Consider the following 57,671-nt stretch of genomic DNA (forward strand, 5'->3'; position numbering starts at 1 on the left):
TCCTGCGTGGGGTGGTAGATGCCGATCTCTTCGATGACACGACCGTCGCGCTTGGTACGCGAGTCGGCAACGACGATGCGGTAGTACGGTGCACGGATCTTACCCATGCGCTTCAAACGAATTTTGACAGCCACAATTCTCCTGTGTATTTGATTTTTGGCGAACTGAGGGCCGTGAGCGTGGGGGCACACTCGGCACAAGCTCAATATGGTTTTTTCCTGCGTCTGAGTAGAGGGTCGGACGCAAGAGAACTCGACTAATCATTCTGTCAGACATCCGTGACTTTCTGATAATCGGCAGCCTCGACGGTGCGGTCGACGGTGCGGTCGCGGCGGTCGGGGGCTGGGACTGTGGCGCCGGTCCGTCAATCAATGTCAGGATTGTCACACAACCACACCCGAACGGGTGCACCAGAACGGGAGGACCGCGCATGGGTATCGAATTTGCCCGGTCAGAACGGTCAACCATTGGCATCGAGTGGGAACTGGCCCTCGTCGACCGCGAGTCGGGCGATCTGGTGTGCCTGGCCGACGATGTCCTGACGGCGTTGGCCGCGCCCGACGGCACGCCGCATCCGAGTATCACTGGGGAATTGCTTTTGAACACGGTCGAGCTCGTGTCGGGGGTGCACCACACGGTCGCGGGCGCCGTCGCGGATGTTGCCGCCCAGGTTGACGAGGTACGAGCGATCACCGATCCCCTGGGTGTCGAACTCATGTGCAGTGGCTCGCATCCGTTCAGCCAGTGGTTCGACCAGGAGGTCACGGACAAGGCTCGGTACCACCGTCTGATCGACCGCACCCAGTGGTGGGGGCGCAACATGATGATCTGGGGCATCCACGTGCATGTGGGGATCGAGGATAGGGCGAAAGTCATCCCGATCCTGAACGGCCTGCTCGGCTATCTGCCGCATCTGCAGGCCCTGTCCGCGTCGAGCCCATTCTGGGCCGGTGTGAACACGGGCTATGCGTCCAACCGTGCCCTGATGTTCCAGCAGCTGCCCACCGCAGGGCTCCCGTGGATCCTGGAGGACTGGGAAGCCTGGGAGCGCTACGTGGCGGACATGGAAGCCACGGGCGTGATCGACGACGTGACCGAGGTGCGCTGGGACATCCGTCCGTCGCCGCGGTGGGGAACCATCGAGGTGCGCGCCTGCGACGGCGTGTCCACCACGGAGGAACTCGGGGCGATCGCCGCGTTCATCCAGTGCCTGGTCGACTGGATGAGCGAACGGCTCGACGTCGGCGAGACGGTGCCGTCAATGCAGCCGTGGTTCGTGCGCGAGAACAAATGGCGGGCGGCCCGCTACGGCCTGGACGCCGAGATCATCACGGATGCCGCGGGCTCGGAAAGCCTGGTGATCGACGATGTGCGCCGGCTGATCGGCGTCCTCTCCCCCGTCGCCGAGCGGCTGGACTGCCTGGACGAGCTGCGGAGTCTCGACCGGATCACAACCGAGGGCGCCAGCTACCAGCGGCAGCTCCGGGTCGCCGAGGCGCACGGAGGAAGCCTGCCGGCCGTCGTGGCGTCCCTGACCCGCGAATTGCGCACGGGCATCCCCGCCACCCCCTGATGCGTCTTCCTGCCGCGTGTCCGCGGATGTTCAGACGTCGTTTTTGCTGTCACGCCAGGCGAGCCAGTCGGTGAGCGGGGCCAAGTCGTACTGCGGCCCGGACAGACCGAGGGTGAACAGGCGTGCGCCGAGGTCGTAGAGCTGGTCGGCCTCTTGGACAGTGCGCCCCCGCAGCTCGGTGGAGATTTCAATCTCGGCCAGGTTCCGGCCCACGGTGTGGCACCACCCGGAGAGCACGCCGAGTTTATGCTCGAGCACGGCCGGCGTGGAGAATGAGTGCCAAATGTCGGCGTGCCGGGCCACGATTCGCAGGGTCTTCTTCTCCCCGCCTCCGCCGACCAGCACCGGAATGTCCCGCAGGGGCGCCGGGTTCAGCTTCGCCCAGCGCGCCTCGATCCGCGGCAAGTCGTCGGTCAGGGCGTTCAGGCGAGTGCCGACACTGCCGAACTCGTACCCGTACTCGTCGTAGTCGCGCTCGAACCAGCCGGAGCCTGTGCCGAAGATGAACCGACCGCCGCTGATGTGGTCGATGGTGCGCGCCATGTCGGCCTGCAAGTCGGGGTTGCGATAGCTGTTGCAGTTCACCAGCGCGCCGAGCTGAATGGTCGTGGTCTGCTCGGCCCAGGCCGCCAGGAGCGTCCAGGACTCGAAGTGGAGACCGTCCTTGTCGCCGGACAGCGGGAAGAAGTGGTCCCAGTTGAACGCAATGTCTGTGCCCAACGCCTCGACCTCGGTCAAGGTCTCCCGGATCTTCGGATACAGGGCGTGCTGGGGCGCGATTTGTGCGCCGATGCGCACCCGGCCGGCGGATGAGGACGTCATGCGCTCATTCTAAACCGCCGGCCGGGGGCATCCGCTGGGCCGTCTTTGCTCACGGTCGGGAGGGCGGGGTCCTACCGACCGAGCATCTTCTGCAGGGCAGCCATCTCGTCTTCGGTTGGTCCGCCGGCCTTCTTGGAGCCACCGAGGCCAAAGCCGGTTCCGCCGCCGGCACCCGGGGGCAGGGCCGCCTTCTCGCCGGACGCGAGTGCCAGGTTCTCCGCGGCCCGCTTGGCCGGGTTGCCCGACTTCGAGCCCTTCTTCTTGGGCTGAGGCTTGCCTCGGCCGCCACCGCCCATTCCGCCGGGAACCGGGCCCATGCCGGGGATATTGGGCATGCCGCCCTTGGCCACCGTCTTCATCATCTTGGCGGCCTGTTCGAAGCGGGACACGAGCTGGTTCACCTCGGTCACGGTGGATCCGGCGCCGCGCGCGATGCGCAGGCGGCGGGATCCGTTCAACAGCTTTGGGGTGGTGCGCTCGGCCTTGGTCATCGACTGGATGATGGCCTCTGTGCGCACGATCTCGCGTTCATCGAAGTTCTCGAGCTGCTGCTTCATGGCGCCGGCGCCTGGGAGCATGCTCATCATCTTCTTGATCGAGCCCATGTTGCGCAATTGCTGCATCTGGCCGAGGAAGTCGTCAAGGGTGAAACTGTCGGTGGAGAACTTCTCCGCCATCTTGCGGGCTTCGTCTTCGTCGAAGGCACCCTGCGCCTGCTCGATCAGGGTGAGGATATCACCGAGGTCGAGGATGCGGCTGGCCATGCGGTCGGGGTGGAACGGCTCGAAGTCGTCCAGGCTCTCGCCGGTCGACGCGAACATGATCGGACGGCCGGTGATCGACGCCACCGACAGGGCTGCCCCGCCTCGTGCGTCGCCGTCGAGCTTGGAGAGCACCACCCCGGTGAAGTCGACACCGTCCTGGAACGCCTTGGCGGTGGCCACGGCGTCCTGGCCGATCATCGCGTCGATCACGAAGAGCACTTCATCGGGATCGATGGCCTTGCGGATGTCCGCGGCCTGCTTCATCATCTCGGCGTCGACGCCGAGGCGGCCGGCAGTGTCGACGATGACCACGTCGTGCATCTTCTGCTGGGCGAATTTCACGCCGTCACGGGCGACCTTGACCGGGTTGCCGACGCCGTTGCCTGGCTCCGGCGCGTAGACGGGCACGCCCGCCTGGGCACCGACGACCTCGAGTTGGGTGACCGCGTTCGGGCGCTGCAGGTCGGCCGCGACCAGGATCGGGGTGTGGCCGTCTTTGACGAGCCACTTGGCCAGCTTGCCGGCGAGGGTGGTCTTACCGGCACCCTGCAGCCCCGCCAGCATGATGATGGTCGGCGGCTTCTTGGCGAACTCGAGCCGGCGCTGCTGGCCGCCGAGGATCTCGACGAGTTCCTCGTTGACGATCTTGACGACCTGCTGGGCCGGATTCAGCGCTTTGCTGACCTCGTCGCCGAGGGCACGCTCGCGCACCTTGCCGGTGAAGTCCTTGACCACCTCGAGGGCGACGTCGGCGTCGAGCAGCGCGCGCCGGATCTCGCGAACGGTGCCGTCGACATCCGCAGCGCTGAGCTTGCCCTTGGTGCGGAGATTCTTGAACGTCTCGGCCAGGCGATCTGAGAGGTTTCCAAAAGTAGCCATGATGCGTTCAGTTTAACCGGTCGCGGAGCCTACGGTTGTTCGGGTGCGCAAACCGCACTCAAAGTCAGGAGTCATCATGTCCGTTGTCGTCGTCGCCATCCTCACCCCGAAGCCCGGTCGCAGCCAGGAGATCCTCGACGCGTTCGCCGTGGTCTCCCCCCTGGTGCACGCCGAACCGGGCTGCGAGCTGTACGCCGCGCACACCGACGGTGACCTGGTGGTCATGGTTGAGCGCTGGGCCAGCCCCGCCGACCTCGCGGTGCACGCGGAGGGCGCGGGCATCGCACAGCTCGGCGCTCTCACCGACGAAGCCCTGGCCGCTCCCACCGTCGTCAAGGTGCTGCAGAACGTTCCGCTCGGTGACCCGACCAAGGGCACTATCCAGTAGGAAGCGCTACTGCTCGACAGTGATCAGAACGGGGTCGCCTTGCACGTCGATCGTGACCACGAGCAGGGCGTCGGTGTCATCGGGGCTGATCGAGTATTCGAGCACCGCGAAGTGCTCCTCGCGGCGGAAGTGGTGGGGGTGGAACCCAATCCGTTGAAGCTGGATGGAACGTAGGAAGTCGATCTGCTTGTCGCCGGAATCCCAGATCATGGCGTCGTCGAGGACCTCGGGATCCATCTCATCGAGTTCGGTCGTGATGTAGGCGCTCGTGACCGACGCCTCCTTGCTGAGGTCGGCCACGAGCGATTCTCGGGCCTGAGAGTCGAGCTCTTCGATGGCGTTGACCATGGCAGCTGCGATGTCGAGCGCCTCCGTCGAGACGGAATCCTCGTCCGGCGAGCTGAGGTCGATCTGCACGTCCTGGTCGCCGAGTTCGGCCGTGTCCGACCAGTAAACCTCGCCAGCGTCGTCGCTGCCGAGGATTCCGAAGAAATCGTGTTCGATGGTCATGGATTTCCTATCCGACGAGTTTTTGTGCGAAAACGTGCGGCGTGAAACCGGTGAGGTCGTTGATGCCCTCACCCTGGCCCACGAGCTTGATGGGGATGCCGGTCTTCTCCTGCACGGCCAGAACGAAGCCGCCCTTCGCGGATCCGTCGAGCTTGGTGAGCACGAGCCCGGTCACGCCGGCGTGCTGGATGAAGGCTTCGGCCTGCGCGAGACCGTTCTGGCCGGTCGTCGCGTCAAGCACGAGGAGAACCTCGGCGATCGGGGTCTGCTTCTCGATCACCTTGCGAATCTTGGTCAGCTCGTCCATTAGGCCGCCCTTGGTTTGCAAGCGCCCCGCGGTGTCGATGATGACGATCTCCGTGCCGTCCTTCATGGCCCGCTCGACCGTCTGGAAAGCGACGGATGCCGGGTCCTGGCCGTGTGCCTGCGGCCGCACGATGTCGGCGCCCGCGCGTTCGGCCCAGGTGGCGAGCTGTTCCACTGCGGCCGCGCGGAACGTGTCGGCCGCCCCGATCAGCACGCTGCGGTCGTACGTGCGCAGGAACTTCGCGAACTTGCCGATGGTCGTGGTCTTGCCGACACCGTTGACGCCGACGACGAGCACGACAGCGGGCCGGGCACTGAGGTTGAGAGTGGAGTCGAGCGTGGAGAGCCGTTCCTCGAGACCTTCGCGCAGCATCCGCTGCAGGTCGGTCGGGTCTGTCGTGTTGTACCGGGCGACCTTGGCCCGCAGTTCGCTCACGATCGCATCCGTGATGCTGGGCCCGAAGTCGGCCTGGATGAGTGCGTCTTCGAGGTCATCCCAGGTCTCCGCGTCGATTGTCTTCTTCGCGAACATTCCGCGCAGAGCGCCGGAGAGAGACCAGGGGGTGCGTTCTGCCATGCCTATAGCCTATGGCTCGCGCGGTCTCTGCGCCGCTGCGCCTGTGGCGTGCCACGCGCGCAATGGCGGAGCTTCCGCGCACGACGTAGCCCCCACCCCCCGCACCGGATTTCTGACATGTAGGGTCACACGCCAGACCTGACCCGGCAGAATGGTGGGGTGCCAGCCCAGTCCTCCCCCGCGCTCGTCGGCATCGCCCATGGCACGTCCTCCCCGCACGGCCAGGCGGCGGTCGCCGGCCTGATGCGCGCGGTGGCGGCGGCACAGCCGGAGTTGACCGTGGTCCTCGGCTTCGTCGACGTGCAGCACCCGGACACGCCGGAGACCCTGGCCGCGCTGGCGCCAGGCCTCCCCGCCGTCGTGGTGCCCCTGCTGCTCTCGGCCGGGTACCACGTGCACGTCGATCTGACGGATGCCGTGGGCGCCGAGACCGAGCGCCCGGTCGTGCTCGGCCCTGCCCTCGGCCCCGACGACCGATTGATCGCCCTGCTGCGGCAGCGGCTCGATGAGGCCGGCCTCGCCGAGGACGACGTGGTGGTGCTCGCCGTCGCCGGATCGAGCGATGCCCGCGCCGTTGCGGACTGCCGGATCGTGGCCGCGGGGCTCGCCGCGGCATCCGGTCGCGTCATCGCGCTCGGGTTCCTCTCCGCCGCCCGCCCGCCACTGGCCTGCACGGTCACGCGCAGCCGCATCGAGAATCCCGGTCGCCGCGTCGTCGCGAGCAGCTACCTGCTGGCGCCCGGGTACTTCCAGGGTCTGGTCGAGAAGGCCGGGGCGGATGTCGTGACCCGCCCGCTCCTCGTACCCGACGAACCGGCACCGCAGTTTCTCGTCGATGTGGTGGTCAGCCGGTATCTCAGCGCGGTATGAGGGTGCTGCTTGGCGGAAGACTTTCGGTCCGAGGACGGTCGACCAGCCGGCCAGACACAGCGAGCAAGTCCACGGACGCCGCGACCCCGCCACCCGACCAGCACCGGTCGCCCGCTCGGCTCGACTCGACTCGGCTCGGCTGGTCTGCACGATCGTCCTCGTGATCACTCGCCGTGTTCCGGGGCGAAGAGCCCGTTCAGGCGCACGGTGCGACTGTTGATTCGGTAGACCTTGATGCAACGGTCGTCGCGTGGCTGCTTCTCGCGGACGGCGGTGCCAGCCTCGTCGTCCTGGTCGCGCATCCGTCGGGCCCATTTGAGAACCTCGTCGGCGGTCAGGCCCGACGACTCCGCCCGCACGGCGCATCGGGCAGGGCTTCGTAGTCCGCGCTCGAGGAGCCCAGGCGAGCGACGACATCCGTTACCTGCCTGAGGTCTTCCACGAGGCTGGTCTGGTTCGGAGATTACCTCACGGGATACACGGAGCCGAGGAATGCTCCCCAAATGTGGAAAGAATGTTCGCATGTCTGTTCCCCGCACCCAAAGCTGATCCGGCGCGGCCCCGGTGCCGGCTCGGCACCGGCTCGGCACCGGCCTCGGCCGCACTGTGGCGCAGGTTGTGGATCGCGGCGGACGTTGTATCGTGCGCCCGGTTCCAGAACATGCGCCACGACGGGCGGAACCTCCGGAGCGCGTCTCGACGGGCTCGACCACCGGGACGAGGGCCGACCGAGGCCGGGTCACCTGGGCGGGGTCGGCACGCGCCCCGCTTGAGGCACCGAGTGGGTGCACCGTAGGGGCGCGAGCGCGTCGGCGCGGTTGTGTGACGGTTCGCTACGGCACGTGACCGGCCGTTACGGCCGGAAGTGACGCTATCCCCCCGTTCTCGGTACGTTTTCCCCCACGCAAGCTCGGCATCCGTTGACGCCGGCACAGCGACCAAGAGGAGGAACCCACCGTGTCACCGAGTCAGGCAGAAACGAGTCAGACAGAAGCGGCCGTACTGGTGCGTCCCTCTCGCCAGGCCTCACGCCCGAACGGGCAGTGGAAGGTCGACGGCACAGCCCCACTCAACGGCAACGAAGCCTGGAAGCAGGAGGACGGCGGCCTGAACGTGCGGAAGCGGATCGAAGAGATCTACTCCAAGCAAGGCTTCGACTCGATCGAGGGCACCGACCTGCACGGCCGCTTCCGGTGGTGGGGCCTGTACACGCAACGCAAGCCCGGAATCGACGGCGGCAAGACCGCGACTCTCGAGCCGCACGAGCTCGAGGACAAGTACTTCATGCTGCGGGTGCGCATCGACGGCGGGCAGCTCACAACGGATCAGCTGCGCGTCATCGGCCAGATCTCCGAGGAGTTCGGCCGGGACACGGCCGACCTCACCGACCGGCAGAACATCCAGCTGCATTGGATCCAGGTCGAGGACGTGCCCGAGATCTGGCGACGCCTCGAAGCCGTCGGGCTGCAGACCACGGAGGCGTGCGGCGACGTGCCGCGCGTCGTGCTCGGTTCCCCCGTGGCCGGAATCGCCGTTGACGAACTCCTCGACCCGACGGACGCGATCGCCGACATCACGGCACGTTACATCGGCGTCCCCGAGCTCGCGAACCTCCCTCGCAAGTTCAAGACGGCCCTGACCGGGCACCCGAGCCAAGACGTCGTGCACGAGATCAACGACGTCGGCTTCGTTGCCCTGCGGCACCCGGAGCTCGGCCTCGGCTACGACCTCTGGGTCGGCGGCGGCCTCTCCGCCAGCCCCCGCCTCGGCGAGCGCCTGGGTGCCTTCGTCACCCCCGACAGAGTCGCCGACGTCTGGCTCGGCGTCGCCTCCATCTTTCGCGACTACGGCTACCGGCGGCTGCGTAACAAGGCCCGGCTGAAGTTCCTGCTCGCCGACTGGGGGCCGGCGAAGTTCCGTCAGGTGCTCGAGGACGAGTACCTGCACGAGGCGCTGCCCGACGGCCCGCCCGCCCCGACACCGACGCAACAGGGTGACCACATCGGTGTGCACAAGCAGGTCGACGGCCGGTTCTACATCGGCGTCACACCCTTCGTGGGCCGCGTCTCCGGCACCATGCTCACCGAACTCGCCGACCTGCTCGAGCAGCACGGCTCCTTCCGGTTGCGCACGACACCGCACCAGAAGCTCGTACTGCTCGACGTCAGCGACGAGAACGTCGAGCCACTCATCACCGCCCTCGACACGCTCGGCCTGGCCGCTCGCCCCAGCCTGTTCCGCCGCTCGACCATCGCCTGCACCGGGATCGAATTCTGCAAGCTCGCCATCGTCGAGACCAAGCAGGCCGCGACCGACGCCGTTCTCGAACTCGAGAAGCGCCTGGCCGGCATCGACGTGCCGCAGCCGATCAGCCTGCATGTGAACGGATGCCCCAACTCCTGCGCCCGCATCCAGACCGCCGACATCGGTCTCAAGGGGCAGCTCCTGCCCGACGGCAACGGCGGCCAGGTGCCGGGGTTCCAGGTGCACCTGGGCGGCGGACTGGCCTCCGTCGGCCGGGGCGCCGCGGGCCTCGGCCGGACAGTGCGCGGACTGAAGGTCACCGCGGACGACCTCGCCGACTACGTCGAGCACATTGTGTTGCGCTTCCTGGCCGACCGGGGCGACTCGGAGTCCTTCGCCGTCTGGGCCCACCGCGCCGACGAGGAGGCATTGCAGTGAGCAAGCGGACCACCGGCACAGGGACCACCGGCACCACTGAGAGCACCCGCCGCTCCCCCGACGCGCTGCGCGCCCTGGCCGCGGCCGGCGCGGCCGAGCTCGGCGAGGCATCCGTCGACGAGGTCATCGTCTGGGTCACCCGCAATTTCAACACGGATGCCGCCGCCGTCGCCTGCTCGATGGCCGACGCGGTGCTGCCTCACCTGGTGTCCCGGCAGCTCCCCGGCGTCGACGTTCTGTTCCTCGACACCGGTTACCACTTCGCCGAGACGCACACGACGCGGGACGATGTGGCCCGGCTGCTGCCGGTGCGCATCGTGGACGTGCTGCCCGAGCAGAGCGTGGCCGAGCAGGACGCGGCACACGGCGCCGACTTGTTCGGCCGTGACCCCAATCTCTGCTGCGCCCTACGCAAGGTGGAGCCGCTGCACCTGGTGCTGGCCGGATACGAGGTCTGGTTCACGGGGGTGCGCCGCGACGAGGCACCCACCCGGGCGAACACGCCCCTGATCGTGTGGGACGAGCGCAACGGCCTGGTCAAGGTGAACCCGGTCGCGGCCTGGAGCTTCGACGAGATCCTCGACTACGCCCGTCAGCACGGCGTGCCGGTGAACCCACTGCTCGGCCGGGGCTATCCCTCGATCGGCTGCGCGCCGTGCACGAAACCCGTCGCCGCCGGCGACGACCCCCGATCCGGACGCTGGGCCAGCCTGGCGAAAACAGAATGCGGACTCCACCTGTGAACGCTCAGCCTGACCTCACCGAGGCACACCACTCCGGCGCCCTCGCGTCCGCGAGCATCAACCCCTCTGCCCACCGCCTCTCGCAGCTCGACGTGCTCGAGAGCGAGGCCATCCACATCATCCGTGAGGTCGTCGCTGAGCTCGAACGCCCGGTGCTGCTGTTTTCCGGTGGCAAGGATTCCGTGGTCGTGCTGCACCTCGCGGCGAAGGCATTCTGGCCGGGGAAGGTTCCGTTCCCGCTGCTGCACGTGGACACCGGGCACAACTTTCCCGAGGTCATCGCCTTCCGCGACGAGACGGTGGAGCGCCTCGGCCTGCGGTTGGAGGTGGCTCGCGTGCAGGACTACATCGACGACGGCCGCCTGCACGAGCGCGCCGACGGCACCCGCAACCCGCTGCAGACCCTCCCCCTGCTCGACGCGATAGCCGCCGGACGGCACGACGCCGTCTTCGGCGGCGCCCGCCGCGACGAGGACAAGGCCCGGGCGAAGGAACGCATCCTCTCGCTCCGCGACGAATTCGGCCAGTGGGACCCGCGCAACCAGCGCCCCGAACTCTGGAACCTCTACAACGGCCGCCACACGGTGGGCCAGCACGTGCGCGCGTTCCCGATCAGCAACTGGACCGAACTCAACGTCTGGCGCTACATCGAGCGCGAGGGCATCGTCCTCCCGCCGCTGTACTACGCGCACGAGCGAGAGGTCTACCGCCGCGACGGGATGTGGCGCTCGGTCGGCCCGGTGAGCGCGCCCCGAGGCACCGAAACCGTCGAGAAGCGAACCGTGCGCTACCGCACGGTGGGGGATATGAGCTGCACCGGCGCGGTCGACTCGGACGCGGCATCCGTGGCCGCCGTCGTGCGCGAGATCACCGTGAGCACCATCACCGAACGCGGCGCGACCCGCGCCGACGACCGCATCTCCGAGGCCGCCATGGAAGATCGCAAGAAAGACGGGTATTTCTAATGGAGCAGACACCGATTCACCCCCTCGCCGACGGCGCCCAGGGCACCCTGTTCCGCTTCGCGACGGCCGGCTCGGTCGACGACGGCAAGTCCACCCTGGTCGGCCGGCTGCTGCACGACTCCAAGGCGATCCTCGCCGACCAGCTCGACACCGTCACCCGCACCTCCATCGAGCGCGGCTTCGGCGGCGCCTCGGGCGGCATCGACTTCGCCCTGCTCACCGACGGCTTGCGAGCCGAACGCGAGCAGGGCATCACCATCGACGTCGCCTACCGATACTTCGCCACCGATCGGCGCTCGTTCATCCTGGCCGACTGCCCCGGACACGTGCAGTACACGCGCAACATGGTCACCGGCGCCACGACGGCGGACGCCGTGATCATGCTCATCGATGGGCGCAAGGGCGTGCTCGAGCAGACCCGCCGGCACCTCTCGGTCGTGAAGCTGCTGCGGGTGCCGCACATCGTGATCGCCGTGAACAAGATCGACCTGCTCGACTACGACGAGGCAGCCTTCAGCTCGGTCGCCGCCGCCGTGCGCGCCGTCACCGACGAGCTGGCGCTCGGTGCGGTGCACGTCATCCCTGTCTCGGCGCTCGCCGGCGACAACGTCGTGGGACGGTCCGCGAACACACCCTGGTACACGGGCCCGAGCCTGCTCGAACTGCTCGAGACCCTGCCGGGGGCCGACGAGGTCGACAGAGCCGTTGAGGACTTCCGGCTGCCGGTTCAACTCGTCGTGCGCCCCCAGGGCGCCGTCGCAGTGGCAACGGATGCCGCGCACGCCTTCCGCGACTACCGGGCGTACGCCGGACAGGTGGCCTCGGGCAGCGTGCGGGTCGGCGACGCCGTGACCGTTACCCCCGGCGGCGCCTCCACCGTCGTCACCGGGATCGACTTCGCCGGCCAGGATCTCGATCAGGCGATCGCGCCGCAGTCGGTGTCACTACGCCTGCGGGACGAGCTGGACATCGCCCGCGGCGCTGTGATCGGCGCGGCCGGCACCCTGCCCGCACCGGTGCGGGACCTCACGGCCGACCTGTTCTGGCTCGACCCGCAGCCTCTGAACCCCGGCGCCCGGGTGCTGGTCAAGTTCGGCACCAGCACGGTGCAGGCCCTCCTGAGCACGGTCACCGGCCGGCTGAACCTCGACACGCTGAGCCTGGAGACAGCGAGCAGCCTCGACGTGAACGACATCGGCCAGGTCACCGTGCACCTGGCTGCCGCGCTCCCGGTGGAGACGTACGCGGAAAACCGCCGATCCGGCGCGTTCCTGGTCATCCACCCACAGGACGGCGCGACCCTCGCCGCCGGCATCGTGACCGTGGCCGGGGTGCCGGCGTGACTCGGCGCGCCGCCCTCGGCCTGATCGCCGCCGCCGCCCTGCCGGGACTGCTCGGCGGCTGCGCCAGCGCGGGCAACGCCGCCGAAACTCCCGGACCGGCCGCAGCGCTCCGGCTCGGCTACTTCGACAACGTCACCCACGCCCCGGCCCTGGTCGGGCTGGATCAGGGCCTCATCGCCGACGCACTCGGCAACACCATCCTGCAGACGCAGGTGCTCGGCGCCGGCCCGGCGGCCGTCGAGGCGCTCAGCGCCGGGGCGATCGACGCCGCCTACCTCGGTCCGAACCCGGCCGTGAACAGCTTCGTGCAGAGCGCCGGCCAGTCGCTGCGGATCGTCGCCGGAGCAGCCGGCGGCGGGGCAGCCCTCGTCGTTCGCGCCGGCATCACCGACCCGTCCGACCTGGCCGGCGCCACCATCGCAACCCCTCAGCTGGGCAACACGCAGGACGTCGCCCTGCGCTCCTGGCTGGCCACGGAGGGCTTCGAGACCAGCACCACGGGCGGCGGCGATGTGGACATCGTGCCGACCGAGAACGCGCAGACGCTCGCCCTGTTCCAGAACGGCGCGATCGATGGCGCTTGGCTGCCGGAACCATGGGTCTCCCGCCTGGTGCTCGAGGCCGATGCCACCGTGCTCGTCGACGAGGCGTCGCTCTGGCCCGATGGAACGTTCCCCACCACCGTTTTGGTCGTGCGCAGCGACTACCTGGCCGCGCACCCCGACACCGTGCGGGGCCTCGTGGCCGGGCACGCTGCATCCGTCGACTGGCTCACCCGCCATCCCGACGAAGCCGCCCGCGTGATCAACCGCAAGCTCACCGCCGACACCGGCAAGCCACTGCCCGACGCCGTGCTCGCCCGCGCCCTCACCACCGTGACGTTCACGACCGACCCCTACGCCGCCGCTTTCCCGGTGCTGCTGCTGGACGCCGTCGATGCGGGCACCGCGAAACCGGGCACACTCGACGGGCTCTTCGACCTCACCCCGCTGAACGCTGTGCTCGCTGAGGCAGGCGGGGCGCCCGTCTCCGCCGCCGGACTCGGAACGGAGTGACCATGAACACCACGACGGATGCCCCGATCGCCGCCCCCGCGACTCCCGTCGCCGCGGGCACCACCTCCCATGCCCCCGCGATCCGCATCGAAGGGCTCGGCAAACGCTTCGGCGCCGCCGGCCCGGTCGTCCTGGAGGATATCGACCTCACCATCGAGCCGGGCGAGTTCGTCTGCCTGCTCGGCGCCTCCGGCTGCGGCAAGTCGACCCTGCTGGGCATCATCGCCGGCCTCGAACTCCCCACGACCGGCACAGTCACGGTCACCAGCGGCAGTGCCGCGGTCATGTTCCAGGAGTCGGCCCTATTCCCCTGGCTGACCGCCGGCCGCAACGTGGAACTCGCGCTCAAGCTGCGCGGGGTGCCGCGCGCCGATCGACGCGCCCAGGTCCTCGACCTGCTCGATTTGGTCAACCTCGCGGATGCCGCCGACAAGCGTCCCCACGAACTCTCCGGCGGCATGCGCCAGCGCGTCGCCCTCGCTCGCGCGCTCGCTCAGGACCGCAAGGTACTCCTGATGGACGAACCGTTCGCGGCCCTCGACGCCATCACCCGCGACCTGCTGCATGAGGAACTGGAGCGCATCTGGCGGGAAACCGGCCGCACCATCGTCTTCGTCACCCACAACGTGCGCGAAGCTGCCCGGCTGGGTCAGCGGGTGCTGCTGATGAAGAGCCGACCGGGACGCATCGCCAACGAGTGGCGCATCGACGACACCGGTCCCCGCCGGATCGAGTCCCCCGAGGTATCCCGACTCTCCGTCGAAATCACCGACCAGCTGCGAGAGGAGATTCGCCGCAATGCTTCCTGACCCGAGCACCACCTCGGCCGCAGCGACCAGCACAGGTGCCACCACGCCCGCTCCCGCTTCCTCTCCGCACGACGAATTCCGCCGCCTCGAATCCGGTCTGGACGCCCTGCAGACGGTTCCCCCCACCGAGCGAGGCCCGTTCCGCCGCGCCCTCGACGGCGTGCTGCCACCCGTGCTGCTCCTGGTCGCTCTGGTCTGTGCCTGGCAGTTCTACACCGTCGTCGCCGAACCCCGGCCCGACCTCTACCCCGGCCCGCTGAACGTGGCCGCGGCGATCGGTGAACGCTGGGCTGACGGCCGGCTCCAGCAGGCCGTGGCCACCAGCATCGCCCGCGGCGGCGCCGGCTTTCTGATCGCGGTCGCTATCGGCACCCCCCTCGGGCTACTGCTCGCCGAGTGGCGGCTGCTGCGGCGAGCGCTCGGGCCGCTTCTGTCCGGGCTGCAGGTGCTTCCCTCCGTGGCCTGGGTGCCGGCAGCGATCATCTGGTTCGGCCTTACCGACGCCACGGTCTACTTCGTGGTGCTGATGGGCGCGGTGCCGTCGATCGCGAACGGGCTCGTCTCCGGCATCGACCACGTGCCGCCGCAGCTGCGCCGGGTGGGCACCGTGCTCGGGGCCTCCCGCAGCCAGCTCGCCACCCTCGTCATCTTGCCGGCGGCCCTGCCCGGCTACCTCTCCGGTCTCAAGCAGGGCTGGGCCTTCTCCTGGCGGTCCCTGATGGCCGCGGAGATCATCGCCATGGGCGGTTCGATCGGCTTCGGCCTCGGTTCGATGCTGCAGCAGAGTCGCGAGCTCGCCGACCTGCCCGCCGTGCTGGCAACCATCCTGATCATCCTTGCGGTGGGCATTCTGGTGGAGCTCGTCGCCTTCGCACCCGTAGAACGCCGTCTGCTGCGCCGCCGCGGACTGAATCCTGGAGCACACCGATGATCACGGACCTCTATCCTCTGGGCCTGCATCTGGCCGGCAAGGCCGTGCTCGTCGTCGGCGGCGGGGCAATCGCCGCCCGCCGCGCCTCCGCCCTGGTCGAGGCCGGCGCGCGCGTCACCGTCGTGGCCCCCGTCGCCGGCCCCGACCTGCGGGCCCTGCTGCAAACGGGCGCGCTCACCTGGCGCGAGCGCGCCTATGAGACCGGCGATCTCGACGGCACCTGGCTCGCCCACACGGCGACCGGGGTGACGGATGTCGACACCCGCGTCGCCGCCGACGCCGACGCCGCCCGCATCTGGTGCGTCAACGCCGCCGCTCATCGCGCTTCCGCAGCCTGGATTCCCGCCGTGGCCCGCCGGGGCGAGGTGACCGTCGCCGTGTCCGCCGGCGGCGACCCACGCCGCGCGATGGCTCTCCGCGACGCCGTGGCCGACGCCCTCGACGCCGGTTCCCTGCCCCTGCGGCACCACCGCCGCGCGCCCGGCCCCGGCACGGTGCACCTGGTCGGCGGCGGCCCCGGCGACCCGGGCCTGATCACTGTTCTGGCGCGTCGTCTGCTCTCCGAAGCAGATGTCGTGATCGCCGACCGGCTCGGCCCGCGCGGGCTGCTGCGTGAACTCGACGCCGATGTTCTCGTGATCGACGTGGGAAAGCTGCCGGGCCACCACCCGGTGCCCCAGGACGAGATCAACGCGCTGCTGGTCGAGCACGCCCTGGCCGGGCGCCGAGTGGTGCGACTCAAGGGCGGCGACCCCTACGTGCTGGGCCGCGGCGGCGAGGAAGCGGCGTTCTGCCGCAGCCACGGGGTGCCGGTCGAGGTTGTCCCCGGCGTCACCAGCGCCATCTCGGTGCCGGCGGCGGCGGGCATCCCGGTTACCCACCGCGGAGTCGCGAACGGCTTCACGGTCGTCACCGGCCACGAGCAGATCACCGCCCTGCCCGGCGGCTCCGATCACACCGTGCTGCTCCTGATGGGCGTCAACGCCCTGGCCCGCTCGGCGAGCGTGCTGGCCACCGGCAGCCGCGGTGACGGATGCCCCGTCGCCATCATCGAGGACGGCTACGGTCCGAATCAGCGCGTCACCATCGGCACCCTCGGCACCATCGCCGCTCAGGCGGCGGAGCGGGGTGTGCGATCTCCCGCCGTAGTCGTGGTCGGCGACGTGGTCAGACTCAGCCCGCACGTCGCCTCGGCCCACCGGCGCGGCTCCTCCGTCTCCGCCCCCTCCACCCCCGCACCCCCACTTCGAAAGGCCCACTCATGACCCGGTCGCCCTCCGCGCCCCAGCCACTGCGCAAGCCCGAGCCGCTGCGCAAGCCCGAGCCGCTGCGCAAGCCTCAGCCGACACGCGCCGGCCCGCTGCGCGTCGCCATCGTCGGCGCCGGCCCGGCCGGCATCTACGCCGGCAACATCCTCCGCACAATGGTGCGGGCCGCGGGCGACGAGGTCGCCATCGACCTCTACGATTCCCTTCCGGCCCCCTACGGCTTGATCCGCTACGGCGTCGCCCCCGACCACCCCCGGATCAAGGGAATCGTGAAATCCCTGCACGAGATGTTGGATGCCGGCACCATCCGCTTCCTCGGCAACGTGTCCTTCGGCATCGACGTCGACCTCGCCGACCTGCAAGCGCACTACCACGCGGTCATCTTCGCGACCGGAGCCATCCGCGACACCGACCTCGACATTCCCGGTATCGACCTGCCGGGGTCCTACGGGGCCGCTGACTTCGTATCCTGGTTCGACGGGCATCCGGACGCCCCGCACGACTGGCCGCTCGACGCCACCGACATCGCCGTGATCGGCAACGGAAACGTGGCCCTCGACGTGGCACGGATGCTGGCCAAGCACCCGGCCGACCTGCTCAGCACCGACATTCCCGCCACTGTGCACGCCGGGCTGCTCGGGTCCCCGGTCACCGATGTGCACGTGTTCGGCCGTCGCGGGCCCGGCCAGGTGAAGTTCACCCCGATCGAGCTGCGTGAACTCGGCGACGTACAGGGAGTTGACGTGATCGTCTACGGGGAGGACTTCCCCCGGGACGAGAACTCCGAGGCGCGCCTGGCGGCGTCCAACAACCAGGTCAAGGTGATGAGCCGCACACTGAACGGCTGGCTCACTCGGGAACCCACGGGCGCCTCCCGGCGGCTGCACCTGCACTTCCTGCACAGCCCCGCCGAGGTGTCCGGCACCGACCGGGTCGAGGGGATGCGTTTCGAACGCACCGCTCCCACCGAAGACGGCGGCGTGCGCGGCACCGGGGAGTTTCTCGACTACCCGGTGCAGGCCGTCTACCGCGCGGTCGGCTACCGCGGCAGCGCTCTGCCCGGGGTGCCCTTCGACGCGGTGCGCGGCGTGCTGCCCAACGACGGCGGCCGAATCCTGGCTGCCGACGGCACACCGCTGCCCGGGCTCTACGCCACCGGCTGGATCAAACGCGGCCCGGTCGGCCTGATCGGGCATACCAAGGGCGACGCCGTGGAGACCGTGACCCGGCTGGTCGAGGATCTCGCGCTGCTGCCGGAGCCGGCGGCCGAAACCGGAGGCGACGCCGGGGAGGCGATCCTCCGTCTGCTCGGCGAGCGCGGCATCCGTCACACGACGTGGTCGGGCTGGCTTGCCCTCGACGCACACGAACGGGCGCTCGGCGACGCCGACGAGTCCGCCGTGCTGCGCGAACGCGTGAAGGTCGTGCCTCGGGGGGAGCAGGTGGATATCGCTTCCGAGGCCGTGCTGGTGACCACGTGGCGTAGGTGATCGCGTTGCCCTGCGACGTGGGCTGCTATCCCGAGTCGGACACTTTCGGAGAGGCCGCGGGGATCGGCGTGCAGGCCGTCGACCATCCTCTCATCGCCGCACTGCCCGATCAGGTTTCCGAGCAGCGCTGATCGCGGCCCGCGCAAGCCCCCAGACAACCGTCCGGTCCGGGTTTAAGGTGTCGGCATGGCAGTCAGAACGGGATCCGACAGCGAGCGCACCGCGGTCAACCGGTGCGTCGCCGCGTGCGACGCACTGGTGACGGTGAGCGAGGACTGCGCGGACGCCTGCCTGCGAACCGACGGCAACGGTGACGTCACCCGCTGCTTCCTCGCCGACCTGGACTGCATTGAGGTGTGCTCGTCGACGACCCGGGTGTTGTCGTGGCATGCCCGCTGGGACGGCCCGACGACCGTCGCCCTTCTGGAGACCTGCCGTGAGGCTGCCCGGGCATCGATGCTGGCCTGCGAGTCCATGGCCCGGCTTCATCCGGCCTGGCAGACCTGCACCATGGCCTGCCGCCGGGTCGACGATGCCTGCGAGCGGCTCCTGGCCATGCTGCGTTAGTCGGTGGCCAGCACGGACGACATGTCAGGATGCCTGTTCGTCATCTTTCGCGATGCGCTGCCCGACCACGGCCGAGACCCCATCGAGACGCATCGACACCCCGTAGAGGGCATCCGCGATCTCCATCGTGCGCTTCTGGTGCGTGATCACAATGAGTTGGCTGGTGGCGCGCAGGTCCTCGAAGATGGTCAACAGCCGCCCGAGGTTGGCGTCGTCGAGGGCGGCCTCCACCTCGTCCATGATGTAGAACGGGCTCGGTCGGGCCTTGAAGATGGCGATCAGCAGGGCCACCGCGGCGAGCGAGCGCTCCCCGCCTGACAGCAGCGAGAGCCGCTCGATCTTCTTGCCGGCGGGCTTGACCGATACCTCAATGCCGGTCGTGAGCAGGTTGTCGGGATCGGTGAGGCGGATGCTGCCGCTCCCGCCCGGGAACAGCACCGGGAACACCTCGGCGAACGCCGCCTGGGTGTCGTCGAAGGCACTGCCGAAGATGACGCCCATCTTCTCGTCGATCTCCTCGATGATGGTGAGCAGGTCGAGGCGCGTGTTCGTCAGGTCGGTGAGCTGCTCCGTGAGGAAGCGGTGCCGCTGCTCGAGTGCAGCGAACTCCTCGAGGGCGAGCGGGTTCACCCGGCCGAGCTGGGCGTACCGGCGTTCGGCGACTCCGAGGCGGCGCTGCTGGTCGTCCCGGTCGAAGCAGATGGGTTCGGCACTCGGTTCGGCGTTCGGGATGGGCTGGTCGGGCCCGTACTCGGCCACGAGCACGTCTTCGGTCAGGCCGAGGTCGCTGACGGCGCGTTCGAGCAGCCCGGACAGGTGCAGCTTCTTCTCGTAGATGGCCAGTTCCAAACCGTGCACGGTCTCGGTGACGGCCTGCAGCCGGGCGCGTAGGGTGTTGTCCTCCCGGCGCAGCGCCGCCAGTTCCTCGTTCTGGCTGCTGCGCTCGGCCTCGGCAGCGGCCAGACGCGTCCGGGCCTCGCTGACGGAGGCGTCGACCGAGGCGAGCACCAGTGGAAGCGCCTCGGCCACCCGGCTCGCGGCATCCACCTGGCGTCGACGGATGACCGCACGTCGTGCTGCCTCGTCTGCCGCCGCACGTTCGGCATGCTGCTGCTTCGCGAGCGCATCGGCGCGCGCCTGACCGGCGCGCACGCGTTCGCGGGCGGTCTCAGCCTGCAGTCGGGCTTCAACCTCGGTTTCCCGGGCGCTCTCAAGGGCAGCGTCAAGCACGTCGCGTAATCCGGTGTCCAGCACCGGGCGCGGCCGGGCCCGATGCTCATCACGCTCGGCGCGGGCCTTCTCGCTCGCCGCCTCCGCGACGGCGACGGCCTCCCCCTGTTGCAGGAGCGCGAAGGTGAGCCGGTTCAGCTCGGCGGTGGCGGCCTCGAGCTGTACGGTGGCGCGGTTGGTCTTTTCGGCCTGCACCGTTGTGCGCGATTCGAATTCGCGCACCCGGGCGGCGGCGGCCTGCGCCTGCGTCGTGCGGGTGGACAACAGCGTGCGAGCGTCGGCGAGGTCGGCGACGACCTGCTCGATCCGGGTGCGCACGGCAGAGAGGGAGTCGGCGGCCGCGTCGCGGCCGGCCACCAGTTCGAGCCGGCTGCGGCGCGCGCCGGAGCCACCGCGCAGCACGGAGTCCCCCAGCACGTCCCCGGCTCGGGTGATGACCGTGAGCGGTACGTCAGAGGACAGTGCACGGCCGTCCAACACAGCGCGGGCGGCGTCGATATCCTCGGCGATCACCGTGTGCCGGAGCAGGCCGAGCACTCCGGCGGGCGCGTCGATCACCACGTCGGCCCACAGCAGCCCCGGTTGCGCGGAGAGATCGTGGCGGGCGCTCGCGGCGGGCGGGCCGGCATCAGTCGCAGCCGCCCTCGAAGCACTGTCGTCGCTCGCGCCGACGCCGGTCGCGCCGGCCACGATCAACTCGACGCGGCCGAGGTCGTCGGCGCGCGCCCGCACGATGGCAGCGATTGCCGCCTGCCGGGTGTCGGCGAGCACCGCGTCTGCGAGTGAGCCGAGGGCGGCGGCGATGGCAGCTTCGAAGCCGGGCCGCACGCGCACGTGTTCGGCCACGAGACCACGGATGTCCGCGGGTGCCGCCGCGAGAAGGGCTGACGAGCCGTCCTTCTGGTCCAGGGCGAGGGACAGCGCCCCCGCGCGCGCAGCGAGGGCGTCGCGTTCACGTTCGTCGAGATGCAAGGCCTCGCGCAGGCGCTCGACATCAGTCTCGGACTGGGTGACAGCGGCCCTGGCGCGAGCGGCAGCCTCTGCCGGGTGACTCTCGCCGGCCTGGGCGGCGGTCGCGGCGAGGGCCGCCGCATCTGCGGCGAGTCCGGCCAGGTTCGCCTCGGCCGTCTCTACTCGGCCGCGGGCGGCGTCGAGGGCGTTCTGCTGACGCAGCACCTCGCCGCGCACGGACGCCAGGCGACCGGCCGCGGTTTCGGCCGCTCCGGAAAGTTGCGACAGTTGCAGGTCGTGCCGGGAGACCAGCACGGCCTGGGCGGCGATCTGCTCGTCGATGGCGTCGAGGTGACGTCGGGCCTCGGCGGTCTGCGTACGGGCTGCGGCCCAGGCGGAGTCGGCCACGTCGATGCGGCTCCGTAACGCGTCGATCTCGGACGCGGCATCCGTAAGCATGGCCGTGGTCACACTGGGGCCGACATCGGAAGTCTCGGCCTGCGAACCGAGCAGGGCCAGCCGTTGGTTCGCGAGCGTGTACAGGCCGCGCAAGCGTTCCTGCACGGATTCGAGGCCGAAACTCGTGCGCCGGGCCTGGTCGACGGCGTCGCCGACCTGCTCCTGCTCAAGCCGCTGCAGGCGGCGCTGCCGCGTCTCGAGCTGTTCGGTCAGCACGAGCCGTTCGGCGTGCCGCTCGCTCTCGGTGCGGCCGTGCGCGTCGAGCGCGGTGCGCACCGTGACCACGTCGTCGGCAAGCAGCCGGGCCCGCGCGTCGCGGGCCACTGCGGCGATGGTCTGCGCCTCCCGGGCGATGTCTGCCTGGCGCCCGAGCGGTTTGAGCTGCCGGCGGATCTCCCCGGCCAGATCACTCAACCGGGTGAGGTTGGCCTGCATGCCGTCGAGCTTGCGGAGGGTCTTCTCCTTGCGCCGGCGGTGCTTGAGGATGCCGGCGGCCTCCTCGATGAACCCGCGCCGCTCCTCGGGGCTGGCGCGCAGCACCGCGTCAAGCTGCCCCTGCCCCACGATCACGTGCATCTCCCGGCCGAGGCCGGAATCGCTCAGCAGCTCCTGCACGTCGAGCAACCGGCAGGTTCGCCCGTTGATCGCATATTCGCTCGCACCAGTGCGAAAGAGGGTGCGCGCGATGGTGACCTCGGTGTAGTCGATCGGTAGCGCGCCATCCGTGTTGTCGATGGTCAGTGTCACGGCCGCCCGGCCGAGCGGTCCTTTGGTGGACGTGCCCGCGAAGATGACGTCCTCCATCTTGCCGCCGCGGAGGGTCTTGGCGCCCTGCTCGCCCATAACCCAGGCGAGTGCGTCGACGACGTTGGACTTGCCCGAGCCGTTGGGGCCGACCACGCACGTGACGCCGGGTTCGAAGGCGAACGTGGTGGGGTGGGCGAACGATTTGAAGCCTTTGAGGGTGAGGCTCTTCAAGTACACCGGTTCGCCCCCTTTCGTCGCTCGTCGGGTTTCGTCGCTCGTCGGACCGCGGACGCCCGACGAGCCGCCCCCGCTAACGGTACCGGACACCGCCGGCACCGCCCGGTAGGCGCGGTCCCTGACGAATTCGACGGATCAGGCGATCGGAGGGCAGGGGCAGGGGCAGGGAACGGCACGTCAGCGGTGGGTCCGGTGGCAGTGCGGCTGCGCCGTCTGGCCCAGGCCGTCATGGAGGTCGTGGATCCACCTGAACTTCTCGACGTGCACGATCGTGCAGCCTGGTAGCCCGGTAGCCCGCTGTGTGCGTCTGACCGAGCTGGACCGGCGGCCCGCACAGTGCGCTTCCTCGAGTCAGGTCAGCGCTGACGAACGCGCGGGAACGCCGAATTACCGCAACCAAACAAGCTGATTAGACCCACATTCCGGCAGGTCGGAAGATGGGCAAACGTGCAGGCGAAATGGGAGACACGGCTACTTCGAGCCTGATTGGATGAAATCAACTCAATCTCAGGAGACAACGTGGTCTGCACAGAACTTGTTCATCTCGCACGGCCGGCGACACCGTGCGCCCGGGCCAGCTTCCCGATTTAAGAGCCACCTCCGAGCACGTCCACCTGGGCCGACGGCAACCGTGCGGCCTCCCCTCTGGCGAGCCGCGTCTAACAGTGGCCCCGGGCACCGGGCATTTCCGCGTGCCTCTCACACCGCTGTTCATCGACCGCCAGACCAATATGTAGGAGCAAGTCAGTGAAACAATCCTTTTTTCGGAAGAACGCCTTTTGGTTGGCGCTCTCCCTCATCCTCTGCTTCGTCTCCGCACTGGGGGCGTCCCTGGTGCAGACGGTGGGAGGAACGGTAGCCGTCAAGGACATGAGATGGGAGACCGCGTCCGGAATGAGTATGAGCGCCCTGCTCTACAAGCCCGACTCGGCCACGGCAACCAGCAAAGCGCCCGTGATCATCACGAGCCACGGTTGGTGGAACAACCGCGAGATGCAGGATGCGAACTCCGTCGAACTCTCTCGACGCGGCTTCGTCGTCATCTCGATTGACATGTACGGCCACGGCAACTCGGACTATCTCACCCGGGGCGAGGAGGCCAAGGGAGGCACCGGCATGTATGACGCAGTTCAGCTGGCCGCCGACCTTCCCTATGTCGACGCTGCCAGGATCGGCACGACCGGCCACTCGAACGGGGCCCGTGCCGCCAACTTCTCGGTGGCACTCGACAACGACGCCGACGAACCCTTGATCGCGGCCGTCCTCCTGGTCGACAATGACGGGGTCTATCGCGACCCGGAAGCCGACAACGAGTACTTCAACCTCTACGGCACCCGAGACGTCGGCATCGTCGCCGACCAGTACGACGAGTTTTTCTTTCGCAGCTACGACGCCGACGGTGTCGCGCTCACCGCGCCCCGCGACTTCATCACCACCTCCAACGCGCAGTCGTTCCTGCAGGCGGGCACCGACCCGGTTCCCACTGACCAGCGCAAGGCCGGCGAGGTCTACACAGACACAATCGACGGCAGGGCCGCCATGCGGGTGATCTACACGCCTGCCGAGACGCACCCCTGGGGGCCCTTCTCGCAGACCACCACGGGAACCGTGGTCTCCTTCTTCGACGACGCCCTCGGTGAGCCGACGGCCATCGCCGCTGGGTCCCAGGTCTGGCAGTTCAAGGCGCTCTTCAACGGTCTGGGTCTGGTCGGGTTCGCCATCTTCCTCGTCGCCTTCACGCGGGCGCTGCTCGAAACTCGCGCCTTCGCATCCCTTCGCTCCACCACCGCGACCATGACCATCGCCCCCGCCGGCAGAACGGGGCTCGCCTGGTTCTGGGGCGGCCTGGTGCTGTCGACGATCGTGTCCATCTGGAGTTACGTCGCGTTGAGCCAGAGTCCGGCCATGGCGACGATCGCCTTCAACCTCGCACCGTCGGTGTTCACCCAGGGAGCAGTGGCGTTCATCGCCATCTGGGCGGCGCTCAACGGATTCGCAGCCCTGGTCATCATGGCCGTCTCCTACGTGGTCTTCGGCCGCAAATCCGGGCTCGACTTGCGGCTGGCCGGCGTTCTCCCCGGGTGGAGGACGTTCTTCCACGGGCTGGGCCTTGCCCTCGCCGTGGCGGTGGCCGCATTCTCGATCATCTTCGTCGTGGACTACTTCTTTCAGACCGACTTCCGGCTCTGGGTGCTGGCCGTCAAGGCCTTCACCCCGGACAAGCTGGCCATCGCCCTGCTGTATCTGCCGTTCTTCGCCGTCTACTACGTGCTGAACTCGGTAGCCATCAACAGCTTCAATCGGTTCACAATGCTGAAAAAGGAATGGGTGAATACGGCGATCCTCGCCCTCTTCAACGCGCTCGGCCCGATCATCCTGGTTGTCGCCCAGTACACCACCTTCTTCGTCACCGGAGAGCTGATCCCTGGCTTCGGCGGTATCTTCAGCATTTGGCTGATCCCGGTGATCGTCTTCCTCGCAGTCACGGCCGTGATCAGCCGAAAGATCTACCGTGCCACCAACAACCCGTATATCGGCGGTTTCCTCAACGCTCTCGTGGTGACCGTGATCGCCGTGACCAACACGCTGACCTTCACCAGCTAGCGCGTTCCGGCCGGTCGCGGTCTGCCAGACCAGGCACCCACGACCGGCAGGGCCGGCGAGGTTCGGTGGAGAACACCACAGCTCTCGCGCCAGCGGCAGCGCGTCAGCGCAGCCGCTGGCAGCGGGGGCACAGGTGCGAACCACGATTCATGAACTGCTCCCGCACGAGCGGCGTGCCGCAGCGCGGACAGGGCGACCCCTGCCGGCCGTAGGCGTTCAGGCTGTGCGAGAAGTACCCGGACTGTCCGTTCACGTTCACGTACTGGGCATCGAAACTGGTGCCGCCCTCGGCCAGGGCGCGGTTCAGGATGCTGCGCACCGCTGCGAGCAGCGCCCGCCCCTTCGCCGGCGTCAGGGAGTGAGCCGGCTGCTCGTAGTGCACCCGGGCCGCGAAGAGGGCCTCGTCGGCGTAGATGTTGCCGATTCCGCTAATCAGGGTCTGGTCAAGCAGGGCTCGCTTGATCCCGGTCTTCTTATGGGCCAGGGCCGCCAGGAACAGCGGCGCCGAGAAGCCCGGATCCAGCGGGTCGCGGGCGATATGCGCCACCTGGGACGGGATCAGGCCGGGCCAAGCCGGGCTCGCACCAGCCAGGCCGGGCGCACCGCCCACGCCGGAGGCATCGCCCACGAGCCCGGAATACCCGGCAACAAGCCCGTCGCGCGTGGGCTGCATCGTATCCACGGCCATGCTGCCGAAGATGCGCTGGTCGACGAAGTCGACCCACAGTTCGCCGTGTTCCTGATGCTCGATCTGCAGACGGATGCGCAGTTGCCGGTCCGTGTCCGAGCCGGGGCTGCGCAGCAGCACCTGGCCGCTCATCCCGAGGTGCACCACCAACGCTCGCCCGGAATCCAGCGGCAGCCAGAGGAACTTGCCTCGACGCACTGCCGCAAGCACGGCCCGACCCTGCAGCAGGTCAGCGAACGGCGCGCTCGCAGGGTCATGCCGACGCAGTGATCGGCGTTCGAAGACCTCGACGCCGGCGATCACGGCTCCGGTCACCGCAGGCGCCAGACCGGCACGAACAACTTCAACTTCAGGCAGTTCCGGCATTCGAGCCTCTCAGCGACACGACCGACAGCAGCTCAGGACGTACTGAGGCGCGTCCAGGCATCGAGCGCGGCAGCCATCTCGGCGTGCTTCTTGCTCGTGCCCTCGCCGACGGCCGTGACCTTGCCGACGGTTACGGTGGCGATGAAAACCTTGGAGTGGTCGGGGCCGCTCTCGGCGATGGAATACACCGGAGCCCCGGAGCCCAGTCGCGCCGCGGCTTCCTGCAGGCTCGTCTTGGGGTCCATGGAGATACCGAAGTGCCCGGGATCGCGCACGAGCGGCTCGATCAGGCGCATCACCAGCGCGGTCGCCGTCTCTCCGCCGGAATCGAGGTAGACGGCGCCGATGAGGGCCTCGACGGTGTCGGCGAGGATCGACGACTTGTCGCGACCACCGGTGAGAATCTCGCCCCGGCCGAGTCGCACGTAGTCACCCAATTCGATGCCTCGCGCGATGCCCGCGAGGGCAACGCTCGACACCAGGCTGGCCCGGCGCTTGGCGAGGTCACCCTCGTCGAGCAGCGGGTACTCCCGGTAGAGCATGACCGTCACGGCCTGCCCCAGGATCGAGTCGCCCAAGAATTCCAGGCGCTCGTTCGTGGGTACGCCGCCGTGCTCGTACGCGTACGAGCGGTGGGTGAGCGCCAGTTCCAGCAGGGCCGGATCGATCTGCACCCCGAGGGTCGCCAGCAGGACTGACCTGTCGGGCGCGATACTCATGAGCGCCCGCCGAGAACACGCCTGCCGGCAACACTGATGCCGACAACACTGAAGCCGAAAACACTGATGCCGCGACTCCACGGAGCGGAATCCGCATTGGGGTTCCCCGGCATCCGTCGGCGCGGCATCAGACGATCAAGCACAGCCCGATCAAACTCAGACGAATTAAACGTCGGCGACCTTACGGCCCTTGTATTCCATGAACAGTGCCGTGCCGGCGGCGTCGGTGACGACCTTGGCGCGGTGCGGCAGGCTGTAGACAACTTTGCCGTTTTCCATGGTCTTGACCAGGGTGGGAGCCTCGGCCTTCCAGCAGGAACGACGTGAGCGGGTGTTGGAGCGTGATTGCTTGCGCTTCGGGACTGCCATGACTACTTCTCTTCTCTATCCGTTTCAGCCTGGATGTCTTCATCCGTGCCGCTGCTTTCGGAAGCTTGGAATTTCATGAGCGCGGCCCACCGGGGATCGCGCTTTTCTTCGGGTACGAATTCAGGGGCTTCGGCAAGCCGCTCGCCGGTCTCGGGGTCGAGACCTGGGCAATCCGGCCGGCAAACCGGCTGGAACGGCAGTGATAAAACCACCGCATCCCTGATCAGAGGTTCAAGATCCACGTGGTCATCTTGAACTTCACTTTCATAAGCTTCGTCTAGAGAGTACGCGAAAAGCTCGTGAAACTCGACTTGGACCGGCAACTCGACGTCGATCAGGCATCTCCCGCACTCCCCGGCGGCGATTCCCGACACCTGGGCCGACACGAGAATGCCCTCGTGCAGGGTCTCCAGACGCAGATTCGCGATCAGGGTCGAACCCGCCCTGACGGCGACCAGGCTTTCGCCGAGGTCTTCCGGGACGGCGATTTCGAGGTGCCGTTCGTGCATTGTTCCCGGACGATTGATCAGGTCGCGCACATCGACCTTGTACGGGGTCTTCTTAAACTTACTCACGGTGGGAGATTCTACGCGTTCGCGGCTGGGTGCTCCGTTCGTTGCTCGCCCTGTCGCCACAGCGACGCCGGCAACAGCACCGCCTGCACCCGCACACGCCATCGCGACCCCGAACGAATGCCGCGCAACACCACGTCGAGGTCGGCCGCCAGGAGCGCCGTGCGAGCCGAGTCCCCCGTGCCCACTGAACGGGCGTACCGGCTGCGCTCCGCCGCAACGAGGAGCCGGTCCAGGGCCTCGACCACGCTCTCCGGATCCGTGTCTCCGACCGCTCCCGGCCGGGTGCCGACGAGCCGACGCAGGCGGGCCGTCAGCTCGCGCGGCGTCTCGGTGTCCCGCACCTCGACACCGTGATCCACGGCCGTGTCGCTGACCTCCCGCCACGCCTCGCCCGCCCCGCCCGGCCCGAAGACTATGACCCGACGCCGCAACCGGCGACGGATCACCCGCACGGCGGCCGGCACCAGGAGCAGGGCGATCGCACCGACGAGGAGCAGGCCGAGACGCAGCAGGCCACCGGCATCCTCTTCAAGCGTTCCGGCGCCCTGGACCCCGCCTGCGGCGTTCTGCCTGCCGGCGTCTTCGGGCCGTGGCGCACCCGACGGAGCGACCTGGCCTGCTTCGCTGATCGGGGCCGCGGCGCTCGTCTCCCGCGCGTAGTCGGGCACGCTGCCGCGGCCGGGCGTCGGCTCGAACGGCACCCATCCCACGCCCTCGAAGTAGACCTCCGTCCAGGCGTGCAGGTCGTGGGTGTCGACGCTGTACCGGCCGATCCCGGCGATGGAGCTCGACGCCGACAGCGCCCCGGGCAGGTAGCCGATCGCGATCCGGGCGGGGATGCCGACCGAGCGGGCCATCACGGCCATCGCCGAGGAGAAGTGCACGCAGTACCCGCTCTTCACCTCGAGGAATGTGCTGACGACGTCGACGCCCCCACCGTCATAGTCAGCCTCGACGGGAGCCTCGGTGTCGTAGCTGAACTCCGTTCCGCGCAGATACTCCTGCAGGGCGAGCGCCGCGTCGTAGGCCGATTCGGTGCCTGCGGTGACCTCCCGCGCGGTGTCACCGATCAGGGCCGGGGTTTGAGGCGGCAGTTCGAGGCTGTTCCTGACGCCGGCCGGATAGTCGGCCTCTGCCTGCCGCAGCTGGTCGGCCGTCGGTGCAAGCATGAGCGCCGTCACGGTGTATTCCTGCCCGCGAGTCGTATCGCCTGGGCTGGCAATGGACCCGCTGACACCATTCCAGTACCAGAAGCCGAGCAGCCCGGTCACCGAGCGGGCCGGCGCCGGGGCCGGCAGCCACCGGGTCGCCAGATCGTCGATGCCGATGGTCGTGATGGTCTCGCTGGTCGCGATTTCCGGCGACAGACCGGGCGGCAGGGCGATGTCGTCGACGGTGTTCTCCCGGTCCCCCTCGGCCAGTCGGGCCGTCCAGTTGCGACCGGAGAATTCGTCGAGGGTCAGCATCCGCAGATAGGGCGGCCGCGTCGCCGTCGTGCGGTAGTGCAGCACGGGCTCGGCGTCCGGCCGCCGCAGATCCTGGCCGAGGTTGATCATCGGACTGACACCGTTGGCGAAGAGCAGGCTGCCGCCCAGGCGAGCACCGGCAAGGCCGCCGCCGGGCAGAGCAGGCATGACGACGCTGGCCACGATCGCGGCCACGATCGCAATGCTGCCCACGACGATCGTTCCCCCGGGGGCGACGGGCACCCACTGCCGCCCGGGCGGGAAGGCCGTGCTGCCGGCTTCGCGCATCCGGATCTCGACCCGCAGGAGCAACAGGTAGGCGACGGCGGTGAAAACGAGGGCGGGCAGGTTCGCCTCAGCGTCGAGGACCAGGCCTGGCACGAGCAGCGGCACCAGTATGGGCAGTCCGGCGAGCGCAGGCACCCGCAGCACGACCGCGAGCGTGTCGATCAGGATCGCGATCACGCCGGCGCCCACACCGAGCAGGAACAGGATGCCGGCGGTCGCCTCTGCGGGCGTGGACTGCTGCTCGATGGAGAGCGCGCCGGAGAGCACCAGATCGCGGAAGCGGTCGAGGGTCGCGCCGGTGGGAATCACCAGGACCCAACCGGTGCCCGCGCCGAAGAGCAGGGTCAGGGTGGCCACGAGCAGCGCGAACCCGGCGAGGGGGCCGAGGTACCCGGGCAGCCCGGCCCGACGCAGCCCGGCACTGCCGAGCAGCACCACGACGGCGGAGATGGCCATCAGCCACCACCAGTCGGTTCCCGACAGAAGCGGGGCGAGGGCGCCGCCGGCCACGGCCAGCATCAGCAGGAGCGCACCCGCGAGGGGCCACTGCGCCTGGGCGATGCGCGCGGCCCGGGCGGTCGGACCGGGCTGCACGACACCGGAACTGACGCCGGCGGGCGGGCCGAGTGTGGTGGTGGGCTCAGACGGCGTCATGAACGGGCCGCTTCTCACCGATGAACTCCGCCCACGCAAGCGGGATGTCCCTGGCCTGCCGCAACCCGATGCAGCGCCAGCCAGCCTCGCGGAGCAGGCGCACGGCATCCCTGTCGACCGTGTCCAGCATGAACGCCACCGCTGGGCGGCTCTGACTCACGAGGTTCGCGAGCCCGGCCACGTCTCGGGCGTCGACGGAAACCAGCACGGCGAAGGTGGGCAGCGGACCGCCGGGCGGCATCAACGGGCTCGGGGTCCCGGCCGACCCGGTGTCGCGCGGGGAAGGTGGGCCGGTCTGGGCGTTGCCACTGGCGTCACCGGTCCCAGGTGTTCCGCGGCGTCCAGAAATCCGAGGAATCCCGGGGCTCTCGATCGCGGCGCCCGCGGGGCCAGGGTCCTCCCGGGATGCCCGGGCATCCCGGGCATCCCGGGCAGATTGCTCCGGGTCCTCCCAGAGCCCGGCGGTGTCCACGGGCACCACGCGGGCCAGCCCCGCGAGTAGGAGCACGGCGCCGCCCGGGGACCGGAAGACCGCCGGCGCCTCCCCGCGCAAGCCGCCGCGGCCGAGCTCGCCGCCATCGCCCGACTGGCTCGGTTCGGACGGGCCGGCGCCCGACTGGCCCGGCCGCAACTGGCTCGGGCCCAGCTCGACCAGGTCAACCTGGTAGCCGGCCTCGAGCAGGTGCACGCCCACGGATGCCGTCAACTCGACGGCCACCTCGAAGGCCTGCTCGACGCGCGTACGGTCCAGGCGCTGGTCATCGGTGTCCCCGCCGGTGCCGGCGGGGACGCGACGGCCACGTAGCGCAGTGTCGAGCACGAGTCGGGCACCCGGATTGCTCTGCTCTTCTTCCTGGCGCACCATGATCTCGCCCAGCCGGGCCGTGGCCGGCCAGTTCACCCGGCGCAACGGGTCACCGGGCCGGTACTCGCGCGCAATCAGCGGATCGGCGTTGTGATGGAGCCGCCGGAGCCGCTCCGGGACCTCGCCGTCGTTCAGCGCCCTGGCAAGGGTGGGTCCGGTCAACGGGGTGGCCCGGGGCGTCACCACGAGGTCGTGGGGTTCCCCCACCGCCCACTCGCCGGCGGCAAGGCCGAACGGGTCCGAGCGCCCGATCAGAACCGGCCCCGACGCGTAGACCCCGCGCCGGGGCACCGTGCTCCGGTACTGGAACGACAGCGCGTCGGTCCCTGCCCCCTGCCCACCCTGAGAGCCGCCCATCCCGGGCAGCGCCGTGCTGTCCGGCACCGTCAGTCCCGCAGCCGCGGTGTCCCGCACGCGAAGACCCGTCACGGGCCGGGAGGAGAGGTTGCGGAGACTGAGCACCACGACGGCCTCGCCGCCCGCCGGCACCACCGGTGGGCGCAGCATCCGGGTCACCCGCAGGCGCACCGGACGCACGGAGACATACACGACGGCGGCCAGCGGCAGTGCGAGGAGCAGCCCGGCGATGAATAGGAGATCGCGGTGGTTGACGATCAGGGCGAGGAGCAGCAGACCGGCGCCCAGAATGAGGAACATCCCTCCCCGGACGGTGAGCCGAGGTAACCAGAACGCCCCACCGCGCCGCCAATTCGCTGGCATGGCGTCAGGTGCGCCTGGGGGCGCCGACAGGCACAGGAATGGAGGCGACGATCCGGCGCACGATGTCGTCGATCACGGGACCACTGTCCTGATGGTGACCGAGCACGCGGCTGCTGGGCACCAGCCGGTGCCCGAGCACGGCCACCGCCAGCGAGTCGACGTCGTCGGGCAGCACGTAGTCCCGGCCGTGCAGCGCCGCCCGTGCCTTGGCCGCGCGGATAAGCTGCAACGTGGCGCGGGGGCTGGCACCGAGGCGCAGGTCGCGATCGTCCCGGGTGGCGCGCACGAGGGCGACCGTGTACTCCTTGACCGCCGCGGAGGCGAAGACATTCCGTACGGCCGACATCATGCCGCGCAGCTCGGACCCGGTGACAACAGCGTCGATCCCGTCCAGCGGGCTGGAGGTGTCTCGGGCATCCAGCATCCTCATTTCGGACTCGGTGTCGGGGTATCCCATCGAGATGCGGGCCATGAACCGGTCCCTTTGCGCCTCCGGAAGGGCGTAGGTGCCCTCCATCTCGATCGGGTTCTGGGTGGCCACGACCGTGAACGGCAACGGCAACGGATAGGTGGTGCCGTCAACCGTGACCTGGCGTTCCTCCATGCACTCCAGCAGCGCGGACTGCGTCTTCGGGCTTGCCCGGTTGATCTCGTCGCCGATCACGATATTGGCGAAGATGGCTCCCGGCTTGAACTCGAAGCGGCGGTCGACCTGGTTGAACACCGACACGCCCGTCACATCGGAGGGCAACAGGTCGGGCGTGAATTGGATGCGACTGACCGTACAGTGCACGGACTTGGCCAGCGCCTTGGCCAGCATGGTCTTCCCCACGCCCGGAACGTCTTCGATCAGGAGATGACCCTGGGCCAGCAACACCGTGAGGGCGGTGCTCACGGCCGAGCGCTTGCCGTCGATGACGGCCTCCATGTTGCGGATGATCGCCCGCGCCGCCGCCTCAACGGCCGTGAGCTCCATCGGGGTCTCGTCATCAGAGCCGACGACAGGCCCGCCCGCGGCTCCGGCGAGCGCCGGGACTGTCACCGCACGAACGGGCGAGGCGCTCACACGGGTGCCTTCTGCAGGAACTCCGCAACGGCTCGCGGGACGTACGGGGTGATGTCGCCGCCGAGGGCGGCGACCTGACGCACCAGGGAGCTGGACACATGTGCGTTGGCCGGGTCGGGCAACAGGAAGACCGTCTCCACGGCGGCGAGGTTGCGGTTCACGATCGCCATCGGGGTCTCGTAGGCAACGTCGATCTGGGAGCGGATGCCCTTGATCAGCACGCTGGCCCCGACCTCGAGGCAATAGTCCACGAGCAGCCCCATGCTCCAGGAGGAAACCACGATGTTGTCCGGCAGCCCGGCATCCGCGATGGACCGTTGCAGCAGGGCGACCCTCTGCGTAATCGGCAGCAGCGCCGTCTTGCCGGGGTTGTGCACGACGAGCACATGCAGTTCGTCGAAGAGACCAGCCGCCCGTGCGATCACGTCGAGATGACCCCGGGTGACGGGGTCGAAGGAACCAGGTACGACGGCGATCCTGCGCATAGCGCTCACCCTAGCCCGAGAGCGTGAACGGTGCCTGTACATGGGCTGATCTCGGGCCCGTCAGGACTTGGTCAGCGAGGCCCGTTCCGCGTCGTCGAGGCGGCGGCGCACCGCTTCGCGCAGCGCCGGTACGCTCTCCAGGCGCGGGTCGTGATCGCTCAGTCGCTGCGCGTGGCCACGGGCCTCCCCGATCAGATCGCCGTCGGTAGCCACCCGCAGTAGGCGCAGCGAGGACCGGCCCCCGGACTGGTTGTTGCCGAGCACATCGCCTTCCCGGCGCAGCTCCAGGTCGACCTGGGCCAGTTCGAATCCGTCGAGGGTGGCCGCCACCGCCTCGACCCGCTCGCGCGCGATGGTCTCCGCTTCCGCGGTTGTGACCAGCAGACAGAGCCCCGGAACGCCGCCGCGGCCCACGCGACCGCGCAGCTGGTGCAGCTGGGAGACACCGAACCGGTCGGCATCCAGCACCACCATGGCGGAGGCGTTGGGCACGTCGACGCCGACCTCGATCACGGTCGTCGCGACGAGCACATCGATCTGCCCGGCGGCAAAGGCCCTCATGGTCTGGTCCTTCTCTTCGCTCGTCATTCGCCCGTGCAGCGGCTCGATACGAGCCGAGGCGAGGGCCGGGTTGCGACGCAGTTCGGCAAGCACCACTTCGACGGATGCCGGCGCGGCCGCCTCGGGATCGACCTCCGCCCCCTCTTCAAGCTGTTTCGGGGCGATGGCCGGGCAGACCACGAACCCCTGACGCCCCAGGGCGAGTTCTTCGGCCAGCCGGGTCCACACCCGGGTCACCCAGCTCGGCTTCTCGACGAGCGGCACGACGAACGTCTCGATGCCCTGCCTCCCCTCCGGCAGCTCGGCGATCGTGCTCACATCGAGGTCGCCGAACACCGTCATGGCCACCGTGCGCGGGATAGGGGTGGCGGTGAGCACCAGCACATGCGGCGGCACGGCCCCCTTGAGCCGCAGCGCCTCGCGCTGGTCCACGCCGAAACGGTGCTGTTCGTCGACGACGACCAGGCCGAGATCGAAGAACGTGACCTTGTCGCCGAGCAGAGCGTGTGTGCCGATTACGATCTTCGCCTGCCCGGACACCACCCGGAGCAGAGCCTTGCGGCGCTCCGCCACCGGCAGCTGCCCGGTGAGCAGGGTAGGCATCAACTCGGCCGACAGCTCCGGTCCAAGGGAGCGCACGATCGAGCGCAGGTGTTGGGCGGCCAGAACCTCGGTGGGAGCCAGGAACGCGGACTGGCCGCCCGAATCGGCGACGGCGAGCATGCCGCGCAGGGCCACCACGGTCTTGCCGGAGCCGACCTCCCCCTGCACGAGCCGGTTCATCGGCGCGGTCTGGGCCATGTCGGCGGCCACCTCCGCGGCCACACCCCGCTGGTCGGCGGTGAGCGTGAAGGGAAGGGCGGCGTCGAATCGCTCGAGTAGGCCGGCGGGCGCCGGCACGCGTGCAGTGGACTGCTGCTGGCGAGCGATGAGCCTCTGCTGCACCAGTGCGCTCTGCAGCACGAAGGCCTCCGTGAACCGCAGGGTGTCCCGGGAGCGGCGCCAATCCGAATCGGTTTCCGGGCGGTGGATCAGTTCCAGGGCGCGGCCCTGGGGCAGCAGTCCGCGCTCGCCGCGCAGCTCCGACGGGATCGGGTCGGGCACGTGGCCCACACTGTCGAGCAGGATCGCGATGGTCTGCGCGATCTGCCAGCTGGCCATGGTGTTGGTGGCCGGGTAGATGGCGACGGGCTGCTCGATCCAGAGTTTGGCGGCCGCGGCATCCGTCGGCATCTCGGGCTCATCGTCGGCGCCGGGGCCGAAGAGCTTGTAGGTCGGGTGCGTGAGCTGCAGGTGGCCGCGGTAGTCGGAGACCTTGCCCGCGAACATGCCACGCATGCCGGGTTGGAGCTGCCTTGCCCGCCAGGACTGGTTGAACCAGGTGAGGCTGAGGATGCCGCGGCCGTCAGAGATCTTGACCTCGACGATGGATCCCTTACGGGCCTTCATCGGGCGTTCCTCGACACTGCGAATCTCGGCGACGATCGTCACGTTCTCGTCAAGCGGCAAGAGGCTGATCGACGAGAGCTCGCCGCGGCGGGCGTAGCGGCGCGGGTAGTGACTGAGCAGGTCACCGACGGTATCCACGCCGAAGGCCTTGCCCAGGGCGACGGCGGTCTTGCCGCCCACCACATTGGCGAGTTTGCTGTCGAGGGTCACCGGGGCGAGTTTTTCGGCAGCCTCCGAATCGGTCATGCTTCGATCGTAGGCGGCACCTCGGACAGGCGGCGCCGGGCCGCCGTCGGTTCGCCTGCCGGTTCGCCATCAGAACCGCCGCGGAGCCGGGGCGCCGGGGGCGATAAACTCGAGGGGTTATGACGCGAATCGTTGCCGGGTTTGCCGGTTCCCTGCCCTTGGCGGTGCCCAAGTCCGGCACCCGCCCCACCAGCGACCGCGTGCGGGAGGCGATCTTCTCCGCGCTCGACGCGCGCGACATCATCCGAGGCTCCCGGGTGCTCGACCTGTACGCCGGCTCGGGCGGGCTGGGCCTGGAAGCCGCCAGCCGGGGAGCGCGAATCGTGACGCTCGTCGACAACAACTTCGGCGCAGCGCAGATGTGCCGCAAGAACACCGAAGCCGTGCTGCGCTCCGCGCCCAAGCGGGACGCTCCGAAGATCACGGTGAGCAGCCAGGCCGTGCAGTCGTTCCTCGCTGCCACCGGCGAGGGCTTCGACCTGGTCTTCATCGACCCGCCGTACGACCTCACCGAGACCGAACTAGGCCATAATCTCGTTGCCCTTGCGCCGCTGCTCGACCCGGACGCACTCATCATCGTCGAGCGCAGTTCGCGTTCCCCCGAGCCGCTCTGGGGCCCAGGACTGGGATCAGACCGTCGCAAGGACTACGGCGACACGACCGTCTGGTACGCCTCCCCCGTGCTGTCCGCCGTCTGAGTCGCGGCTGCTCGCGGCGCACCCTGTGGAAGCGGGCGCACGCTCTAGCATGCGCCCGCTTCCACAGGGCGCGCCACGACTGGTGGCGACGCCCTCTGGTGGCGTCGCCCGACCCTCAGGCGACGGCGCCGTCCCAGCCGCGGTAGGGGTCCCAGCCGGCCTGGTCGTGGGGGCGACCGTCCACCAGGACCCGGCCGGCGGCATCCGTCACCACGCCGAGGGCGCGGAAGCCGGCCGGGAGCGCGGCCCCGGGCGGGAACGTGGCGAGCAGACCGTGGTCCTCGCCGCCGCCGAGGGCGCGCTCGACGTTTTCGCCGAGCGCCGACCGGGCGAAGTCGATGCCCACGCCACTGGCCCGGGCGAGGCGTCCGGCGTCGATGGCGAGGCCGTCGGACACGTCGAGCATGGCGGTCGCACCCGCGGCGGCAGCGGCCGGGCCGCGGTCGATGGGGGGCACGGGGGCGAGCTGCGCGGCGACCGCCTCGGGATGCTGCGCCCTCAGCGCCCGAGCGAGCGCGGCATCCGGCGTGCCGTTTGCGTCCACAGCGAGCCGAAAGAGCAGGTCCAATCCCTCAGCGGCCTCTCCGAGGCGCCCGGCCAGAGCCACAACGTCGCCTGACCGCGCCCCGGAACGCAGCACAGGCTCGCGCCCCTCGAGGTCACCGAAGGCCGTCACGGCGAGGGTGAGAGCGTCTGAGGCGGACAGGTCGCCGCCGACGACCCCACAGCCGGGTGCCAAAGCCTCACAGCAGTCGCGCAGACCGTCGGCGATGCCCTCGATCACTGAGATCGGCGTTGACGGCGGGGCGGCGATCGCCACCACCAGGGCGGTGGGCCGGGCCCCCATGGCGGCGACGTCGGACAGGTTCGTCGCGGCAGCCTTCCAGCCGAGGTCGTGCGGGCTGGACCAGGCGAGCCGGAAGTCGGGGCCCTGGATCATCATGTCCGTGGTGACCACGTAGCGCCCGTCCGGGGCCCGCATCACGGCAGCGTCGTCGCCGGGGCCGAGGAGCTGGGCGGAAGCGTCCGGCAGCCGCGGGAAGATTCGGGCGAGAACCTCCCCCTCACTGAGGTCGGCCAGCGTTTCACTCGTGGGGAGCATTGCGCCCGCAGAATTCGTCATGCATCAAACGGTAGCCTGATTGCAATGACCCCCAACATCCGCTCCCTCCGCACCGGCATCGCGCTCACGCTCGTCGCCGGCTCCGTGCTCCTCACCGGCTGCACGGCGATCGTGCCGCTGGAACCGGCCGCGGATGCCGTCAATCCCACCTGCGCGAGCCTCATCGTTCGTCTGCCGACCACTGTGGCCTCGCTGCCGGAGCGCGAGACGAACGCGCAGGCGACCGGCGCCTGGGGCACGCCGAGCGCGGTCCTGCTGCACTGCGGTGTGACCGTGCCCGAGCCCACGACGCTCCCCTGCCTCACGATCAACGGCATCGACTGGATCGAGGACGATTCGGATGCCCCGCTCTACCGGTACACCACCTACGGCCGCGACCCGGCGACCGAGCTGGTCATCGACTCGGACAAGGTCAGTGGATCGACGGTGCTCGTGGACCTGGCGCAGGCCGTGGGGAACATCCCCGCGACGGGAAAGTGCCTCGGCGCCGCGGATCTGCTGCTGCCGACGGACGGTGAGACGCTGGCGCCCGCGCCGTAGTCCACGCCCCCCGCACCCGCGGCGAGAGGACGATTCTGGGGGTGGCGGCATCCGGTACGCCCTCACAGACGTCGTTTCGGCAAGGATACGAGCCTGTTCGGCCGACCGCAGGCACGGGTTTGTCAAGTGTTACGTCTCGCCGCGTCATGCCAGGACGTCTGGGAGCAGCGCAGCCGGACGACACGTAACGTCGCCGGGGAGTCGCCGTCAGCTGGCGTGCGGCCGCAGATGGACGGGGACACGACATGCTTCTCACCGGACTCGGCCTGGGCATCGCCCTGGGCTTCGCCATGCAGCGGGGCAGGTTCTGCGTCACCGGCGCGTTCCGAGACCTCTGGATCACGGGCAGCACTCGCTGGCTGACGGCCTTCCTGATCGTCATCGCCGTGCAGAGCGTGGGCGTCTTCGCCCTTGACACGGCCGGTGTCATCACCCTCGACCCCCAGCCGTTCGCCTGGGTGGCCACGATCATCGGCGCGTTCATCTTCGGGTTCGCCATCGTGCTGGCCGGCGGATGCGCAACGGGAACCTACTATCGGGCCGGCGAGGGTCTGGTGGGCAGTTGGTTCGCCCTGATCTTCTACGCCCTCTTCTCCGCCATCTCGAAAACGGGCGCCCTGTCCACGCCGGTCGCGGCGCTGCGCGGAATCACCCTGGAGGCTTCCACGATCCACGGTGTCCTCGGCGTCTCACCGTGGGCGCTGGTCGCGGTACTGGTCACCGGCGTCGGCCTTCTCGCCCGGCATCACCTGCGGCTGAGGTCTCCCCTGCCGCTCGTGTCCCTGCCGGCGCGCACCAGCGGCATCCGGCATCTCCTGTTCGAGAAGAAATGGGGTGCTTTCACCACCGCCCTGATCATCGCACCGCTCGCCATCCTCGCCTGGCCGCTCAGCTGGGCAACCGGGCGCGAATCCGGGCTCGGCATCACCGGGCCGTCCTCGAACATCGTCAACTATCTCGTGCGCGGCGATCCGCAGCTCATCGACTGGGGTGTGTACCTGGTGATCGGCATCCTGCTCGGCTCGTTCATCGCTGCCAAGGCCAGCGGGGAGTTCCGGGTGCGGCTGCCCGACGTCACCACCACCATCCGGAGCATCGTCGGCGGGGTACTGATGGGCGTCGGGGCGAGCCTGGCCGGCGGCTGCACGATCGGCAACGGCATGGTCGACACCGCCACCTTCGGCCTCCAGGGCTGGGTGTCGCTGGTCTTCATGATCATCGGCACCGGCGCAGCCACGCGCCTCTTCATCACCGGATCCGCGCGGGTCGGAGTCTCCCCCGTCCGCGTCCCGGCCGACCGTTAGCCACCCAGTAGAACCAACAGAAAGAAGCCCGATATGGCACAGTACACACTCGAAACCGACGGTCAGGTCTGCCCGTTCCCACTCGTCGAGGCCGGCGACGCGATCGCGAAGCTCAACTTCGGCGACCAGCTCACCATCAACTTCGACTGCACCCAGGCAACGGATGCCCTGCCGCGCTGGGCGGCGGAGAACGGCTACCCGGTCACCCATTTCGACCGTGTCGGCGACGCCCAGTGGACCATCACGGTGCAGAAGGCCTAGCCCGCGCGGTCGGCGCTGCGGCACGGCCGGCGCTGCGGCACGGCCGGCGCTGCGGCACGGCCGGCTAGACCGACCGGTCGAACCAATTCGACGGTGATTTTGGGTCAAAGACTCGTTTTTGAGCCCAAACGCCCTGTCTTGAGCAAGATCTCCGTCGAATTCGTTCGGGCTAGATCGCTAGGCGCAGGGCTACCGGCGCGGAATGGCGGGCCAGGGCCACCTCGATCAGCTCGTCGATCAGCTGGGGATACGTGAAGCCGCTGGCCAGCCAGCACGACGGGAACATCGAGATCGGGGTGAACCCGGGCATGGTGTTGATCTCGTTGATCACCCAGCCGTCGGCGGTGAGAAAGAAGTCGACCCGCGCCAAGCCGGCGCCGTCGATGGCGTCGAAGGCGCGAATGGCGAGGGCCTGCATCTCGGCCAGTTCCACCGGCGTGAGGGCGGCCGGGCAGACCAGCTCGATGCCGTCCGCGCCGAGGTACTTGGCGTCGAAGTCGTAGAAGTCGCGGCCGGTGACCCTCACCTCGCCGGCGACGGATGCCCGCGTCGCCTCCCCAGGACGTCCCTGCAGCACCGCAATCTCGAGTTCGCGCCCCGACAGGCCGGCCTCGATGAGAACCTTGCTGTCCTCAAGCAGGGCAACGCGCATCGCCTCGGCGAGCTGGTCCAGGTTCGACACTCGGCTGACACCGACGCTCGACCCCGCCCGGGCGGGCTTCACGAACACGGGCATCCCGAGTTCCTCGGCCGCCGCGAACGCCAGGCCGGGAGCCTCGTCCCAGTCGGTGGCGGTGACGGTGCGCCAGGGGGCGACCGGCAGGGCCGCCTGCTGGAAGACGGTCTTGGTGAAGTGCTTATCCATGCCCAGCGCCGACGCGAGCACGCCTGAGCCCACGTAGGGCAGTCCCACGAGTTCGAGCAACCCCTGCACCGTGCCGTCCTCACCGAACGGGCCGTGCAGGATCGGGAGGACCAGGTCGACGTTGCCGAGGGAGCGATGGCCGGTGACGTCGGTGACCGTCAGCTGGCGGCTGAGGCTGCTTTCCGGCCACCGGATGCGGCTGCCGTTGTCGAAGACCTCGGGCAGCTGCTCGGCGTCCAGTCTGAACCGGGCCGGGTCATCCGCTTCGAGCACGAAGGCTCCCTCGCGGGTGATGCCGATCGGAATGACGTTGTAGCGCTCGCGGTCAATTGCCGCCAGGACGCCGCCCGCTGTGGCGCAACTGATCGAATGTTCGCTTGACCGACCCCCAAAGAGCAGCGCTACCGTGAGCTTGTTCGTCATCAATCGTCCTTTCGCCCTGCGGCTCGGCTGAGTCCGTTGTCAGGTGCGGGGCGAGGTCCCGCGGTTTCAGAGTACCGGCAAGCACCTGGCGGACCTGCTCGACGATAGGCATGTCCACCCCCTTGGCACGGGCCAGTTCGAGAATGGGGCCGACGGATGCGAGACCCTCCGTGGTCTGCTGCATCTGCTTCACGACGTCAGCGATGCCGTAGCCCTGGCCGAGCAGACGGCCTGCCGTGTTGTTGCGGCTGAGCGGCGACTGGCAGGTTGCGATGAGGTCGCCCAGGCCGGCCAAACCGGCCAGCGTTTCCGGATGCGCACCGTAGGCCACCGCGAAATCGGTCATTTCCACCAGACCACGGGTGATGATCGACGCCTTCGTGTTCTCGCCGTAGCCGACGCCGTCGACGATGCCGATGGCGACAGCGATCAGGTTCTTCAGCACGCCGCCGAATTCGGTGCCGATGACATCCGTGTTGACGTAGGAGCGGAAGTAGCGGTTGCGGGCCAGCATGGCCACCGCCTGCGCGGTCTCCAGGCTGTTCGAGGAGACCACGGCGGCCGTTGGCTGTTCCTTGGCGATCTCAAGGGCCAGGTTGGGGCCGGAGATTGCGGCGATGAGGTCCGGGTCGATCGGGAGCAACTCGGCGATGATCTGACTCATCCGCAGACCGGACCCACGCTCGACGCCCTTCATCAGCGACACCACGATGGCGCCGGGCGCCAAAAACGGCTCGGCCAGGATCAGATTCTCGCGCAACGACTGGCTCGGCACCGACACAAACACCTGCTCGGCGCCGGCCAGTGCCAGGTCGAGCCTGGACGTGGCGCGGAGGCCGACCGGCAAGTTGATGCCGGGAAGGTAGTCGCTGTTGCGCCTGGCCTCGGTGATTTCCCGGGCGAGCTCGGGACGCCGTGCCCAGAGCACGACGTCGGCCCCCCCGTCGGACAGGATCTTGGCAAACGTTGTGCCCCAGCTCCCGGCGCCGAGGACGGCGACCCGCTTGCCCGGCTGGACCTTAGGCTTCAAAACGGCCGGTCTCTTTCTGATCGTGCTCGGCGGGGTTCCAGCGCTTGTCCGGCGCGGTCTCACCCCGAAGTTCTTCGAGCAGTTGGGTGATGGCGGCCATGACAAGCGTGGTGGCCTCGTTGAGAGTCCCCGGGTCGAGGTTGCGTCCCCGGAACTGGGCGAGGTCGAGCGGCTCGCCGATCTTGACGAGGACGGTCTTGCGTGGGAACAGGCTCAGCCTCTTCGAATACCGAGGCATGATCTCCTGCGCTCCCCAGTGGGCGACCGGCACGATCGGAATGCCCCGCTCGAGTGCGATCCGCACGGCGCCGGTCTTGCCGCGCATCGGCCACAGGCCCGGGTCGCGAGTCAGCGACCCTTCCGGGTAGACGACGACCATCTGGCCACGTTCGACCAGCCGCTGGGCCGCCTTCACTGGCTCACTGCCGCGCACGCTTCCGCCACGCTGCACCGGGATCTGTCCCGACTTCTGCAGCATCCACCCGATCACCGGGATGGTGAAGACGGATGCCTTGGCCATGAATCGGGGCGCGCGCCCCAGCTTCCAGCTGACCACCCCCATCAGAACGGGGTCGATTTCGCTGAAATGGTTGGGCGCCATCACGAACGCTCCAGCGCGGGGGAACTTATCGGCGTCGGTGATCTTGAACCGCACGGCGAGATTGATCACCGGAAGGATCATCAGTGCCAGAGCCCAGAAAATCGACGGCGTTCTCGTCTCCGAACGCCGTCGGCCCTGGGTCACGGCTGAACCGGACACGTCGGTCTGGGGCGCTGGATCGGACACGGGCGCTGGATCTGATGCTGGCACGGCCCCATTATCCTTCGAGATCGAAGTCAGCCCCCAACAGTTGCAGCTTGGTGATGAAGTTCTCGTAGCCACGGCTGATGATTCCAACATTGCTGACGGTCGACGTGCCCGAGGCGGTCAGGGCCGCGATCAGGTGGCTGAAACCGCCGCGCAGGTCGGGAACCTCGATGTCGGCCCCGTGCAACTTCGTCGGCCCGGTGATGACGGCCGAGTGGTTGAAGTTCCGCTGGCCGAACCGGCAGGGATGCCCGCCGAGGCATTCCCGGTGGATCTGGATGGTCGCGCCCATCTCCACGAGGGCATCGACGAAGCCGAAGCGCTGCTCATAGACAGTCTCGTGCACGATCGAGACGCCGTGGGCGTGGGTGAGGGCGATCACGAGTGGCTGCTGCCAGTCCGTCATGAAGCCGGGGTGGACATCCGTTTCGATGATGACGGGCTTGAGGTCGCCGCCCGGGTGGTAGAAACGGATGCCGTCGTCTTCGATGTCGAAAGCCCCGCCGACCTTGCGGAACACGTTCAGGAACGTGAGCATCTCGGGCTGGCGCGCGCCGCCGACGAAGATGTCGCCGTCGGTGGCCAGGGCCGCGGCGGCCCAGCTGGCGGCCTCGTTCCGGTCGAACAGGGCGCGGTGGTTGTAACCTTCGAGGCGCTCGACGCCCTCGATCCGAATCACGCGGTCGGTGTCGACCGTGATGATGGCACCCATCTTCTGCAGAATGTTGATGAGGTCCATGATCTCGGGCTCGATCGCGGCGCCTTTGAGCTCGGTGATGCCCTCCGCGCGCACGGCGGTGAGAAGCACCTGTTCGGTGGCGCCGACGCTCGGATAGGGCAGTGACACTTTGGTGCCCTTGAGGCCGTTCGGGGCGGACATCCGGATGCCGCTCGGCTGCTTCTCGACGACGGCGCCGAACTTGCGCAGCACGTCCAGGTGATAGTCGATCGGGCGGTCGCCGATGCGGCAGCCACCGAGGTCGGGGATGAACGCCTCGCCGAGGCGGTGCAGCAGCGGGCCGCAGAACAGGATCGGGATGCGCGAGGATCCGGCGTGCGCGTCGATCGCGGCGAAGTGCGCGCTCTCCACGTCGACCGGGTCGAGCAGCAATTCGCCCGGCTCGGCTCCGTCGGTGACCTTGACGCCGTGTACCTCGAGCAGCTGGCGCACGATACGCACGTCGCTGATGTTCGGCACGTTCTTGAGCGTGCTGGGGCTTTCGCCCAGAAGCGCCGCGACCATGGCCTTGGTGACCAGGTTCTTGGCGCCCTTGAGCTCGATCCGACCGACGAGCGGGATGCCGCCGCGGATGGTGATCCGGTCGCTCTGCAGCCCCACGGCCGCCCCCCAACTCTGTGCATTCTCGCGATTCTGCGCGTCTTCCTTGCTCTGACCGTTTTCACGATTCTGAGTGATTTCGCTGATTGTGCTCACAAACCTACCTGCCTTGCCGGGAGAGTCCGGGGCCGCCATGGCTCCCGATGGGATTCGAATTCTGCGATCCGCGCTTCATCGCGCAGGGTGAGTCCGATGTCGTCGAGGCCTTCGAGGAGGCGCCATCGGGTGTAATCGTCAATCTCGAAGGGAACGGTGAGGGCGCCGACGCGGGCGGTGCGGGAGACGAGGTCAACCGTGAGTTCGATGCCGGGGCAGGCCTCGATCACGTCCCACAGGCGCTGGGCGTCGGCTTCCGAAATCTGGCCGGCGAGCAGACCCTGTTTGCCGGAGTTGCCGCGGAAGATGTCGCCGAAGCGGGGGCTGAGCACCACGTCGAAGCCGTAGTCCCGTAGAGCCCAGACGGCATGCTCCCGAGAGGAGCCCGTACCGAAATCGGCACCGGCCACGAGAACGCGGGCGCCCTCGAAGGCAGGGTCGTTGAGCACGAAAGCCGGGTCGGCGCGCCAGCGGGCGAAGAGGGCGTCTTCGAATCCGGTCTTGGTGACGCGCTTGAGGTAGACGGCCGGGATGATCTGGTCGGTATCAACGTTGGAGCGGCGCAGGGGTAGTGCGATGCCGGTGACGGTTGTGAACTTTTCCACTGCTATTTGTCTCCATCCTGGGCGAGGTCCCACGGGCTCGATAGCGTACCGCGGATCGCGGTGGCCGCCGCGACCAGCGGGGACACGAGGTGCGTGCGTCCCCCCTTGCCCTGGCGGCCCTCGAAATTGCGGTTGCTGGTGGACGCGCACCGCTCGCCGGGGGCCAGCTGGTCGGGGTTCATGCCCAGGCACATCGAGCAGCCGGCGAAGCGCCACTCTGCGCCGAACTCGGTGAAGATCTTGTCAAGGCCTTCCGCCTCGGCTTCGATCCGTACGCGTGCGGAGCCGGGCACCACGAGCATCCGTACACCCGGGGCCAGGGTGCGACCCTGCACGATCGCAGCCGCGGCGCGCAGGTCTTCGACCCGGCTATTGGTGCAGGAACCGAGGAAGACGGTGTCGACTCGGATGTCCTTCATCGGGGTGCCGGCCGCGAGGTCCATGTATTCGAGGGCGCGTTCGGCGGCGGAGCGGTCGTTGTCGTCCTCGATGACGGACGGGTCAGGCACCGACTCGCTCAACGAGACGCCCTGGCCGGGATTGGTGCCCCAGGTCACGAAGGGTTCCAGCGTGTCGGCGTCGAGGAAGACCTCGGCGTCGAACTCGGCGCCGTCATCGGTCGCAAGGGTGTCCCAGTAGGCGACCGCGTCGTGCCAGTCCTGGCCTTCGGGGGCGTGGGCGCGACCCTTGAGATAGTCGTAGGTGGTCGCATCCGGGGCCACCATGCCCGCGCGCGCGCCGGCCTCGATCGACATGTTGCAGATGGTCATGCGACCCTCCATGGACAGCGCGCGGATGGCGCTGCCTCGGTATTCGAGCACGTAGCCCTGCCCGCCGCCGGTGCCGATCTTCGCGATCACGGCGAGAATTATGTCCTTTGCCGTCACGCCGGGGCGGAGAGTGCCCTCCACGGTGACAGCCATGGTCTTGAACCGCTTGAGCGGCAGCGTCTGGGTGGCCATGACGTGTTCCACCTCGCTGGTTCCGATGCCGATCGCCATGGCCCCGAAGGCGCCGTGGGTAGAGGTGTGCGAGTCACCACAGACCACGGTGATGCCAGGCTGGGTCAGACCCAGCTGCGGTCCGACGACGTGCACGATGCCCTGCTCGATGTCCCCGAGGGAATGCAGGCGGATGCCGAACTCCTCACAGTTTCGACGGAGTGTCTCGATCTGCGTGCGGCTGGTGAGATCGGCGATGGGCTTGTCGATCGCCAGGGTCGGAGTGTTGTGGTCTTCCGTCGCGATGGTGAGATCGGGGCGGCGAACCGGGCGACCGGCCTGGCGGAGTCCATCGAAGGCCTGCGGACTGGTGACCTCGTGCACGAGATGCAGGTCGATGTAGATGAGGTCGGGGGTGCTGCCGTCGCCCTCGGTGACAAGGTGCTTGTCCCAAACTTTTTCGGCCAGAGTGCGCGGTCGGGTGCCGGTGCGTGATGCGTCAGTCATGTGTGTGCGTCTTCCTCAACGATGGGTGATCAGCCAACAAGAACCGCCACGACGAGGGAGGCCTCAGAACTGGGACTCGTCGCGGCAGAGAAGAGGGAGTCGACCGAGCAGCACCCCAATAGGCTAACACTGTGCGTGTGCGAGCTTGGCTGGCGACCCTCATCTGAGGGTCTTTTCGGCTGTGTCCACCTCGCCACTCTATCCGCGGCGCGACGTCGAAAGGTCGACTCGGCTCCAGTCCCGGCGGGTTCGCACGCGGAACCGACTCAACATCCTGCGCAGACGGCCCACGCCGACTTCCGCAAGGCGCAGCGATTCCAGCGCGTCGGCCCAGCTCTGCTCGACCACGTCGTCCCCGATGGGCTGACCGTTGAAAACGGCGCGGTCGACGAGTTCGGCCAGGGGTGTTAGGCGGATGCTCGCCGCGGCCGGCCCGACCTGACGGTCCAGCTGGGCCTCGACGTCCGCGGCGACGAGCAGGCGCGTCGTACCGCGCGGCACCTCGAAACCGAGTTCCGCATATCCGTCGGTCACCTCGTCCCAGGCCCCGGCAACACGGGTGTCTCCTCTGCCCAGACCACGGCGTTTCCGCCGGCGGCGTGCCTTGATGGCGCCGATGACGAGCACCGGTCCGAGAATCAACAGGAGCGGGATCCCGACGGTTCCGCCCAGCAGCCATGCCCAACCGGGCAGCACGAAGGCCCTGTCCTTATCGTCCTTCTTGGTGTCGTCAATCTCGACGGCGGTCAGCAAGTTGTCGGACTGGTTGTCGGAACGGGGCGGCTGGCGAACCTGCGGCTGCGGCACGGATTTGGGCTTGGGGGTCTGGTCCTGGGGAACATCCGTCTGGTCGGGGGTGGGGAAGAACGGAACCCAGCCCACATCATCGAATGCGACCTCCACCCACGCCGTCACGTCGGAACCGGTCACCTCCACGCTCGCGGCCCCGTCGGGAACCTCCGGGGCGAAGCCCATGACCACCCGCGCGGGGAGGTTGAGGCTGCGCGCCATCAGCGCCATGGCTGCAGCGTACTGCTCCTGGTCGCCCACCATCTGGCTTCGGGTGAAGAGCTCGTCGATGCGGTCGGCGCCGTGACCGGCCCGGGAGGGGATGCCGTCGGAGGCGAGTCCGTGGCTGAGAAAGCCCTGAGTCTTCAACGCCTTCTGGATCGCCCGGAGCTGGTCGATGGGCGTCCCGATGGCGCCGGTGTATTCGAGCGCCTTGGCTACCACGACATCCGGAATGTTCTCGGCGGGCGGCAGGGTGAGGGCCGCCACGGGCACATCCACGAGGTCCTCATCCGTGAACGGCTGCTGCACCGCGGCGCTGGTCGTGTATCGGTAGCCGCTCTTCACGCCGCTGGTGAGCACGGCCGTGCCCGTTCCGGCGTTGTAACGCAGGTTCTCGGCCTGGGCGCTGCTCGCCTGGTCGTCGAAGTCGACGGTGGTCGGATACCCCACGCCGGGGAGCCAGACATCCGTGTACCCGGACCCGGTGATCGTGACGGTGCTGGAGCGAACGGATGTGATCAGCGGGGTGTCGGGGATCGTGCGCCCAACAAGGCGGAACCCGGCCGAGGCGCTCTCCGCGCCGTCGACGCCGGCCACGTTCCACAGCTTTCCGTCGTAGGCGTCCATGCTGGCCAGGCGCACCATCTGCCCGGTCTCCAGACCCTCGACGGTGAAGAGAGGCGTGTCGGCGAGGGTCTTCGTGTACTGGCGGAAGCCGGCAAGCGGGCTCGGGAACTGCAGAGGGTCGAACGGCGGCTGGATCTCCTCTCGCAGCACAAAACGCTCGGCCTGCACGGGGGCGAGCACCGACCCGGCCAGAGAACCGATCAGGATCGTGCCGAGAATGAGCGTCCCGGTGCCGACCAGCTTGCGGCTCAGCAGCCGGTTCGTGCCGAGCGTAGAGGACTTCTCCAGCTGTGAGCGGCGCCAGCCCAGCCAGACTAGGGCGATCACGCCGAAAGCGATGCCGCGGATGCCGGCGTAGAAGGTCTCATCCGTTCCCATCAGGATGCCGGCCACGTAGAGCACGACCGGCCCGACCAGGAGGCCGCTGGCGCGCCACACCGTGCGCGGGCGGCGCGGTAGCCAGCGCACCGCGAGCATGGTGCCGACGAGGGCGATCAGCCAGACCGCGAAGTAGGGCAGCACGGGCATGTAGTACGGCGCCTCGACCGGGGTGCCGAGCGTGACGATGTCCGCCCAGCCGAACACGGCACCGATCGCGAGGCCGGCCACGGAGGTCAGACCGGGGAGGACGAACAGCACGCCCTGGTCGGGCATGGTGAACGGGGTGCCGAGCAGGAAGTAGGCGAGGATCGCGGCGAGGACGCTGACCAGGACGCTCAGTCGGAGCGCATAGCCCAGAAGCGCGATGCCGGTACCGACGATCAGGCCGCCCAGACCCGCGAGCAGGAAGTTGTAGTCGCCGAACGAGGTTTCGAAGCCCAGCACGCCGAGCAGGGACAGGGCGCTGAGCACGGCCACGTCGGACCAGGCGCGCTGGGGCACGGAGCGGAGTCGGTTCATCCGTTGACCCGTCGCAGCAGGCTGGGCAGGTCGGCGAGCTCGCCGACCGAGAGCACGGTGAGTCCGGACACGTTCGCGAGCCGGGGCGGGGATCCTTGCTCGATCCGGAACGCGAGCGTCTTCGTGTCCTGCCCGAACAGAGTCTGGGCGGCGCGGAACTGGGCCAGTCCGAGCAGCGAGCCGGCCACCATCATGACGACGCTGGGCGCCGGCAGGGTGCGGGTGGCGTCCCGGGTGAAGTCGCGCAGGGTCGGGTAGCGGCCGCTGACCGGCTGGATCCGGCAGGAGTCGTCGAGGAGGGACACGGGCGTCTTCGTCATGAGCAGCCGGCCCTCGGTGACCACGCTGACCCTGGTACCGTCGCGGATGACCTGCAGGGCCAGGGACGCCATGACGGAGACGCCGAGTTCGAATTCCTCCTCGGAGGCGTACGTCGTGGTCTCGGCACTGTGCACGATGGTCAGCTGGGACCGGCGGGTCTCCTCGAACTGGCGCACCATTAGCTGGCCGGTACGCGCGGAGGTGCGCCAGTGCACATTGCGCAGGGCGTCGCCGGGCACGTAGGCGCGCAGTGCGTGGAAGGAGATGTCGTTGTTGGTGATCGTGCGGGTGATCTCGCCCTCGAGGTCGCGAACGAGGCCCGCGGCCGAGGAACGCAGCCGAATGGTCACCGGGTGCACGAACAGTTCGACCGGGTCGGTCCAGCGCACCGTGCGGCGCAGCAGCCCCAGCTGGTCACCGCGCACCGACACGGCCGGGCCGGCCACGATGACGGCCCGGCGATGCGTGGGCACGGCGAACAGTTCCTCATGCTCGGCCGCCGGCGCAAGACCCGGGATCATGAATTCGGCGACCCCGGAGCCCACCGGAAGCTCGATCCGCACGGGAAGCAGGCCCTTCTCACCGGAGTTGGCCACCGTCAGCTGGCCCAGGGCGCGCTCCCCCGCGACGACCCGGTGTGGGTTCAGGGCCACCTGGACCGCATAGGTGGCTCGGCCGAAGATGAAGCCGACCGCCACCAGGAGTGCCGCCAGGAGCGTGGTCGCCAGGTAGGTGAACTCGCTCCAGCCGGTCACCGCGCTGATCAGGAAGGCGACGGCGGATGCAGCGAGCGTGAGCCGGCCGACCGGACCCACGACATCCGTCACGGGTGTGCAGAACCGCCAACCGCGCCGGGCGAGCTGGCCCGCCAGCCGGCCGATGGTGCGCGCGGAATCGCCGATGGACCGCCGGACGCTGCCGCCGGCGTGGGCCGCCGGGCTGATGCGGCGGGGGGCCCTCTCGGCGATGCGCGTCATGCGGCGCGGTAGGCGGGCGGTCCGACCTCGACCAGGATGCGGTTGACGATGTCCTCGGCGGAGACGCCGGCGAAATCGGCCTCCGGGTCGACCATGATGCGGTGTGCGAGCACGGGCACAGCCAGGTTCCGGATGTCGTCGGGGGTCACGTAGGTGCGGCCCTGGGACAGCGCCCAGGTCTTCGCCGCGCGAGCGAGGGAGAGCGCGCCTCGCATGCTGACCCCGAGCGTCGACGACGCGTCGGTGCGCGTGGCGGTGACGATCTCGTTCAGGTAGCCGAGCACGGATGCGTCGACAAAGACCTCGGAGGCCAGCTGCACCATCGAGTTCACCGAGCTGGAGTCGATGATCGGTGTGATCTTCGAGTCCCTCGCCCGGTTGGACGAGTCGAGGAGCAGGGCCACGGCGGTGTCGTGGTCGGGGTAGCCGAGGGAGGTCTTGATCAGAAAACGGTCGAGCTGCGCCTCCGGCAGCGTGTACGTGCCGGCCTGTTCAACCGGGTTCTGGGTGGCGATGACCATGAACGGGCTGCCGACCTCATGGCTCACGCCGTCGACGGTGACACGCCCCTCCTCCATCACCTCGAGCAGTGCGGACTGCGTCTTCGGGCTGGCCCGGTTGATCTCGTCGGCCAGGACGATGGAGGCGAAGATCGGGCCCCGGTGGAACTCGAACACCCCCTTGCCCTGGTCGTAGATCGTGACACCGGTCACGTCGGAGGGCAGCAGGTCCGGCGTGAACTGGATGCGCGAGTTGCTGCCGTCAAGGGTCTTGGCCAGAGCCTTGGCGAGCACGGTCTTGCCGGTGCCGGGGAAATCCTCCAGCAGCACGTGGCCGCCCGTGAGCATGGCGGCGACTACGAGGCGCACCACGTGGTCCTTGCCGAGAATCGCCTCGTTGACGTTGCCGACGAGGCGGCCGAACGCCTCTGTGAACCAGTCGGCCTGCTCCTGTGTTACTGCCATTCTCGCAATTCCATCCCTGTGTTCATGGTCGTGGTGGTGGTCGTCGGCGCCTGGCCGGACATCACATGGCATTCCATTGCGCCCCGGTGATGGTGTTGCTGTAGAAGACCGCGCCGTCGCTCACCCGGGTGAGGCGCACAACGATCGACTCATCGGGCGGCCTCGTCCCGAGCACATTCGAGGTCAGCATTTGCCCGCTGGCGCCCAGCGTGTACGTGCTCTCTGAGACATTGCCCCAGCTGTTGATGGTCGTGATCAGGTAGCTGCCCGGCGTGAAGTTTGCGTAGTTCAGCCCGACCTTGTGGCAGGTCGACGCAGACGAACAGCCGGCGACGGATGCCCCGGGCCCCTTGTACATCGTCGCGCTGGGCGGCGGCGGCGGTGGTGGTGCGGGCTGAGGTGTGGCGACATTCGACTGGGTCCACCCACTGCAACCGCGGGCATTGCACGCCTGCACCTGGTACTGGTACGGGGTGTTCACCGCGCCCGTTGCCGTGGCAGAGCGGCCACCGTTGGTGCTGCCGGTCCCGTTGCTGCCCTGGATCCATTGGTAGTTGTAGCTCGTGACACCGCGGCCTCCATCGCTCGACGGCGCGGACCAGCTCAGACTCAAGGCGCCGGTTCCCTGACCTGGGGCGTCCAGGTTTGCGGAGGACGGCGAGCCCGGCACGCCGAAGGGCATGACGGTGTTGCTGCCGACGGAGGAGCTCGAGCGCCCTATCGCGTTCCGGGCGACGACCGTGAACGAGTAGTTTGTGCCGTTCGTGAGGCCGCCGATGGAGTGCGTCCCGGCTGCTCCCACGTTCTTCTGCCCCCCGCCGGTCCAGTAGATGGTGTACTCGATGATCGGCGAGTTGTTAGAGGCCGGGGCGTTGAAGGTCACGCTGGCGCTGCCGTCCCCTTCGACGGCGGACGGCTTGCCGGGGGCATCCGGTTCGTTGCGGATGACGAGCCTGACGCGACCCTGCGTCTCCCGGGCCGTGTCCTTGGTGGCGTCCTGGATCCGGTAGACCACCGTCAGGGTTCCGGTCGCCCCGGAACCGGTGTTGATGGTCACGCCGGACGCGGTATGGCTGACCGTGGCGGTGCCGACCTGCTGTTCGATGGTGGCCCCGGTCACCGTGAGGGGTTTGCCATCCTGCGCGTACGGGTTGTAGTCATTCTCCAGCACGGGGATGGGGATGGACTGGCTCGGCCGGGTCTCGATGCCCTGGCCGTTCGGCCCCGAATCGTCGACGGCCTGTGGCTTGGCCCGAGTCGACGACACGACGGTCACGGTGACCGACCCCGGAATGGTGAATTCCTTGTAGGTGACGGTGAAATTGAGGGTGACCTTCGTGCCCGGCTGCACACCGAGCGGCGCCGAGACCACAAGGGTCCCTCCGCTGAGTGTCGCCTCGACATCCGCGCTCGTTCCCGTGAGCGAACCGTAGCTCAGCTCCTCCACGATCTGCGGGTTGGGGTGCCCGCTCGAGGTGCGCAGGTTGACGTCGAGCGTCGGTTCACCGGCCTCGATCGTCACGTTCGGCGGTGTGAATGTGGGGGCCACGTCCTCTGAGTTCGGGTCTCCGACGGTGACCGGGATGGTCAGGGTCGCCTGGTTCCCGTCCGGATCCGTGGCGGAACTGCCGTCGGTGACGACGAAGGTGACGGATGCCGGCCCGCGGTAGTCCGTCGCGCCCGAGAATCCCAGGGTCACCGGGTCCAGTAGCGAAGCAGACCCGTTGGCGTTGGTGGCCGTCGCGGAGAGGATGGTGGCCGGTCGCCCCGAAGGAACCGCTACGATATCGGCGAGGTTCCAGGTCTTCGAGTCGTTCATCCGCACGAGCTGCTCCGGCAGTGGTTTCAAGAACGGCGGAGGGAAGGCCTGCTCGTCGGCCGGCTTGTCCTCCTCGTCGGCGCCCGGTTTCGCCGGCACGACGATGAACGCCGTGGCGCTGAGCTTGTCCACGTCGTTGGTGAGGCGGTAGGCAATGGCCTGCCGCGCGTTGGTGGGGGTGACCTTGACGGTTCCATCGGGCAGAATCATTCCGGATGCCGCGTTCGGGCCCTCGAGGCTGACGACGAGGTCTTCGATCAGGCCGCTGGGGTTTTCGGCCCGGTCACGCACCTTAACATCGACGGTCGCCGCCGTGAGAACGTCCTTCGGCTCGATGATGTGGTCGATCGCACTCGGGTACTGCGCCTTGGCGTCAGCGGTCACCTTCACCTGCACGAAGGCCGTGGCCGCGCCGCCGTGGCCGTTGGTGATCTCGTACCGAATCGTGTACGTGCCCTCCACATCGGGAGCGTCGATGATGATTCGGCTTCCCTTGACGGTGGCGACGAGGTCCTCGGCGACCTCCGGAAGCTTCTTCGAGAGGGTGAGCTTGTACCCGTTCGGATCAGAATCATTCAGAACCACGGGAACCGACCCGGTGCGGCCCGGCTTGATCTCGATCGCGTCATCGACGGCGTTGGGCGGCAACAGTGCCACCGGCCGCGGAATCACGCCAATCCGCACGGTTCCGAGCGCCGTTCGGCCATATGTGTCCGCCACCTCGTAGGTGAAGGTGTCCGTGCCGGCTGTGCCGGGGTAGGCCTGGTAGTAGAAGAAGTCGCTGCCCTGCTTGGTGATGCGACCGAGGCCCGGCGGCGTCGTCACGTTGGTCAGATACACGGAGTCGCCGTCCGGGTCGATCCCGTCCAGCGGAACCTGTACCTTGATGCTCGAGTCGGCAAACGTTCGCACGGTCAACGGCAGCGGCGTAGGAGCCTGATTGTTCGCCTTGTCCGGTCCGATCACGGTGAACCGCACAACCGCGGACGCCGTTTCCAAATAGGGGTCCGTGATCGCGTAGCCGACACTGTAGGAGCCCGGTTCCCTCGGCGCCTGGAAGCGTACCTGCTTGCCGGTTGCGAAGGCCAGTCCACCGGTGTTCCCGGTGTCGACCAGGTCCGGTGACAGGGTCATCGTCGCGGAGTCGGGATGGAAGTCGTTGTCGAGAACGGAGACGCTCACGATGTCCCCGGCGCGCACGCTGACGGAGTCGTCGACGGCCACTGGGGGCTGGTGCTTCACGAGTGGCGGCACGGGCACGACGGTGACACCTGCCGTGGAGGTGGCCTGCCCGTCACTGATCGTGTAGGTGAACTGCACCTGCTGGGTCAGGGCCGCCGAGGCCGTGACCCGCAGGACGGTGTTGGTCAGGATTTCAACGGAGACCAGGTCCTGAGCACCCTCAGCGTTCACGGACTGGACCGCCAGGACCCTCCCGCCGGGCGAGACGTCATTGTTCAGCACAGGCAGGGAGAGAGGTTCGCCGGCGCGCAGGTAGGCGGTGTCCTTGACCGCGATCGGCGGCAACAGCTCGATCGGGTTTTCCTTGACGTCCACCCGGATGAGGCCGACGCTCGACGCGGCTCCGGAACCGAGGCTGTAGGTGAAGACATAGCTGCCGGCCGTGGGTGCGGACACCGCCACGGTGCCGCGGTCGAGGTTGATGACCGCGGAGACGGTATCGGGAACGTCGTTGACCCCGATCAGGGCCAGCGGCTCGCCGGACGGGGACACGTCATTGTCCAGCGGTTCGATGAGGACCGTCTCCCCGACGAAGGCGGTCGCGAAATCCGGGGTGCCGACCGGGTTGAGGCTGCCGACGGCTTGGACGTCGACGGTGAGTACGCCCGTTGCGGTGAGTGTGCCGTCCGACACGACGAATTGCACCTCCTTGACTCCGAGTTCGGCGGTGCGGCTCTCGAAGGTTATGAACCCCTCCGGTCCGAACCGCACCCCGTCGCCGGTGGTGGGCGATGCCGAAACGAGGTAGATGTCGTCGCCGTCCGGATCGATCCAGTCGCTCAGCACGTTGTAGCTGACGAGCTGGCCCTGCTCGACCGAGACGGCGCCGGCCCGGTGCGACAACGGAGCCTCGTTGAGCTCGAACGGTCGCAACGTGAGGTTGACGCTCGCCTCGGCTACGGCCCCGCGTCCATCGGCGACCGTGTAGCGGAAGCTCACGGTTCCCGCGAGTCCGGGTGCCGGCGTGAACTGCAGCGCACGCCCGCCGTCGATGTAGTCCAGGCTGCCCTGCGAGTCGGAGAAACCGTTGGTGTTGACCACCGTCAGAACGTCGCCGTCCGGGTCGGTGTCGTTCTCGAGCACGGACAGCACGGTGGACTTGCCGGGGCGCACACCGTAGGTGTCGTCGTTCGCCACGGGTGCCCGGTTCTGCGGCGTGCGTTCGGCGAGGGTGTCCTCGAACGACTGCTGCGAGGCCTTCTCATCGCCCTCTTCGGAGTCTTCCTCCTGGGGCGGGGTCACCTCGTCCCAGTTCTCGACCAGGCGCATGTTGGCGTCGACGAGCCACACGTTTCCGTTGGAGAGATTGTTGAGGGCGATCACGTTCCGGTTCACCCGGAATTCCAGCGTCGAACCCTGCGTCGGCTGGGCGATGGTCTGGATTGTGGGTTGTTCGTCGGTGCAGGCGGCGAGGTAGGACTGGGCGCCTGCCCAAGCTGCGTGGCCGCATCCGTTCAGCCAGACCGGTGCCGACACGTCCTTGGGATCGGTGAGTGCCGCGTCGATCCCCGCCGGAATCTCCACGGTCTCCCCACCGTCGAGGGAAACCTGGAGCAGGGAATCCCCCGTGGCGAGCACGACGAACGCGTTCTCCGCTCCGCTCTGCTGCAGCTTGAGCGCTGGGCCAGGAAGCTCGATGGTTCCACCGCCGACAATGAGCCGGTTCTGCTTGGTGTCGAGCACGACGGGAGTCTCACCGACCGCGGCGATCTGGTGCGCACTCAGGGTAGGGAGGTCGCTGCGCTGCGGCACGCTGCCCGGCTTCTCGATCGTGACGAGTTTCTTCTTCGCGGGCGATGTTCCGAACACGGCGCCGTTCTGGGACACGGCCACGTGGCCGCCCTTGCCGAGCGTGACGACAGGGTCCGTCGTCTTCGGGTCGAAATTCAGGTCCTGGGCCGCGTTGATCACCCAGACCGCACCGGTGCCGGGTGAGTGGACCGCGATGGTATCGCCGCCGTAGGCGACCTCGGACCCCACCGGCAGATCGACGCGCTGACCGAGGGTGGTGAAGGCCGGGTCGATCCGTTCGAGGGATCCGACACTCTGGTCGAAGAGGAAGACGTCATCGCCGTCTTGCAGCACGTCGAAGGCGTTGGAGGAGGTGTTCACCGACCCGTTGAGCTCTTCGATCTGGCGGTTGAGCCGGCCGGCGAGCAGCTGTTTCCCGTTCGTCACCCACACGTCCGTGGCAACGAGGTCGACGTCGGTGACCGGGAATCCCTGATGCAGCACCGCGAACGTCACCGGCACACCGGCCAGGACCACCATCGCCATCACGGAGGCCGAGGCTGTGCGGGCACGAAGCCACGAGCTGAAGGTGCCCAACCGTTACCCCTTGCTCACTTGCAAATCCCCCGGAAGCAGCCTTTACGGACCTCGCTCAGCATCCAAACTAACATGTCCGCCGAAAGCGGAACGCCGGGATGGGTCAGCGGTCGCAGACCCGATTCGCCTCGGAGAGCTTGCCGTCGCTGCGTTGCAGGTAGAGGTCGATGCAAACCCGTTCCCCCGGAGTGACTTGGTCCACGGCGATGTCGGCGGACGAGCTCAACTGGGGCTGGTTCGGGGCTTCAGCGCGTGCCCACCGGTACACATCGTTGTCCTGCGGGTCAGGGTTGGTCACCGAAAATGTGACGACGGTGCCATCGACGGAGGTGGCCGTTCCCTCGAGGGTCAACAGGGGCACCCCCGCCACTACGTCGGCGTTGCCGGCGGGGCTGGATGGTCTCGTGGTCGGAGTGAGACCGGGGGCCGTGCTCCCCGTCACGAATGCCGCAGCGAGGACTGCGGCGACCAGCACGACGCCGGCGGCAGCGGATATTCCGACGATGAGCCCGCGGCGCCCGGGCTGCGGAGCGGCGTCCTCGGGCGCGGACTCTGCCTCGAGTGCGACGGCTGCGGGCACTGCGACCGGTGGGCCCCGGAGCACGGTGGCTTCGGCGGGAGACGCCGACGACGTCGGCTCCGGCCGGTGATTGACGACGAAGGCTCCGCGGACCGGGGTCCCCGGGGCGGTTCCGGCGCGTGTCGCCGCGGACGGAACCATGGGCCGGGCGGGCCGCGTCGGCTGCGCCGCGATCGTGACCACCGAGCGCGCGCGGGTCTCGTTCTCCCCGGCACCGGTGGACGCAGAGGGCTCGGCCAGGGTCAGGCGGGGAACCTCGATGGCCGTGGCGGAGTACCCAAGCTCCAGCTCGATGCGCTGCAGTGCACGGGCGAAGTCGACGGCGCTGGAATAGCGGCTGGCACGGTCGGTGGACATGCCCTTGGCTAGCACGGCGAGCAGGGAAGCGGGCATGTCACTCCGGCCGATCGGCGTGATCACGCCGCGTTCGATCCGGCCGATCAGGTCGAGGGTGCCGTTGGACCGCCCGCCGATCTCGAACGGGGTGCGGCCGGCGAGGAGTGTGTGCAGGGTGGCGGCCAGGGAGAACACGTCACTGCGCACATCCGGCGTCGGGGCGTCCTCGAACATCTCGGGTGGCGACCACGGCACGCTGAGGCCCACGTCCTGGGTCTCGTCAGCGCCGTGGCCGGTGCCCGCGGCGGCGCCCCGGTGCAGACTGGTTTGGTCGAGGGTGGTCGAAATGCCGAAGTCGGTGAGGGCAGGGCCGCCGAAATCGTTGGTCAGCACGTTCGCGGGCTTGATGTCTCGGTGCAGAATTCCGGCGGTGTGCGCCGTCGCGACGGCACCGGCAAGGCGCACCCCGATCCGCAGCGTGTCTTCCACCGTGAGCGGTTCCCGCTTGTACCGCTCCGAGAGGCTCGGGCCGGCACAGTACTCCATGACGAGGAACGGGCGCCCGTCGCCCGCGACACCGGCGTGATAGATGGTCACGATCGACGGATGCGTGGACAGCTGCGCCATCAGGTTCGCCTCATCGACGAAGCGGGCCTTGGTCAAATCGTTGAGCTGCTCGGTCAGCAGCACCTTGACGGCCACCCGGCGACGCGGCAGTTGCTGGTCATAGAGGAAGAC

The 57,671-nt window shown here is 68.5% G+C and carries 46 protein-coding genes (2 of these 46 cut by a window edge); 18 read left to right on the top strand and 28 right to left on the bottom strand.

The window, feature by feature from the left end; all coding sequences use genetic code 11:
- Positions 1-134: the start of a 30S ribosomal protein S16 gene (gene rpsP / locus E3O65_RS03970; RefSeq protein ID WP_134362438.1), read on the bottom strand. Its footprint begins 292 nt before the window's first position; the window shows 134 of its 426 coding nt (coding positions 1-134); its start codon is at positions 132-134; its stop codon lies beyond the left edge, outside the window.
- A 296-nt stretch (positions 135-430) separates the two neighbouring features.
- On the opposite strand from rpsP, the gene E3O65_RS03975 reads away from it, so the two are divergent.
- On the top strand, positions 431-1,573 hold the full coding sequence (locus E3O65_RS03975) for a glutamate--cysteine ligase (RefSeq protein WP_134362439.1): 1,143 nt from the start codon (positions 431-433) through the stop codon (positions 1,571-1,573).
- Between the two features lie 30 nt (positions 1,574-1,603).
- Here the strand turns inward: E3O65_RS03975 and E3O65_RS03980 are convergent, their stop codons facing one another.
- Positions 1,604-2,395, bottom strand: coding sequence for an LLM class F420-dependent oxidoreductase (locus tag E3O65_RS03980; protein ID WP_134362440.1), 792 nt, complete (start codon positions 2,393-2,395; stop codon positions 1,604-1,606).
- Between the two features lie 71 nt (positions 2,396-2,466).
- A complete protein-coding gene (gene ffh, locus E3O65_RS03985; protein WP_134362441.1) occupies positions 2,467-4,038 on the bottom strand; it encodes a signal recognition particle protein in 1,572 nt (523 codons plus the stop codon).
- Positions 4,039-4,114: 76 nt separating this feature from the next.
- On the opposite strand from ffh, the gene E3O65_RS03990 reads away from it, so the two are divergent.
- Positions 4,115-4,426 (top strand): putative quinol monooxygenase, encoded by a 312-nt coding sequence (locus E3O65_RS03990; protein WP_134362442.1) that lies wholly within the window; start codon positions 4,115-4,117, stop codon positions 4,424-4,426.
- Between the two features lie 6 nt (positions 4,427-4,432).
- On the opposite strand, the gene E3O65_RS03995 is transcribed toward E3O65_RS03990, so the two are convergent.
- Together E3O65_RS03995 and ftsY are read right to left on the bottom strand one after the other, a co-directional pair.
- The gene (locus tag E3O65_RS03995) at positions 4,433-4,936 is read right to left on the bottom strand and encodes a DUF2004 domain-containing protein (RefSeq protein ID WP_134362443.1); all 504 of its coding nucleotides are present in this window, start codon (positions 4,934-4,936) and stop codon (positions 4,433-4,435) included.
- A gap of 7 nt (positions 4,937-4,943) precedes the next feature.
- On the bottom strand, positions 4,944-5,819 hold the full coding sequence (gene ftsY / locus E3O65_RS04000) for a signal recognition particle-docking protein FtsY (RefSeq protein WP_134362444.1): 876 nt from the start codon (positions 5,817-5,819) through the stop codon (positions 4,944-4,946).
- Positions 5,820-5,978: 159 nt separating this feature from the next.
- On the opposite strand from ftsY, the gene E3O65_RS04005 reads away from it, so the two are divergent.
- On the top strand, positions 5,979-6,689 hold the full coding sequence (locus E3O65_RS04005; RefSeq protein WP_241985654.1) for a sirohydrochlorin chelatase: 711 nt from the start codon (positions 5,979-5,981) through the stop codon (positions 6,687-6,689).
- A gap of 164 nt (positions 6,690-6,853) precedes the next feature.
- Here the strand turns inward: E3O65_RS04005 and E3O65_RS04010 are convergent, their stop codons facing one another.
- On the bottom strand, positions 6,854-7,048 hold the full coding sequence (locus E3O65_RS04010; protein ID WP_134362445.1) for a hypothetical protein: 195 nt from the start codon (positions 7,046-7,048) through the stop codon (positions 6,854-6,856).
- A gap of 598 nt (positions 7,049-7,646) precedes the next feature.
- Here E3O65_RS04010 and E3O65_RS04015 point away from each other — a divergent pair.
- From E3O65_RS04015 to E3O65_RS04060, 10 genes are all read left to right on the top strand, one after another.
- Positions 7,647-9,371, top strand: coding sequence for a nitrite/sulfite reductase (locus E3O65_RS04015; RefSeq protein ID WP_134362446.1), 1,725 nt, complete (start codon positions 7,647-7,649; stop codon positions 9,369-9,371).
- Complete coding sequence (locus E3O65_RS04020) at positions 9,368-10,114, top strand: phosphoadenylyl-sulfate reductase (RefSeq protein ID WP_166785634.1); 747 nt, start codon at positions 9,368-9,370, stop codon at positions 10,112-10,114. Before E3O65_RS04015 ends, E3O65_RS04020 begins: the two co-directional genes overlap by 4 nt.
- Entirely contained in the window at positions 10,111-11,079 is a 969-nt protein-coding gene (gene cysD, locus E3O65_RS04025) for a sulfate adenylyltransferase subunit CysD (protein WP_422386399.1), read from the top strand. Before E3O65_RS04020 ends, cysD begins: the two co-directional genes overlap by 4 nt.
- On the top strand, positions 11,079-12,422 hold the full coding sequence (locus tag E3O65_RS04030; protein WP_134362449.1) for a sulfate adenylyltransferase subunit 1: 1,344 nt from the start codon (positions 11,079-11,081) through the stop codon (positions 12,420-12,422). The genes cysD and E3O65_RS04030 overlap by 1 nt, the downstream gene beginning before the upstream one ends.
- A complete protein-coding gene (locus E3O65_RS04035) occupies positions 12,419-13,477 on the top strand; it encodes an ABC transporter substrate-binding protein (protein ID WP_134362450.1) in 1,059 nt (352 codons plus the stop codon). Before E3O65_RS04030 ends, E3O65_RS04035 begins: the two co-directional genes overlap by 4 nt.
- Before the next feature lie 2 nt (positions 13,478-13,479).
- Positions 13,480-14,286, top strand: a complete 807-nt coding sequence (locus E3O65_RS04040; protein WP_134362451.1) for an ABC transporter ATP-binding protein — start codon at positions 13,480-13,482, stop codon at positions 14,284-14,286.
- Positions 14,276-15,217, top strand: a complete 942-nt coding sequence (locus E3O65_RS04045) for an ABC transporter permease (RefSeq protein ID WP_134362452.1) — start codon at positions 14,276-14,278, stop codon at positions 15,215-15,217. The genes E3O65_RS04040 and E3O65_RS04045 overlap by 11 nt, the downstream gene beginning before the upstream one ends.
- Complete coding sequence (cobA, locus tag E3O65_RS04050; protein ID WP_134362453.1) at positions 15,214-16,482, top strand: uroporphyrinogen-III C-methyltransferase; 1,269 nt, start codon at positions 15,214-15,216, stop codon at positions 16,480-16,482. Before E3O65_RS04045 ends, cobA begins: the two co-directional genes overlap by 4 nt.
- Positions 16,479-17,975, top strand: coding sequence for an FAD-dependent oxidoreductase (locus E3O65_RS04055; protein ID WP_134362454.1), 1,497 nt, complete (start codon positions 16,479-16,481; stop codon positions 17,973-17,975). The genes cobA and E3O65_RS04055 overlap by 4 nt, the downstream gene beginning before the upstream one ends.
- A 186-nt stretch (positions 17,976-18,161) precedes the next feature.
- Positions 18,162-18,542, top strand: coding sequence for a four-helix bundle copper-binding protein (locus tag E3O65_RS04060; protein ID WP_134362455.1), 381 nt, complete (start codon positions 18,162-18,164; stop codon positions 18,540-18,542).
- Between the two features lie 24 nt (positions 18,543-18,566).
- On the opposite strand, the gene smc is transcribed toward E3O65_RS04060, so the two are convergent.
- Positions 18,567-22,166: a chromosome segregation protein SMC gene (smc, locus tag E3O65_RS04065; protein ID WP_134362456.1), complete on the bottom strand. Its 3,600-nt coding sequence runs from the start codon at positions 22,164-22,166 to the stop codon at positions 18,567-18,569.
- Between the two features lie 747 nt (positions 22,167-22,913).
- Here smc and E3O65_RS04070 point away from each other — a divergent pair.
- Complete coding sequence (locus E3O65_RS04070; protein ID WP_241985681.1) at positions 22,914-24,770, top strand: alpha/beta hydrolase family protein; 1,857 nt, start codon at positions 22,914-22,916, stop codon at positions 24,768-24,770.
- A gap of 103 nt (positions 24,771-24,873) precedes the next feature.
- Here E3O65_RS04070 and E3O65_RS04075 read toward each other — a convergent pair whose 3' ends face one another.
- The 9 genes from E3O65_RS04075 to E3O65_RS04115 all read right to left on the bottom strand — a co-directional run bounded on the left by E3O65_RS04075 (position 24,874) and on the right by E3O65_RS04115 (position 35,287).
- A complete protein-coding gene (locus E3O65_RS04075; protein WP_134362457.1) occupies positions 24,874-25,824 on the bottom strand; it encodes an Fpg/Nei family DNA glycosylase in 951 nt (316 codons plus the stop codon).
- 32 nt (positions 25,825-25,856) lie between these two features.
- The gene (rnc, locus tag E3O65_RS04080; RefSeq protein ID WP_134362458.1) at positions 25,857-26,543 is read right to left on the bottom strand and encodes a ribonuclease III; all 687 of its coding nucleotides are present in this window, start codon (positions 26,541-26,543) and stop codon (positions 25,857-25,859) included.
- A 165-nt stretch (positions 26,544-26,708) separates the two neighbouring features.
- A complete protein-coding gene (rpmF, locus tag E3O65_RS04085; RefSeq protein ID WP_066596228.1) occupies positions 26,709-26,912 on the bottom strand; it encodes a 50S ribosomal protein L32 in 204 nt (67 codons plus the stop codon).
- Positions 26,913-26,914: 2 nt separating this feature from the next.
- Complete coding sequence (locus tag E3O65_RS04090; RefSeq protein WP_134362459.1) at positions 26,915-27,487, bottom strand: YceD family protein; 573 nt, start codon at positions 27,485-27,487, stop codon at positions 26,915-26,917.
- Positions 27,488-27,498: 11 nt separating this feature from the next.
- Positions 27,499-29,895 (bottom strand): transglutaminase TgpA family protein, encoded by a 2,397-nt coding sequence (locus tag E3O65_RS04095; RefSeq protein ID WP_166785645.1) that lies wholly within the window; start codon positions 29,893-29,895, stop codon positions 27,499-27,501.
- The gene (locus tag E3O65_RS04100; protein WP_166785646.1) at positions 29,882-31,417 is read right to left on the bottom strand and encodes a DUF58 domain-containing protein; all 1,536 of its coding nucleotides are present in this window, start codon (positions 31,415-31,417) and stop codon (positions 29,882-29,884) included. Before E3O65_RS04100 ends, E3O65_RS04095 begins: the two co-directional genes overlap by 14 nt.
- A 67-nt stretch (positions 31,418-31,484) precedes the next feature.
- Entirely contained in the window at positions 31,485-32,456 is a 972-nt protein-coding gene (locus tag E3O65_RS04105; protein ID WP_134362599.1) for an AAA family ATPase, read from the bottom strand.
- 86 nt (positions 32,457-32,542) lie between these two features.
- Positions 32,543-33,031, bottom strand: coding sequence for a pantetheine-phosphate adenylyltransferase (coaD, locus tag E3O65_RS04110; protein ID WP_134362462.1), 489 nt, complete (start codon positions 33,029-33,031; stop codon positions 32,543-32,545).
- Between the two features lie 60 nt (positions 33,032-33,091).
- The gene (locus E3O65_RS04115) at positions 33,092-35,287 is read right to left on the bottom strand and encodes an ATP-dependent DNA helicase RecG (protein ID WP_134362463.1); all 2,196 of its coding nucleotides are present in this window, start codon (positions 35,285-35,287) and stop codon (positions 33,092-33,094) included.
- Between the two features lie 119 nt (positions 35,288-35,406).
- Here E3O65_RS04115 and rsmD point away from each other — a divergent pair, with 119 nt between their 5' ends.
- The gene (gene rsmD / locus E3O65_RS04120; protein WP_134362464.1) at positions 35,407-35,985 is read left to right on the top strand and encodes a 16S rRNA (guanine(966)-N(2))-methyltransferase RsmD; all 579 of its coding nucleotides are present in this window, start codon (positions 35,407-35,409) and stop codon (positions 35,983-35,985) included.
- Positions 35,986-36,100: 115 nt separating this feature from the next.
- Here the strand turns inward: rsmD and thiL are convergent, their stop codons facing one another.
- A complete protein-coding gene (gene thiL / locus E3O65_RS04125) occupies positions 36,101-37,108 on the bottom strand; it encodes a thiamine-phosphate kinase (protein WP_241985680.1) in 1,008 nt (335 codons plus the stop codon).
- A 24-nt stretch (positions 37,109-37,132) separates the two neighbouring features.
- Between thiL and E3O65_RS04130 the strand changes: the two genes are divergently transcribed.
- The 3 genes from E3O65_RS04130 (at position 37,133) to E3O65_RS04140 (ending at position 39,213) form a co-directional block, all read left to right on the top strand.
- Positions 37,133-37,648, top strand: coding sequence for a DUF3515 family protein (locus E3O65_RS04130; protein WP_134362465.1), 516 nt, complete (start codon positions 37,133-37,135; stop codon positions 37,646-37,648).
- Positions 37,649-37,893: 245 nt separating this feature from the next.
- The gene (locus E3O65_RS04135) at positions 37,894-38,952 is read left to right on the top strand and encodes a YeeE/YedE family protein (RefSeq protein ID WP_134362466.1); all 1,059 of its coding nucleotides are present in this window, start codon (positions 37,894-37,896) and stop codon (positions 38,950-38,952) included.
- Between the two features lie 33 nt (positions 38,953-38,985).
- Positions 38,986-39,213 (top strand): sulfurtransferase TusA family protein, encoded by a 228-nt coding sequence (locus tag E3O65_RS04140; RefSeq protein WP_134362467.1) that lies wholly within the window; start codon positions 38,986-38,988, stop codon positions 39,211-39,213.
- Positions 39,214-39,382: 169 nt separating this feature from the next.
- Here the strand turns inward: E3O65_RS04140 and E3O65_RS04145 are convergent, their stop codons facing one another.
- From E3O65_RS04145 to E3O65_RS04195, 11 genes are all read right to left on the bottom strand, one after another.
- Positions 39,383-40,501, bottom strand: coding sequence for a D-alanine--D-alanine ligase family protein (locus E3O65_RS04145; RefSeq protein WP_134362468.1), 1,119 nt, complete (start codon positions 40,499-40,501; stop codon positions 39,383-39,385).
- Positions 40,404-41,531, bottom strand: a complete 1,128-nt coding sequence (locus E3O65_RS04150) for an NAD(P)H-dependent glycerol-3-phosphate dehydrogenase (protein ID WP_134362469.1) — start codon at positions 41,529-41,531, stop codon at positions 40,404-40,406. Before E3O65_RS04150 ends, E3O65_RS04145 begins: the two co-directional genes overlap by 98 nt.
- Positions 41,521-42,342 (bottom strand): lysophospholipid acyltransferase family protein, encoded by an 822-nt coding sequence (locus tag E3O65_RS04155; protein WP_241985679.1) that lies wholly within the window; start codon positions 42,340-42,342, stop codon positions 41,521-41,523. The genes E3O65_RS04150 and E3O65_RS04155 overlap by 11 nt, the downstream gene beginning before the upstream one ends.
- A gap of 7 nt (positions 42,343-42,349) precedes the next feature.
- Positions 42,350-43,678, bottom strand: a complete 1,329-nt coding sequence (gene murA / locus E3O65_RS04160) for a UDP-N-acetylglucosamine 1-carboxyvinyltransferase (RefSeq protein WP_134362602.1) — start codon at positions 43,676-43,678, stop codon at positions 42,350-42,352.
- 92 nt (positions 43,679-43,770) lie between these two features.
- The gene (gene leuD, locus E3O65_RS04165; RefSeq protein WP_134362470.1) at positions 43,771-44,379 is read right to left on the bottom strand and encodes a 3-isopropylmalate dehydratase small subunit; all 609 of its coding nucleotides are present in this window, start codon (positions 44,377-44,379) and stop codon (positions 43,771-43,773) included.
- A gap of 2 nt (positions 44,380-44,381) precedes the next feature.
- Positions 44,382-45,827: a 3-isopropylmalate dehydratase large subunit gene (gene leuC, locus E3O65_RS04170; protein WP_134362471.1), complete on the bottom strand. Its 1,446-nt coding sequence runs from the start codon at positions 45,825-45,827 to the stop codon at positions 44,382-44,384.
- Positions 45,828-46,025: 198 nt separating this feature from the next.
- Entirely contained in the window at positions 46,026-48,365 is a 2,340-nt protein-coding gene (locus E3O65_RS04175; protein ID WP_134362472.1) for a transglutaminase TgpA family protein, read from the bottom strand.
- Entirely contained in the window at positions 48,362-49,663 is a 1,302-nt protein-coding gene (locus E3O65_RS04180) for a DUF58 domain-containing protein (RefSeq protein WP_134362473.1), read from the bottom strand. The genes E3O65_RS04175 and E3O65_RS04180 overlap by 4 nt, the downstream gene beginning before the upstream one ends.
- The gene (locus E3O65_RS04185) at positions 49,660-50,628 is read right to left on the bottom strand and encodes an AAA family ATPase (RefSeq protein ID WP_134362474.1); all 969 of its coding nucleotides are present in this window, start codon (positions 50,626-50,628) and stop codon (positions 49,660-49,662) included. Before E3O65_RS04185 ends, E3O65_RS04180 begins: the two co-directional genes overlap by 4 nt.
- A 61-nt stretch (positions 50,629-50,689) precedes the next feature.
- Positions 50,690-56,017 carry an Ig-like domain-containing protein gene (locus tag E3O65_RS04190; RefSeq protein ID WP_134362475.1) on the bottom strand — a complete coding sequence of 1,776 codons (5,328 nt, stop codon included), beginning with the start codon at positions 56,015-56,017 and terminating at the stop codon, positions 50,690-50,692.
- Positions 56,018-56,120: 103 nt separating this feature from the next.
- Positions 56,121-57,671 carry the 3' portion of a serine/threonine-protein kinase gene (locus tag E3O65_RS04195; RefSeq protein WP_134362476.1) on the bottom strand. It continues 81 nt past the right edge of the window, so the window shows 1,551 of its 1,632 coding nt (coding positions 82-1,632); the start codon falls outside the window, past its right edge — the gene reads right to left on this strand; it ends in the stop codon at positions 56,121-56,123.

The organism is Cryobacterium breve, from assembly GCF_004402375.1.
Classification (GTDB): Bacteria; Actinomycetota; Actinomycetes; order Actinomycetales; family Microbacteriaceae; genus Cryobacterium; species Cryobacterium breve.

Bases quoted from the DNA above. Each gene is read 5' to 3' on its own strand.
- E3O65_RS03975 (WP_134362439.1), top strand. From the start codon at position 431: ATGGGTATCGAATTTGCCCGGTCAGAACGGTCAACCATTGGCATCGAG.
- E3O65_RS03980 (WP_134362440.1), bottom strand. From the start codon at position 2,395: ATGACGTCCTCATCCGCCGGCCGGGTGCGCATCGGCGCACAAATCGCG.
- ffh (WP_134362441.1), bottom strand. From the start codon at position 4,038: ATGGCTACTTTTGGAAACCTCTCAGATCGCCTGGCCGAGACGTTCAAG.
- E3O65_RS03990 (WP_134362442.1), top strand. From the start codon at position 4,115: ATGTCCGTTGTCGTCGTCGCCATCCTCACCCCGAAGCCCGGTCGCAGC.
- E3O65_RS03995 (WP_134362443.1), bottom strand. From the start codon at position 4,936: ATGACCATCGAACACGATTTCTTCGGAATCCTCGGCAGCGACGACGCT.
- ftsY (WP_134362444.1), bottom strand. From the start codon at position 5,819: ATGGCAGAACGCACCCCCTGGTCTCTCTCCGGCGCTCTGCGCGGAATG.
- E3O65_RS04030 (WP_134362449.1), top strand. From the start codon at position 11,079: ATGGAGCAGACACCGATTCACCCCCTCGCCGACGGCGCCCAGGGCACC.
- E3O65_RS04040 (WP_134362451.1), top strand. From the start codon at position 13,480: ATGAACACCACGACGGATGCCCCGATCGCCGCCCCCGCGACTCCCGTC.
- E3O65_RS04045 (WP_134362452.1), top strand. From the start codon at position 14,276: ATGCTTCCTGACCCGAGCACCACCTCGGCCGCAGCGACCAGCACAGGT.
- cobA (WP_134362453.1), top strand. From the start codon at position 15,214: ATGATCACGGACCTCTATCCTCTGGGCCTGCATCTGGCCGGCAAGGCC.
- E3O65_RS04055 (WP_134362454.1), top strand. From the start codon at position 16,479: ATGACCCGGTCGCCCTCCGCGCCCCAGCCACTGCGCAAGCCCGAGCCG.
- E3O65_RS04060 (WP_134362455.1), top strand. From the start codon at position 18,162: ATGGCAGTCAGAACGGGATCCGACAGCGAGCGCACCGCGGTCAACCGG.
- E3O65_RS04075 (WP_134362457.1), bottom strand. From the start codon at position 25,824: ATGCCGGAACTGCCTGAAGTTGAAGTTGTTCGTGCCGGTCTGGCGCCT.
- rnc (WP_134362458.1), bottom strand. From the start codon at position 26,543: ATGAGTATCGCGCCCGACAGGTCAGTCCTGCTGGCGACCCTCGGGGTG.
- rpmF (WP_066596228.1), bottom strand. From the start codon at position 26,912: ATGGCAGTCCCGAAGCGCAAGCAATCACGCTCCAACACCCGCTCACGT.
- E3O65_RS04095 (WP_166785645.1), bottom strand. From the start codon at position 29,895: ATGACGCCGTCTGAGCCCACCACCACACTCGGCCCGCCCGCCGGCGTC.
- E3O65_RS04100 (WP_166785646.1), bottom strand. From the start codon at position 31,417: ATGTTCCTCATTCTGGGCGCCGGTCTGCTGCTCCTCGCCCTGATCGTC.
- E3O65_RS04105 (WP_134362599.1), bottom strand. From the start codon at position 32,456: ATGGAGCTCACGGCCGTTGAGGCGGCGGCGCGGGCGATCATCCGCAAC.
- coaD (WP_134362462.1), bottom strand. From the start codon at position 33,031: ATGCGCAGGATCGCCGTCGTACCTGGTTCCTTCGACCCCGTCACCCGG.
- E3O65_RS04115 (WP_134362463.1), bottom strand. From the start codon at position 35,287: ATGACCGATTCGGAGGCTGCCGAAAAACTCGCCCCGGTGACCCTCGAC.
- rsmD (WP_134362464.1), top strand. From the start codon at position 35,407: ATGACGCGAATCGTTGCCGGGTTTGCCGGTTCCCTGCCCTTGGCGGTG.
- thiL (WP_241985680.1), bottom strand. From the start codon at position 37,108: ATGACGAATTCTGCGGGCGCAATGCTCCCCACGAGTGAAACGCTGGCC.
- E3O65_RS04130 (WP_134362465.1), top strand. From the start codon at position 37,133: ATGACCCCCAACATCCGCTCCCTCCGCACCGGCATCGCGCTCACGCTC.
- E3O65_RS04135 (WP_134362466.1), top strand. From the start codon at position 37,894: ATGCTTCTCACCGGACTCGGCCTGGGCATCGCCCTGGGCTTCGCCATG.
- E3O65_RS04140 (WP_134362467.1), top strand. From the start codon at position 38,986: ATGGCACAGTACACACTCGAAACCGACGGTCAGGTCTGCCCGTTCCCA.
- E3O65_RS04145 (WP_134362468.1), bottom strand. From the start codon at position 40,501: ATGACGAACAAGCTCACGGTAGCGCTGCTCTTTGGGGGTCGGTCAAGC.
- leuC (WP_134362471.1), bottom strand. From the start codon at position 45,827: ATGACTGACGCATCACGCACCGGCACCCGACCGCGCACTCTGGCCGAA.
- E3O65_RS04175 (WP_134362472.1), bottom strand. From the start codon at position 48,365: ATGAACCGACTCCGCTCCGTGCCCCAGCGCGCCTGGTCCGACGTGGCC.
- E3O65_RS04180 (WP_134362473.1), bottom strand. From the start codon at position 49,663: ATGACGCGCATCGCCGAGAGGGCCCCCCGCCGCATCAGCCCGGCGGCC.
- E3O65_RS04185 (WP_134362474.1), bottom strand. From the start codon at position 50,628: ATGGCAGTAACACAGGAGCAGGCCGACTGGTTCACAGAGGCGTTCGGC.